We start from the raw sequence: 57,671 nt of genomic DNA on the forward strand, positions 1-57,671 counted from the left end.
AATGCGAAATGAAAGTTTATTGTATGTTGAGGACTTTAAACCTCACTTTCCTCCTTCTTGGAAAAAAAGAATGGAACAGGTTGTGTCGCATATTGAGAAGGACGGTCTTACTCCTAAGCCTTATGTGGATTATGGACGAGAGGCGGGCCTTCCTGAAAAAGAGCTGCGTGCTCTCCAGCACTATTTAATCAAGCAGAAAAAAATGTATGAGTTGGATGAAAAGCATTTAGTCTGTGTGAAAAACATAGCTGATTCTGTTTGTCAGTTAAAGAAGAAACATTCCCAGAAATTTGAACTGAGTGATGTGAAAGAAGAACTCGGTTTGTCCCGCAAATATTTAATTCCTTATATGGAGTTATTAGATGCTTTGCAGATCACGAAAAGAGAAGAATCTGTTCGGTATTGGACATAATGAAAACGGAGCAACTAAAGGAATCTGTCGGCTCCGTTTTTGTTAACATAAATACACTTTTCTTTTTTTTCTGATACAGATCCGATGATGGCAGCATGCACATTTATTTCTTTTAACTTACTTACATATGGATACGCTTCCGTTTCAGGCATACTGACCAGCAAGCCTCCCGATGTAATGGCGTCACACAACACCAGCTGCTCATGAAAAGAGACCGAATCATCGTAACAGACCTCATTCTCTAACCACTGATGGTTGGACTTAGATCCACCAGGGACAACACCTGCTTCTGCCAACTCATATGTTCCTGTTAAAACAGGGACTTCCTTCTGGTCAATATGTAAGCTTACGCCGCTTCCACGGGCAATTTCACTTGCATGGCCGAGAAGGCCAAAACCTGTAACATCTGTTACGGCATTCGGACTGTATTCTTTCAATGTTTCAGCAGCAAGTTTGTTTAAGGAAGCCATGGTCTCCGTTACGAGAGCAATTTGTTCTTTTGTTGCTTTTTCCCGTTTTATGGCGGTGGTAATGATCCCTACCCCAATAGGCTTCGTTAAGACAAGTACATCCCCAATACATGCACCAGTATTCTTCCAGATGTGATTCGGATGGGCAAACCCCGTAACAGATAAGCCGAATTTAGGTTCTTGGTCATCTATGGAATGTCCGCCAACAATGACTGCGCCCGCTTCCTTTACTTTATCCAATGCCCCTGAAAGGATGGAGTGGAGAATATCTGGTCCCAATTTCTTGATTGGATACCCAACAATATTGAGTGCCGTTTTTGGAGTGCCACCCATGGCATAAACATCACTCAATGCATTTGCAGCGGCTATTTGTCCAAACATATAAGGGTCATCCACTACCGGTGTAAAATAATCGAGCGTTTGGATCATGGCAATATCATCGGTAATTTTATAAACTCCTGCATCATCAGAAGTACTAAAGCCTACTAACAAATTAGGGTCGTGGTTATTCGCAGGTAAATCACGCAAAACTTGCGCGAGGTCGCTTGGACCAAGTTTGCAACCTCAACCAGCTTTCGTAGATAGTGATGTTAAACGAATTTTTTCGTGTTCAGTCATTAAGGCACCTCCTGTCCTGTACTAAGTATATTCGTCCAAAGGATGGTTTACCAGTGATAAAGATTTGAATTTTGCGAAAAGATAATAGATGTACTATGATAAAACTAATGACTAAGAAGGAATATCTTGGTCATCGTAGTGAAAACTTGCATAGGAGGAAAAATCATGAGCAATTTCAAAGTATCCATCGAATTTTGCATGCAGTGAAACTACGCGCCAAAAGCCGCGAGTTTCGCGGAATCACTTTTTAACCATTTCCGAACCAATATTACGTCTATGGAGCTGATTCCAAGCTCTGGAGGGAAATTTGAAGTGTCGGTAAATGGAGAAACCATTTATTCAAAAAAGCAAACTGGTGTTTTTCCGAAAGCAGAAGACATTATTGCACAATTAGAAGCAAAGTAGAAGAGGAGGGGCAACCCTTCTCTTTTACGTTTTTATTAGGATATAATAGGAAGATGACCGAAAAGAAAAGGTGAAAATGATGAAGGAATTACTTCGAAGCATTCCCCCAATTCATGAACTGCAAAATCAATCTACTTTTATCCAATTAAGCAAGAAGTATGATGTTGATAAAACAGTTATGACCTCCATTTTAAGAATGGCAATAGAGGGGCTAAGAAATAAAATTATTGCGGGTGACCTAAAGAGTTCAGATATCACTTCTACAATATGGGATCAAACGGAACAGATATTAAATAGAAAAAACAAGCCACGCCTTCTGCCAGTTATCAATGCAACAGGTACCATCTTGCATACAAATCTTGGGCGTGCAAGGTTAAGTAGAGAAGCAATTGACCGGGTTGTGGAAGTTGCTTCGAACTACTCCAACCTAGAGTTTGAATTTGATACAGGGAAGCGGGGATCCAGGCACGATATTGTCGAGGATTTAATCAAAGAGGTAACAGGTGCCGAAGCAGCCATGGTTGTAAATAATAATGCGGCAGCAGTGTATTTTATCTTGAATGCGTTTGGTAAAGGAAAAGAAGTAATTGTTTCAAGAGGTCAGCTTGTAGAGATAGGAGGATCTTTTCGAATCAGTTCCATAATGGAAGAGAGCGGTGCAAAACTCGTTGAAGTTGGTACCACAAACAAAACTCATCTGAAAGATTATAAGGAAGCTCTATCTGATGACACCGCCATGGTGTTAAAAGTACATACAAGCAATTTTAAAGTAGTTGGTTTTACTCAAACTGTATCAACAGAACAACTCGTAGAATTAAAAGAGCTCAAAGAAAATCTGATTGTTTACGAAGACCTTGGTAGCGGAGTGCTATTTGATTTCACAGAAGCCGGCATCGGAGAGGAACCGGTTGTCCAAAACGTGTTAGAAACTGGTGTGGACATTGTATCGTTTAGCGGTGATAAATTGTTGGGTGGACCACAAGCAGGTATCATTGCTGGAAAAAAGCAATATATCGATAAGTTGAAAAAGCATCAGCTTGCCAGAGTGCTTCGATTGGATAAAATGAGTTTCGCGGCGTTAGAGGCGACATTACAAGCGTATGCAAACAAGAAAGCGAAAGACATTCCAACGGTAAGAGATATGTTAATATCCGTTGAAGAGGTAAGAGAAAGAGCGATAATATTCCTTGATTCCGTAACCTCCTTTACGATGTTTAATTGGGAGCTTGTAGAAGTGGAGTCAATGGTGGGCGGTGGTACGATGCCAGAAGTGAAAATATCTTCCATTGCAGTTAGGGTGAACGCGGACAATCTTTCATCACAGACCTTGGCAGATGGTTTAAGGAAAGGAACCCCAAGTGTGGTGGTCCGGCTTCAAGATCAACACGTGATTTTGGATTTCCGAACTATCACACAAGGGGAGGTACCTAAGATGGTGGAAGCTTTCCGTAAAATGGAGCTTACATATCGTGACTAGAATTATGCTTTTGGCGAGTATGCTGACGGTTTTTCACTTTATGAGATCCGCTTAAAGGTGCGGGTTGGCCTGATTGATTATCCTTAGGCTGGTTTCTGACCATATCTTTGTGGCTGTTTTTGTTCATTGTATATCTCCTCCTTTATCTATAGTTTTTGAAAAATGGACAGGTTTATGCTCTTCTGTCTGAGGTATATTTTTCATTAAAACGGGCAGTATAGGTAGAGCTATTATTACCATTGATTTAAAGGAGCGAATCAGATGCCATATCATAAGGATAAACAGCAGGCTTTTCAAGCAGCACAACAAGGAACAGAACAAGCGAGAGATGTGTACGAGGCGATTGTAAGAAATGACCCAAACTACGGGCACGACTTCAAACGACTAGAAAATGAAGTGAACGAAGCGATGGAGCAGATTAACAATGCTCTAGAAGTTGCTTCTGAAACACAACGTCCGCAATTGATGCAATTTCAAGCAGACCTTCAACGGCTGATGCAGCAAGGGGAAGGGAATACGTTGGAATAGAGTTTTTTTGTGGCAAAGTAAGGCTAGAGGTGGCCAACCTAGAACCGGAAGTTGGGTTTTAGATTGGCTTTATTTTTGTTTTTAGGGAGTGTGTTTATGAAATGTGTTTTATTCAGACTTGAGATCTTTTGGCGAAACTTCGGCCAACTTTGCAAAATCTTTGGTCAACTTTACGGAATCTTCGGTCAAAAATCCAAAATCTTCGGACATTTGATTTATAACTACTTTATTTGAACTTGTAATTACAAAAAAGAACCATTCAGACCTAAGTTCTGTATTCCCCTCGAAAGAGTGATACCAAACAAATGGTACCTTAACCAATTCACAAAAAAATCAACCCCACCAAATTGGAGTTGACTTCACATTAACCTCTATTACTGATTCTTCTTACGTTTTTTATTATTCTGCTTCTGAGCTTCCGTCAAGGGCTCATTGGAAAGTTCCTCGTTGTATCCAGCACCTTTTCCTTGCCCGCCAGCACTATTCATACCTTCTATGACATGGTTCGATTTTCTTTTTGCCAATTCATTTCACCTCCATTTATAGTTTCTCCGGAGGTTTCAATGGCATGTATTTGTGGAATATTATGAAAGATAAGTGTAACTTATGTGATTTGATAACTTTATTGATATTTACTTATGAGAAATGTTGTATTAAGATAATATTGTAAGGACTATTCGGTGGGAGAAACAACTCGAAAATTGTCTCAAAGAAAAACATTCGCAAACGCTTTCCGAACAGTGAAAGCTTGTTTTTCAATGCCTATTAATTGTTCATAGCGAGGTCCTATTAAACTATGAGTAGCAGGGGGTAATACATATGACGAAGCAAGATGTTTTTAATGCCCGCACGTCTTTTGATGTGAACGGCAAAACGTATCATTACTATTCTTTGCAAGCGCTTGAAAAAGCAAACATTGGTAACGTGTCACGTTTACCATACTCCATTAAAGTATTATTAGAATCCGTTCTACGTCAGGTAGACGGCCGTGTTATCACAAAAGAGCACGTTGAAAATTTAGCAAAATGGGGAACAGATGAGCAGAAGGACGTAGATGTACCATTCAAGCCTTCCCGTGTAATTCTTCAAGACTTTACAGGAGTTCCTGCGGTTGTTGACCTTGCGTCTTTACGTAAAGCAATGGCTGACGTAGGTGGAGATCCTCAGAAAATCAATCCTGAAATCCCGGTTGATCTTGTTATTGACCACTCTGTACAAGTAGACAAAGCTGGTACTGCTGACTCTTTAGACTTCAACATGAAGCTTGAGTTCGAACGTAATGCAGAGCGTTACAAGTTCCTAAGCTGGGCGAAAAAATCATTTGACAACTACCGTGCAGTTCCGCCAGCAACTGGTATCGTTCACCAAGTTAACTTGGAGTACTTAGCAAATGTTGTTCACGCTGTAGAAGAGAATGGCGAATACGTAGCATTCCCTGACACGCTTGTTGGAACAGACTCCCATACAACCATGATCAACGGTATCGGTGTTCTTGGTTGGGGTGTAGGTGGAATTGAAGCAGAGGCAGGAATGCTTGGCCAACCTTCATACTTCCCAGTTCCTGAGGTTGTAGGGGTTAAACTTACAGGTTCCATGCCAAATGGAACAACTGCAACTGACTTAGCATTAAAAGTAACGCAAGTATTGCGTAAACATGGTGTGGTAGGTAAGTTCGTTGAGTTCTTCGGCCCTGGTGTATCTGAACTGCCGCTAGCTGATCGTGCAACGATCGCTAACATGGCACCTGAATACGGAGCAACTTGCGGATTCTTCCCAGTTGATGAAGAGTCTCTTGATTACATGCGTTTAACAGGTCGCAGTGAAGAGCAAATTAAATTGGTAGAAGAGTATTCTAAAGTAAACGGATTATTCTTCAGCCCTGATGCTGATCCAATCTACACAGATGTGGTAGAAATCGATCTTGGAGCTATCGAACCGAACCTTTCTGGACCTAAACGTCCACAAGACCTTGTGCCACTATCCATGATGCAGGAAACATTCCGCAATGCGTTAGTTGCTCCACAAGGTAACCAAGGCTATGGATTAACTCCTACTGACATCAATAAAGAAGTAGAAGTTACATTGGCTTCAGGTGAAAAAACAACAATGAAAACAGGATCTATTGCGATTGCATCCATTACGTCCTGTACAAATACATCCAACCCATACGTATTGATCGCTGCTGGTTTAGTTGCGAAAAAAGCGGTGGAATTAGGATTGGAAGTTCCAAGTTTTGTAAAAACATCTTTAGCACCTGGTTCCAAGGTTGTTACAGGATACCTACACGATTCCGGACTTCAACCGTACCTTGATCAACTAGGTTTCAACATCGTTGGTTACGGTTGTGCGACATGTATCGGTAACTCCGGTCCATTAGCAGACGAAATTGAAGAAGCTGTAGCAGAAAACGACTTGCTTGTTACTTCTGTACTTTCTGGTAACCGTAACTTTGAAGGACGTATCCATCCACTTGTAAAAGGTAACTACCTTGCATCTCCACCACTAGTTGTGGCATATGCAATTGCTGGTAATGTGGACGTTGATCTTCAAAACGATGTTATCGGAAAAGACAAAGATGGCAACGATGTATTCTTTAAAGACATCTGGCCTTCTATGACAGAAGTTAAAGAAGTGGTTAAATCAACGGTAACTCCAGAACTATTCCGCAGAGAATATGAGCATGTATTCGATGACAATAAGCGCTGGAATGAAATCCAAACTTCTGATGAAGCATTGTACTCATGGGATAATGATTCCACGTACATTCAAAATCCACCATTCTTTGAAGGGTTAACAGCTGAAGCAGGTACTGTAGAACCACTTTCTGGTCTACGTGTAGTTGGTAAGTTTGCAGATTCTGTTACAACTGACCACATCTCTCCGGCTGGCTCCATTGGAAAAGATACGCCTGCAGGTAAATACCTACAAGCAAATGGTGTAACTCCTCGTGAGTTCAACTCTTATGGTTCCCGCCGTGGTAACCATGAAGTAATGATGCGTGGTACGTTTGCAAACATCCGTATCCGTAACCAAATCGCTCCAGGTACAGAGGGCGGTTGGACGACTTACTGGCCAACTGGCGATGTAATGTCTATTTATGATGCTTGCATGAAGTACAAAGAAGAAGGCACTGGCCTGATGGTTATCGCTGGTAAAGATTACGGGATGGGAAGCTCCCGTGACTGGGCTGCTAAAGGAACAAACCTACTTGGAATTAAAACAGTTATCGCGGAAAGCTTCGAAAGAATCCACCGTAGTAACCTTGTTCTAATGGGAGTTCTACCTTTACAGTTCAAAGATGGCGAAAGTGCAGAAGTACTTGGCTTAACTGGTAAAGAAACATTTGAAGTAGCTGTTGACGAAACAGTTAGACCACGTGACTTTGTAAAAGTTACTGCTACTGACGAAGAAGGCAACAAGAAAGAATTTGAAGCACTTGTTCGTTTCGATAGTGAAGTGGAAATCGACTACTACCGTCACGGTGGTATCCTGCGTATGGTATTACGCGACAAGCTAAAAGCATAATAAATCATGGAAAGCTGGCCTCCTATAGAGGCCAGCTTTTCTTTAGATTCAAATGTTATAAAATTGACATAGGTTAAGGGGAGTAATATACCCTTATGTATGATTAAATGAAAGTAATAGTTGGTAAAGGGGTATGGTATGGAAGCTGTTCACTTAGGTCCGCTGCTAATAAAGAAGTCTTATCTGGTTCTTCTTTTTTCTTGTCTAGTAGCATATCTTTATATTGCTATATACCTTAGAAGGAAGCCGGATATTATTAAAACTGTGGAGAATCATTTAACAACCGGGTTACTGATGTGGATTCTGATCTTCAAATTTAGTATTATTATCTTCAGGCCGTCTATCCTTTGGACAAATCCTTATGGCCTGCTTTTTTTCACAGGGGGAACAAGGGGATTTTATCTTGCTGTAGTTATAACAGTAGCTTTCTTATTTTGGAAACTACAGCAATCCAACATAAATATTAGAACTTCAGTATTCATTCTGATTCCGAGTATTTTAATAATTATCTCTAGCTATTTTGGACTAATGGCATTTTTATAAAGGTGGGGAATAAAGATGGTGAAAAAAATAATAGCAATCGCCTTTCTAGTTGCATTGAGCGGCTATGCAATTTTTCAGGTTTTTGGAGAAAAAGATCTGGCGACTGGCACCCAGCCAGGCGAAAAAGCTATTGATTTTGAACTCAATACATTGGATGGAAAAACAGCACAACTTTCCGATTATGAAGGAAAAAAAGTCATTGTAAACTTTTGGGCTACCTGGTGTGGACCATGCCGAGCAGAAATGCCTGAAATGCAGAAGTTTCATACTGAAAACGAAGATGTTGTGATGCTTGCTGTTAACTTGACTACCAGCGAGCCGAGTATAGATTCAATTAAGAAATATGTAAAAGAGGGTGGATATACTTTTCCAATTCTTCTTGATGAGGAAGATATCTTTAGACACTATCAAGTGTTGACTATGCCTTCTACTTTCTTTATCGACTCGGAGGGTGTCATTTCCTATATGCATTTAGGACCTATGACATATGAATTGATGGAAGAACAGGTTGCTAAAATGAATTAATGAGGGAGGTTGTACAGAGATAATCTGTGCAACCTCTTTTAAAATTTCCAGCGAAAATGCCCGGTTATCGGGGATTTAAAAGATGTTAGCTTTATTTCAGAGGCAAACGGATAAGTGTTATGGATAATATAGGGAACTCCATCTTTTGTTCGTTTATCTGAAACAATGCCAACATGATCAAAATCTCCACCAAGAAACACGACAATGTCTCCAGCTTGCCATTGCTCTAAATTATCCATATCCCCTTTAATAACTTCCGTCGTCAACGATTGTGCAAATCTATCGAAAAATACAGATTGATTTGGAACACGCCTAAAATCAATGTTAGGGTCAGGGTCACCACCAACCCTTGGATACAGTTTGGTATTCTCGGCAATATCGTTGTCCATAAGATCCTTTAAATTAATTCCTGCTCCCATTAAGGCACGCCAGACTACATCCGTACAAACACCCTCTGTATCAGGTGGATAACCTCCGTCATAATATACACTCTTGTAAGGTGTACGCTGCTCTACCTCTTTTCTTGCAGTTATAACAATGTCTATTTGATCTGGTATGCCATTTTTATTTTGATCATGGTCGGATAAAGTGATGGGAATATCCAAAGTTTTGGTAAAAGGTAGTGACACATTAATTCCTAGATAATCCAAAACGATGCCATCCTTAAAAATAAAGGCAAAACTTAAAAGAAAAGTTATGGCCCCTACAATAAAAATCCACGTTTTCTTTTTCATTCTTCACCTCCAAGTCAATCAGCCAGGCTTATGATTTGCTCCATATGGTGTATATCGTGTTTTACAAACATACGTAAGAATGAATCAGGAGTATATTTGCGCTTTTTCTTCCCGATGGTGAAAGTAACTTTTTGATCCAAACTCTCCATTTTGTCCATTAGCTCATTTCTTATGATAATAAATTCTTCAATAAGTACATTAGTGCCTTCAAAGGATCTAATTGATTCTAGAGCTTTTTCATTATAAGTATCATGGTCCGGGAAGTCTGGAAGAACACCGTTGTCTTTCATTTCAGGTACCATATTTTCCAACAAATATAAATCCCAGAAGTATATGTGGCCGATGATTTCCTTGATAGACCATTTTCCACTTGAAATTGGTTTAGTTAATTCTGCTTCATTCTTGGTTGAAAGTGACCCGAAAAACTCCATGTTGTTCCGATAAGCTTGATAAGGTGAAATAGTCAATTTCATATTGAATCCCCACTTTTTATAATATTCTTACATTAAATTGTACATTAATTATAAAAGTAAAACAAGAACATATATTCGATATCGTGGCTATTTATACCAGTTTCTAATTTTCTGAAAATGGTTATATAAATAATAACAAACCTTCTATGAAGAACACCACTTTACTGACTCTTCAAATTTTCATCAAATTCTAATTTATTTTACAGAAAATTATCATAATTTAAGAGTATTTTGGACATTAATACTATTACAATAATGAATAAGTAGGTGAGAAAATGAGAAGAATCCGTAAACGTTCGTTTGAAGAGCTAGTTTTGGAAAACAAACAATTGTTATTAAAGGACGAAGAGGCTTTACGTAAAATTGAAGATCGCTTGGAAGAAAAAATGTTGAACAAAGCGGCAGAATAACTTTCAAATATTTCTTGTTATAAATATCCCTCTACCTAGAGATAGTAAAGGTAGGAGGGATGTTTTTATGAGTAATCCAAAAGGAAGCAGAAAGCACTTTATGCCAAACCATATCGGAACTCAGCCACAAGAGGCTGGAGGCAATAAAGGCAAGCAGATGCAAGATACTTCAGGTAAACACGCTCAAGTGATTCAAACGAAGGGTGAGTAATATATCCAACTATTTCATGTGTTGATGTAGCATCTGTTGCAAACAATACCACTTGTAGTAACTTTTCATTCACTAAAGGGAGGCGTTTTGTTATGGACCAAAACAAACAACATCGTGCAAACCCGGATGATCGCAGTGATAATGTAGAAAAACTACAAAGCATGGTGCAGAATACAATAGAAAATATTGAGGAAGCACATGATTCCATGCAATTTGCCAATGCAGAGGAAAGATCCCGCATTGAAGCAAAAAACCACCGTCGCGAAGAGAGCATTGCAGCTTTCAGGTCTGAGATTAAAGACGAAGCTAGTGCTCGTGAAAACGGTTTAGAGTAATAACGGAAGGCGGGCAGCAAATGCCCGTCTTTTTTTATAAGTCTTTTAATGTGGAAAAATATTCTTTTGTGTTATCATAATGAAATACAGCCAAGTGAATGGGGGAGTATAGATGCTAATATCTAAAAAAGAGATAGAAGTGCGTTATGCAGAGACAGATCAAATGGGCGTAGTATACCATGCCAACTACTTGGTTTGGATGGAACTCGGCAGAACGCAACTAATTAAAGATTTAGGCTTTTCCTATGCTGAGATGGAACAGGACGGAGTGATTTCGCCTGTAATCGATATAAATGTAACGTATAAAAAGCCGCTTCGTTACGGAGAAGTAGCGACGATACATACGTGGATTGAGACCTACGATGGCTTTCGAGTGGTCTATGGTTATAAAATACTTACTCCACAAGAGGAAATCGCACTCTTGGGAAGTTCCTCGCATGTTTGTGTGAAAAAGGATAATTTCAAGCCGATTATTATTCGTAAAAAATATCCAGAGTGGCATACTGCTTATGAAAATGCGAAAAAGCAAGGAGAGTAGATATGGCATTCGGAATTAAGCGAGGGGAACTTCAAGAGTGGAAAAAGAAAGTGAAAAGTGGGGAGATCGCCTTCCTTACCCACTATTGGATTCATCCTCGTTTTGATGGCATTACCACTGTCACAAAAGCCGGTTGCTGTGATCTGAAAAAGCTCATGGAATGGGGCAGGCAATATGGGTTGAAGGAGCAATGGATACATAAACGGGATAAATATCCTCATTTTGATTTAATCGGAGATACCCAGTTGATGATTTTGAAAAAAGAAGGTCAATGGGACCAGATTAATCGCTTCTTTGAACATAAATAAAGAATTAGGACTATAAAGCCCTAATTCTTTTTTATGTTTATTCATAATCAAATTTAGGTTCATTCAACTCTTCATCAAACTCAATGTGAAGATCATGGCCGTCGAAATACCATGCATCTTTTTCCTCCACATAAAAAGTGATCCCGTCTTTCTCAGTGGTTGCAACAGGCTGGTCTGGCTCTTCTTTAATAATTCCTAAAGAAAATCCCTTTTGCACGGTACTGCAACCTCCGTAGCGTACTTGGAATTTCAAGTTGTCTCCATTTTCAAGATGAAGCTCTTTTTTATACCATTCCAATGCTTGGTCTGATAAGTGAATATTCATAACAGCAACTCCTTTTGTCTCTTTGATTGTATTACGTTGCCTTGAAAAAAGGAAAGATGCTTTCGCATGAACGCAATATATATGTACTACCTTATTATACCTGAATTCCACATACGCAACCAAATGAAACCACTTTAAGGGGAAATGAAAAAACACCGATCCAACAATTTTAGATCGATGCCAGTTCATCTAATTATTTATTTCATCTTCTTCCAACCATTGATACATATGCTGCATCATTTCCTCGTTTTTTGCCGTGCCTTGTGCAAACCCGTATGATGCGGCATCTTTTAGTGGAACCACATGATATTTAGTAGGGTTGACTTGTGAAACATAGGTAGGAATAAAATTATCCACTCTAATATCGATTTTGCTTTCCTTGCCATTTACTACTTTTTCAATATGCAATTGGAGAATTCCGCCTATGTCTTTGTAGTCATCCTTTTGCCCTGATAGGAAGTTACCAAGCGAATAGACAACAAACATTTTTCCGCCATCCGGCCTATCCATAAATTTCATCGGTTGGAGTACGTGAGGATGATGCCCAATAACAATATCAACCCCAATTTCGGCAAGGTAGTTTGCAAGTTCTTCTTGTTCAGAGTTTGGAAAAAGGATATATTCTACTCCCCAATGCATAGCGACTACCACAACATCTGAATTTTGTTTGGCTTCTTCCACATCTCTCTTGATTGCCTCACGGTCAATCAGGTTCACAAAGTACTCTTTTCCTTCCGGTACAGGAATGCCATTAGTACCATATGTATAGGACAAGAATGAGAAATCAATGCCATTTCTGGAGATGGTACGAAGTCTTGCTTTATCTTCGTTACTTTTGTATCCCCCGACGTATTCCATTTCGATTGTTTCATAGTGGTTTATTGCATTCATAATTGCTTTTTCTCCACGGTCCAGGGTATGGTTGTTGGCGATACTGACAATATCAACGCCAGCTTCTTGAAGGGCGTCGGCAACTTCAAACGGACTGTTAAAGCTAGGGTAGTTGGATAAGCCAATTTCCGTACCTCCGATAATGGTTTCTTGATTCGCTATCGAGATGTCAGTTTCAAGGAGATATGATTTCACACTTTCTAGCATCGGATTAAAATCATACCTGTTTTCTCCTGTTTTTGCTGCATTATAGACAGTGCTGTGAATAAGTAAATCTCCAACAGCGGAAAGTGTTGCCTCAGTACGGAACCCCTTTTCAGATTTTACTTGTTTTGATGTAGGATGCATTTTCACTGTTTTTGTAACGGATTCCTCTTGATTTTCGCTCCCCGAAAAATTATTGAAATGATGAAAGGATAAAATAGAAAAAACGGTACCCAATAATAAAATAATCAAAATTGGGAAAAAGTATTTAAATTTTTTATTCATTGTAATTAACCCCTTATATCTTTTTCTTTCTCCACCATATAACATAGTTTTCGCAAATTTCATCGTAATATGTCGAATGTTCAAAAAATTAAAGGGTTTTTGTTTTGCATCTCGAAATAATAAGGGATATAGAAAAAAGGGGGAAGTTATTTTGTTAACGTTCAATAAACCAGAAGTAGAACAGTTCTTTAAAGTTTTTAATATTGAAGATTTTACGCTTAGTCCTGATGAAAAACAGTTAGTCTACAGTACCAATCTTACTGGTCATTATAATGTATGGGCGATGGATCTTCCTAATCAATATCCATACCCGCTTACATTTAATGACCAAAGCTGCCATGGCCTCAAGTACGATCCAAATGGAAAATACATATTAGCAAGTTTTGACCAAGATGGAAATGAGCTGACACAGCTATATGCACTTCCAAGCCGCGGCGGGGAATTGCAGGATGTGAGAGTGGAAAAAGAGCACCGTCATATGAACCCGAGTTTCTCAAAGGACGGGAAACGCATTTATTATACGAGCACAAAAGGAAATCAAACCTACCTAAACTGCTATTGCTACAACTTAGAGACTAACGAAGAGAAGATGTTGGTTGAGGGGACAGATGCTTCTACATACTTAATAGCCGTCTCAGAGGATGAAGAAAGCTTTCTTACCTTAAAACATTTTGCCAATACTCATACCCAGGCATTTCTACACCAAGGAGAAACAGCAACTAAGCTGACTCCAGAAACAGTGAATCAGCATACCGTTGACAGTGCCGTATTTACCGGATCCAACTCCATTTATCTTGTAACAGACTTTGAGGATGACAATGGTTACCTCGCACATTTTGATCTTGATACGAAGGAATTCACAAGGGTTTCAGATAGTGATATGCACTTTAATAATATGTACTTTGATAAGACAGGAAATAATTTATATCTAGTTTCAGCCAAAGGAGTGGAGGATAAACTCTATACCTATTGTTTGGAGGATAAAAGTTGGAATGAAGTGGCCATACCCGTCTCCATCATCGAAAAAGTGGTAATCGGTAAAAGTGGATCAGTCTATTTATTAGGGAAAACTGCCTCAAAGCCAGCAAACATCTATAAAATGGAAAACGCAGAGTGGATTCCTTTAACGAATAATCGTGTCCCAGCAGTAGATGGTGATGATCTTTGTGAACCTGAAATCCTTTCCTACCCATCTTTTGATGGACTAGAGATTGAAGCATTATTCTTTAAGGCTAAAGAAGATGTATCAAACGGTCATGTGATTCTTTGGCCGCACGGTGGTCCACAGGCATCGGAACGAAAATTCTTCCGTTCCTATTTTCAATTCCTTGTAAATAGAGGATACAGCATTTTTGCTCCAAACTTCCGAGGTTCCTCCAACTATGGATTGGCTTATATGAAGATGGTAGAAGGAGACTGGGGACACGGACCTCGTCTTGATAACATCCATGGCCTGGAATGGATCATCGAAAAAGGGTTTGCGGACAGAGATAAAATATTCCTTATGGGCGGTAGCTATGGAGGATACATGGCGTTACTTCTCCATGGACGTCATCCTGAGTATTTCAAGGCTGTCATTGATATATTTGGTGTCAGTAATCTGTTTTCCTTTATTGAATCTGTGCCGGAACATTGGAAACCGATAATGAAGCAATGGGTAGGAGATCCTGTTGAAGATAAGGATCGTCTGACAATCGATTCTCCAATCACATACCTTGACACAATGACAAAACCAATGTTAATCATCCAAGGTGCAAACGATCCGCGGGTCGTTCAAAAAGAGTCCGACCAAATTGTGGATGCGTTAAAAGAAAAAGGGCGAGACGTAGAATACCTTGTATTGAAAGATGAAGGGCATGGTTTTTCAAAGAAGGAAAATGAAATAAAAGTATTTAGGGTGATTTTGGACTTTTTAGAAAAGCACATTTAATTTTTACAACTTATTGGGTGGGATTCGGATTGATGTTCCGGGTCCTTTTTTTATGGAGCTCTAGTCGTACCTCCAACTACGCCTCAAGAAGTATTTTCCAAAAAAGGCTTTTTATTTAATTTTATAGAGCATATAATCAATTTTGGGAGATGGAAATATATTCTTATTTTTTTAATTGAGGGGAGAATTCAGGGATGTCGATGATGGAGTTTATTTTAAAAAGGAAAATCGCTGTTGGGCTTTTAGTTGTATTCGTATTTATGATCGGTTTCTATTCGCTGAATAAACTTGACCAGGAATTAATGCCGCCGGTTTCTTTTGATATGACGATTGTACAGGTAGATGCAGGGGAAATGCCTGTATTGGATGTAGAAGATAAAGTAACAAAACCCATTGAACAGATTTTAAGCGGACTTGATGGGGTCGAATCTCACACTTCAGCAACGTATGTTGGAAAGTCTTCCATCACTGTCATGGTAGAAGAGGGAAGAGGGGATGAAGTACATAAAAATATAGAGGCCGCCGTTGCCCCATTATCCAGCCAAATCCCTGGAGTTCAGTATATTAATAGCTTTCAAATGACTACCAGCCAGGAATATGAATTTTATATGGATATATCCAATGGTAATATGAAGGACATTTCATCTTTTGCAAAAAATATAGTGGAGCCTAGATTAGAAGCATTGCCTGAAGTAAGAGATGTAAAGTTTGATGGTTTGGAAGAAAACGAGGTTGTCGTCCAGTTTAAAAGGGATGAACTTACGGAAGCTGGTGTGGACTCACAGCAAATCATTCAAACCATTCAACAATCTAATCTTATTACTTCATTTGGGGAACTATCGGAGGAAGTAAACGAGCCAACCTTAAGATGGAATACTTCATTAACAAGTGTAGAGGATATCAAAGGGATTCTAATACCTACGATGTCCGGTGTGAAGGAATTAAGTGAACTAGCAGAAATCAAACTACAAAATCGGGAAACAGCATCTGGTGTTTGGAAGGACGGAAGCCAAGATGTAGTAATGGTTCAAATTGGGCGAGTTTCCGAGGTTACACAAATTGAAATGGCCGAAGCGGTCCGTGCGGAAGTGGAAAAAATAAGAGAAGAAGGGCTTGTTTCCGGATTCGAATTTGAGGAAATAGTAGCTCAAGCGGACTATGTTAGCGAAGCGGTTGATGGAGTATCAAGCAACATCCTAATAGGTGGATTACTTGCTATCGTGGTGCTTTTCTTGTTCTTTCGTAATGTTCGAGCAACCTTGATTATCGGAATTTCCATCCCATTATCCATCCTACTCACTTTTGCGAGCATGTGGTTATTGGGATACAGCCTCAATATGCTTAGTTTAATTGCACTAGGATTAGGAATAGGTATGATGGTGGATGCTTCCATCGTTATTTTAGAGTCCATTTATCGAAAAAAGGAACAAGGTTTAAAGAACCGGGAAGCTGTATTAGTCGGAGTGAAAGAAGTTGCATCTGCGGTATTTGCTTCCATGCTGACTACCATAGTTGTGTTTTTACCTATCGGTTTGTTAGGTGGGGAAGCAGGCAAGTTCATGATTATATTATCTGTTGTGGTCATTGTGACACTCGTAAGTTCAGTCGTGGTTTCATTTACACTGATACCATCCCTTTCAGAGAATTTTTTGAAATTGACGAAAAAGCAACAAGATAAGAGGGAGAGTAAGGTTATCCTGTCCTATGGTAGGTTCATTAAATGGCTGACAGGTAAAAAACGCAGACGTTACGGTGTCATCTTCCTGTTTTTCTTAATGTTTATCGGTTCTCTGGCTTTAGTTACAAAAGTTCCGATGACTATCATGCCTGACATGTATAATCGCTACTCAGAGATAATGGTTACTTTAGATAAAGGTGTCACACCAGATCAGAAAAATGAAGTAGCAGAAGCAATACATTCCAAGCTCGTTGATATTCCAGATGTTAAGGAAGGATTTGTACTGGATCAAATTGAATTAATGTTTGTGCTGATCAATATGACACCAGAAGAAGAAGCTACCTTAGAGCAAAAAGAAGTAAATGAACAGATACTCAAGGGATTGCTTGAGCTAAAAGAAGATTATCCTGTCGTGGATGTTACCTCTGTAATGAGCGCTGGAGCAAGTTATCCTGTTCAAATTGAGTTAAGTGGAGAAGATCTGGATGGATTGACTTCATTATCCTCTGATATGGTAAAAGAATTAAACGGTATTGATGGGATTATAGGAACGACTACATCACTTGGGGAACTCATGGATGAGGAACTAATTGTTCTGGATGAAGCAAAGATGACGAAGGATGGAGTTACTCCGGTACAAATTTTAGGTGAATTAAATAATTTAACCTCTTCTGTTCCAATCGGTGCATTGCAAGATGAAGGCGCAACTCCTATCTTAGTTGCCCCTAATGAAGTAATTACAAACAAAAACCAGTTATTAGAGCTTGAGGTTACCACACAAGAAGGACCTAAGAATCTTTCCAATTATGTTTCGTTTGAACAAGTAAAAGCACCTGGACAAATTGATCATAAAGACGGAGAGCGGATTGTCAAGGTTCTTGCAAATATCGAGAATCGCGATTTAGGTTCTGTTAATAGAGATGTACAAAAAATTGTAGAGAAATTTGAAATACCAGACGGCTATACTATCTCGGTTGGAGGAAGTCTTGAGCAGCAACAAGAAGCAATACAAGATATGTTAGTTATCTTGGCGATTGCCATTTTCTTGGTATACGTAGTGATGGCTGTTCAATTCAATCACTTGCTTCACCCGATCATTGTCATGACAATCATTCCAATGACATTCACTGGTGTTATTCTAGGCTTACTTTTAACACAGCGCGAACTAAGCATTATGTCAGGGATGGGGGTAATCATGTTAATTGGGATTGTATTAAATAATGCTATCCTTTTGATTGACCGAGCTAAACAACTGAGAGCAGAAAACTATGGCGTAGGGGAAGCAATGGTAGAAGCGGGTATGAACAGAATACGCCCGATCTTCATGACGACGTTGACAACAGTTGGAGGAATGTTGCCGCTTGCCATTTCAACAGGAGCAGCCAGCAACTACCAGGCACCTTTAGCTACAGTTGTCATTGCAGGACTATTGTTCTCCACTTTAATAACATTGGTACTGATCCCTTCTGTCTACATGCTTTTCCATGATCTTGGGGTGGGTATTCGTAATATTTACAATCGAAATAAAAATAAAGGCAAAGAAGTCACTACAGCTAAAAAAGCAGGTTAATGAAAAGCAAGCATCCTTTGTCTCAGTGATAAGGGGTGCTTGTTTCTTTTATGATGTTCGAGTTCTACATTTCTGTGTTCCTTTCTTCTTGTTTCCACTTTCTATAAAGGAGTAGGCAGTGGGTAAGGCCAGCTAAGATAAATAGGGCCAATAACATAACGGAAGCAGTGGTGGAGATATCAAAAATAATAATGAGAGCAATCAAAACGATGAGAGACGGCGGGAGTTGCCATAGGTTTCGAATCAGCTTTCGTCTATAGCTGAGCTTGTAATAGCTTAGCGCAAATCCTTTGTCGACTTTTTTCTTATTTTTGTAAACCCTCTTCAAAATAAAACCTACGATTAATCCAACCACAATACCAATAACTACATTGATCATCAGGCTTTCCATTGATAGATTAACAATTAATTCATTTTTCATATTAAACCCCCTTCGCTTTTGTTTTTTCTATTATATGGTAACATAAAACTATTAATAGATTTTTAAAGGTGGTATGTATACATATGAAAACACTTGTCTGTTTTGGCGATAGTTTGACTGCAAGGCATGAAGGAAAGGACAATCCCCGACTTACTGAAAAAATTAGTTTTCAACTCCCTACTTTCAGGGTTGTCAATGCAGGGGTATCCGCTAATACCACGAAGGACGCATTAAGAAGAATTGAAAAGGATGTATTAATTCATAGCCCAGATTTAGTAACTGTATTATTCGGCTCGAATGATGCTGCAGTTCATAAAAAGGTTGCTCTTAACACGTATGAAGAGAACTTATTAAAGATTACCCGACTAATAGGACCGGATAAAACGATACTCATCACCCCTCCTCCAGTGGATGAAGCATTACAACCAAACAGGAAAAATACTGAACTGGCTAAATATGCTGATGCAGTAAAGCGTGTATCAGAAGAAACCGGCAGTTATTTGATTGACTTCTACAAAGAATTGTACGCTAAACCCCATTATAAAGAGCTCTTAGTCGGCATATTAAAGGATGGTTTGCATTTTGGTGATGCTGGCTATGACATATTGGCAAATTTAATCAATGACAAGATAGTTGAAATAGAATCAAACGAAGAGCAAAAAATTGATTAGGGCGGTTATATTTGACCTTGATGGCACACTTTTGAATAGGGATGTTTCCTTAAAAAAGTTCGTTGAAGATCAGTATGAAAGGTGTAAGCAAGCTTTCAGGCATATTCACAAAAATACCTATATTGATAGATTCATCGAGTTGGATGCACGCGGGTATGTCTGGAAAGATAATGTCTATCAGCAGCTTATTGATGAATTTCGAATAGAGGGGCTGACTTGGAAAGAACTTTTAGATGATTATATCCATCACTTTCCATTTCATTGTACCCCTTTTGATAATGTAGAAAACACACTTCAGCGACTTTCTGAAGATAACCTTTCTTTAGGAATGATAACGAACGGTTTTGAAGTTTTTCAAATGAACAATTTAAAAGCACTGGGTATCGCCCCCTTTTTTCAATCCATTCTTGTGTCGGAGCGGGAAGGAATAAAGAAACCTAATCCTGAAATTTTTCGCAGATCCGCAGAGTTTCTAGGATTCTCGACAAGGGAATGTCTATTTATCGGCGATCACCCTGAAAATGATGTGAAGGCTGCCAAAGCTGTTGGCATGACGACGGTTTGGAAGAAAGATTCATTTTGGGATGAAGTGGATGCAGACTTTATTATAGAGGATCTCAGTTGTATGCCTGCTATTGTCCAATCCATTAATGAAAAGGAAGGCAAAGAAGATGGTTTTTGAAGAAGAAATACTAAAGCATGAGCTTTTAACATTCCAAGAAAAAAGGATAGTAGAAGATGCAACTTTTCGCGACACCCTGATAGATTCCTTGATAAAGCACATCGGTTCAACAGACCCCACTCTTCGTGATGATCTAATTTACGCCAACTTTGCTAAGTTAATAGAGGGTGGAAAGATACCGAAGTTAAAAATGGCAAGTGTGTTAGATATATGTTTGGACATAGAGCATCTGTTTTATAAAATCGGGGAAGAGAATACGGACTCTGTTTTTACTCGATCCTTCTCTTCTTTGGTTGTTGCTCTAATATTAGCCAATGACGATGGAACTCTTATTGATGCTAAGAGGTTGCTAGAAGTAAAGACAGCAATCTTTGAATATCTAAGTAAAGAAAGGGACACGCGGGGATTCATAGAAAATAAGGGATGGGCACACAGTATCGCTCATGGAGCTGATATGTTAACTGCCCTGGTAAGTCACGCACATTTTCAAATGAATCTACTATTTGATGTACTTAGAGCAATAGAAACTTGCCTACTAAAGGATGTCGTGTACCAAGATGAGGAAGAAGAGCGGCTTATTTTTATATTAGAAGCCCTGTTAGAAAAAGGGATGGAGAAGCACATGCTTATAAACTGGATAAAAGCACTCTCGTCTATTTTGAAAAAGGAACAAGTAAAGCACGGACAAACACCGTCTTTTTATCGTAGTAAGATTAACGTGACCAATTTCATGAAGTCCCTTTATTTTAGATTGAAGCTAATAAACCCTGATAAGGAACTTCTAGAATGTTTAGAACAAGAAATTCAATACTGGTTCAGAAAAACATATGGCCAAGGGTAGGTGTTATATTGATTGATCAAAAAGAAGAATTACTTATAAGGGAACTTCAACAAGGCAAGGACGAAAAACATTTATTAAAATGGTTGTGTGAACCAAAAGTGTTGGAGTTCTATGAAGGGCGAGATAAAACATTTAATTTTGAAGATATCATAAGTAAATTCTTTAATAGAAATGATGAAGTATCTAGGTGTATGGTAGTCTATCAAGGAAAAAACATTGGATATATTCAATATTATCCAATCAACAAGGATTCTAGTACACTTGCAGATTACTATGAAATGAAGAAGGTTTATGGCTTAGACCAGTTTATAGGGGATACCGAATACTGGAACAAGGGGATAGGAACCCTGCATATTTCATCCATGGTTAGTTACCTACTGAATCAAAGAGGGGCCAACCGGCTAGTCATGGATCCAATGATATTCAATGGAAGGGCCATCAAATGCTATGAAAAAACTGGTTTTAAAAAGAAAAGAGTATTACCTAAGCATATACTACATGAAGGGAAATATAGAGATTGTTGGCTGATGGAGCTTACTATTTAAATTACATAAAGAACAATCTCTATAGGTTAATCCATAATATCACCTAAATTGCTATAGCCCTAAGAGTAATTACAAGATAAAACATAAAGGGGTATAAAGTTACGATTATCCCTATTGTCTTGAACCTATTTTTAAATTTTAAGAGATTGCCCATCTTTTATTCTGAAAATTAAATTATTTATCTTTTTGAAACCTTAACCTATTTTTTATCGTATTATTATCGTCTAATAAATTTTTCAAGTTGAATGGAGGAGTAGGGATGTCTTTTTTTAACAAGGCATTGGCTAGTGTAGGGTTTGGAGCTGCAAAGGTAGATACTAAATTGACAGAATCAAGTTTTGTATCTGGTGAGGAAATAAAGGGTATTGTAGAAATCACTGGAGGTTCTGTCGAACAGCAAATTGATGAAATTCACTTAACTTTATTAACAAATTATATAAAAGAATCGAATGATACGAAGGTACACAAACAGGCTGTTCTAGAAAAAAAGAAAGTTGTCGATTCATTTGTGATCGGTGTAAATGAAAAGAAAGAAATCCCTTTTACATTAACACTTCCACATGATACACCTGTAAGTATGGGCAACACGAAAGTATGGTTACAAACTGGATTAGATATTAAAAATGCAGTAGATCCTTCTGATAAAGATATTGTCCAAGTTAAACCATCTCCACTAATTTCGACAATCATAAGTGCTGCGGAGCAATTAGGTTTTCGTTTAAGGAAAGTAGAGTGTGAGGCAGCGCCATACAAATGGAAAAATCATTTTCCGTTTGTACAAGAGTTTGAGTTTGTTCCAACATCAGGACCATTTAGAGGGAAACTGGATGAAATCGAAATGATTTTCTCTAACAATAATGGAAATTCAGTAGAACTGATTCTCCAAGTAGATCGCAAGGTTAGAGGACTTGGTAGTTTTCTATCAGAAGCATTGGAAATGGATGAGACATTTATCAAAATGCGTGTAACGAATCAGGATCTTCCGGGCTTTAAACAGCAATTAGAAAGTACCATTCGCCGTTATTGCTAAGAATATATTATTGATGAAGGCATCCTATCTAGGATGTCTTTCTTACATGAAAAAAGTTGTGATTTCAATCAATATAAATTAAACTAAAAATTCATTCAATTTCATAAGGAGCGTGTCGAAATGACTAAACTAGGATTTATCCGTCATGGTAGTACTGCCTGGAATAAGGAACGAAGAGCACAAGGGAGTACTAATATTCCACTTGATCAAGATGGGATTAGGGATGCAGAAAGTTTAGCAGATAGAATAAAGAACGAAGAATGGGATGTTATCTACTCTAGTGACCTATTAAGAGCAATGCAAACTGCTGAAATTGTGGCAAGGAACCTGCAAGTAGAAGAGGTGTATTTAGACTCTAGACTCCAAGAAGTAAATGGTGGTCAAATTGAAGGTACGACAGAACCGGAAAGAATTGAGAGATGGGGAGAGGATTGGCGAAATCTGGACTTGGGGATAGAACCAAGAGAAATAGTAATAAAACGAGCCCTTTCATTTATTGAAGAAGTAACAGAAAAACATAAGGATCAAAATGTACTAGTGGTAAGTCACGGGTCCTATATAAGACATATTTTAAGAGAATTGGTGAAAGACCTTAAGGTGGAAGATCACCTTGAGAATACCTCTGTTTCCACTGTCAAAGTTCGGGAAGGACTGTGGGAATGCGAATTATATAATTGCACGAAACATCTTAAAGGCAGGTAGAATCTCTAAATAACCATCTGATTGGAAAGTCTTGCTAAAATAGTGCTTTCTTTTGTATAATAAGAATATATGTTCGCATACCGTAAAAGGAGGCATATTTCTTGCTGCAAACTGAAAAAGATTTACTGAATCTCATTAAATCGGATGAATGGATGATGGAGATATTGAGAGCGGCAAAATCCCTTAACCTCCCTGATTGGTGGATATGTGCTGGGTTTGTCAGAACAAAAGTCTGGGATACATTACACAGGTATACTAATAGAACGCCATTGCCTGACATCGATGTTATTTATTTTGATAATAATGATGTATGTGAAGAAAAGGAAAAGCAGCTTGAAAGAAGATTACTACAACTATACCCCTCTGCACCTTGGTCGGTTAAGAACCAGGCAAGAATGCACGTCATTAATCATTTGCCTCCATATGCAGATTCAACCGAAGCAATGTCTAATTTTCCAGAAACGGCCACGGCAATAGGAGTTAAATTAGACCAAGACAATCAATTGCAATTAGTTGCTCCTTGCGGTATTCAAGATCTTTTAAACTTAGTGGTGAAACCCACACCTCTCTATAAAAAATCAACAGAGCATACCAGTATTTATGAAAAACGCTTGAAACAGAAAAACTGGCAGGCATTGTGGCCGAATATCACTATATTACATGTGGAAGGTGTAAATTCATGACAGGAATGCTTCATCATATAGAATTGTACGTGTCGGACTTAAAGAAAACGAGAGAATTCTGGGGATGGCTGCTTGAAGAACTTGGGTATGAGTCCTATCAAGAGTGGAAAAGCGGTCAGAGTTGGAAAATAGAAAATACATATATCGTGTTTGTTCAAGCTGAAGAAAGATTTTTGGATGTTCCTTATCATCGATGCAGGGTTGGCCTTAACCATCTTGCTTTTCATGCAGCATCACGGGGACAGGTTGACAAATTAAGTGAAAAACTAATGTCTCGAGGAGTAAAAATGCTTTATGCTGACAAACATCCATATGCTGGCGGGGAAAACTATTATGCTGCGTTTTTTGAAGACCCTGACCGGATAAAAGTAGAGCTTGTGGCTCCTTCAGAATAATGGATTTAAAAGGAGAAAATAAAGGTAGCATTGAAACCATATAAAAAAGCATTCGAGAAAAACTCGAATGCTTTAAGATACCTTCTTCTTTTTTAAATTTAACCATGTGATTTTTGGCTCTGTTCTCTTGATAATTCTACCGATATTTGCCCGATGTTTAAAAATGACAAATGCTGTTAGCAATGACACAGCTATAATAAGCGGAAGATCTCCAAAAGCAATGCTGTAAATGGTGGTAACAACTCCGGTCAGTATAGAAGATAGAGAGACATATTTCGTCAAAAACAAGAAAAGAAAAAAGCAGAATAACATTAAGCCGAACAATAGCGGACTAGCGAACAATAGAACTCCACCTGAGGTTGCTACTGCTTTCCCGCCACGGAACTTTGCAAATATCGGATAAACATGTCCGACAACGGCACAGGCACCTGCAAGAAGCGGATGAATGTCAGCACCAAGCAAGAATGGCAAAGAGGCAGCCAGTGTCCCTTTTAAAATGTCACAGATTGTTACAATCATACCAGCTTTGACGCCCAATGTTCGAAATGTGTTGGTACCCCCAAGGTTTCCGCTTCCATGTTCACGAATGTCAATTCCATAGCCTACTTTTCCCACTACAAGTGCGAAAGGAATGGAACCGATGAGGTATGCAAGTATAATAATTAGTAGTTCAGTCATTCATTAAACCCCTTTATGTAATAATCCCTATCTTTAATATATGTTAAATTTAACAGGAAGCAAAGGGTTTATTGCAAGTTATGGCGAAATTTTTATGAGTAAGTACTAATATCAGGTTGTTAGAAGTTGTTAAAACTAGCTTAAACGGGTATAACAGTAACAATTAACTTAAAAAACAGTAAAGGGGAATAAAAGATGAACATGGAGATACCTAGCAGAGAAGAAATCGGTAAGATATTGAAAAAGAGCAAGCGAATTGCAGTAGTCGGATTGTCTGATAACCCTGCACGTACATCCTATATGGTTTCAAAAGCGATGCAAGATGCAGGCTATGAGATTATACCTGTTAATCCTACTGTAAAAGAAGTACTTGGCGTGAAGGCTGTTCCAACCTTAAAAGATGTGAAAGGCCATATAGATATCGTCAATGTTTTCCGTCGCTCTGAGCATTTATATGGAGTGGCAGAGGAGTTTTTACAAATAGATGCAGACGTTTACTGGGCACAACTTGGGCTAGCTGATGAAAAAACCTATGAACTATTGAAAGAAAAGGGCTATACTGTCATTATGGATCGTTGCATTAAAGTGGAACACGCTTTAACCAAATAGGTCAGACTCGTCCTTGTTTTTATAAGAAAACAAGGATTTTTATTCATTTTATGACAATTTACGCCAGATTATATTGGCTAAAGTCTAAGAACCCTATACAATAGAACATAGACAAGTTTCAAATGTATGATAATATATAAACGAATATTTGTTGTGGAGAAACAACAAATCCGTGTAGATAAAAGGAAATTCATACATAAAGTGATTTATTGGTAGTAGTAGTGAAAGGGGTATGTTTTTGGTGGCAAAAAATACGTTTGAATATAACGATGATGCGATACAGGTATTAGAAGGTCTCGAGGCTGTACGTAAACGTCCGGGTATGTATATTGGAAGTACGGACAGCAGAGGTCTTCATCACCTTGTATACGAAATCCTTGATAATTCCGTTGATGAAGCCTTAGGCGGTTACGGGGATCATATCATTGTGACGATACACAAAGATAACAGCATAAGCGTGAAGGATAAAGGCCGTGGTATGCCTACCGGAATGCATAAAATGGGAAAACCTACCCCCGAAGTAATTTTAACGGTATTACATGCAGGTGGAAAGTTTGGTCAAGGAGGATATAAAACAAGTGGAGGACTACATGGTGTAGGTGCCTCTGTTGTGAATGCTTTATCAGAATGGTTGACGGTTACGATTAAACGTGACGGTATTGTTTACGAGCAGCGTTTTGAAAACGGCGGTAAGCCAGTAACAACGCTTGAAAAGATTGGAACAACTAATCAAACAGGAACGACCATCCATTTTAAACCGGACACAACGATCTTTAGCACCACAACGTATAACTTTGAGACATTATGCGAACGTCTCCGTGAATCTGCCTTTTTATTAAAAGGGTTAAAAATAGAGCTGAATGATGAAAGAAATTCTGTTAAAGAGGTATTTCATTATGAAAGCGGCATAGAAGCATTTGTCACTTACCTTAATGAGGAAAAGGATTCGCTTCACAATGTCGTTTCTTTTGAAGGTGCCCAAAACGGAATTGAAATAGATTTTGCTTTTCAATTTAATGATGGATATTCAGAAACGATCTTGTCATTTGTTAATAACGTGAGAACAAAAGATGGCGGGACACACGAAGCGGGTGCCAAAACGGCAATGACCCGTATTTTTAACGAATACGCAAGAAAAGTGAATCTTCTAAAGGAAAAAGACAAAAATTTAGATGGTTCTGATATTCGAGAAGGATTATCTGCAATCATTTCCGTTCGTATTCCAGAGGAACTTTTGCAGTTTGAAGGTCAAACAAAAGGGAAACTTGGGACCAGTGAAGCCCGTTCTGCGGTGGATAGCGTGGTTTCAGAACATCTTGCCTACTTTTTAGAGGAAAATCCTGAAACTAGCTCAATGCTCGTCAAAAAATCCATTAAAGCTTTCCAAGCCAGAGAAGCGGCTCGAAAAGCAAGAGAAGACGCAAGGAGCGGCAAGAAGAGAAAACGATCTGATGCGATGCTTAGTGGGAAATTGACTCCAGCACAATCCCGCAACCCTCAGAAAAATGAAATTTATCTGGTGGAGGGTGACTCTGCGGGCGGTTCCGCTAAACAAGGCCGTGATCGCCGTTTCCAAGCAGTCTTGCCACTTCGAGGGAAAGTCATCAACACGGAAAAAGCAAAACTTGCAGATATCTTTAAAAATGAAGAAATCAATACGATCATCCATGCAATAGGCGGTGGAGTGGGACCGGACTTTTCAGTGGAAGACATTAACTATGATAAAGTGGTTATCATGACAGATGCAGATACAGACGGTGCACACATTCAGGTGCTTCTTCTTACGTTCTTTTATCGTTATATGAAGCCGCTTATTGAAGCTGGAAAAGTGTTTATCGCACTTCCTCCTCTATACAAAGTGAGCAAAGGAACCGGGAAGAAAGAAGTATTGGAATACGCATGGTCTGATGAGGAACTGAAAGGTGCTATCCAAAAGATTGGCCGTGGATATATTATTCAGCGTTATAAAGGTCTTGGCGAAATGAACGCAGATCAATTGTGGGAGACAACGATGAATCCGGATACTCGTACCCTCATTCGCGTTAGAATCGACGATGCAGCCCGTGCAGAACGCCGTGTGACCACACTTATGGGTGACAAAGTGGAACCAAGACGTAAATGGATTGAAAGCCATGTTGCCTTTGGATTGGAAGAAGATCCAAATATTTTAGAAAATGATAACTTGTTGGTCGCAACTGAGGAGGTATAACAGATGACACAGACAGAGAAATTTCACGACCTACCCCTAGAGGAAGTTTTAGGCGACCGATTTGGACGTTATAGTAAATACATTATCCAGGAGCGTGCATTACCAGATGCACGTGATGGACTTAAGCCAGTACAACGACGAATTTTATATGCCATGTACGCAGAGGGAAACGTGAATGATAAACCATTCCGTAAGTCTGCGAAAACAGTCGGTAACGTAATCGGTAACTACCATCCACATGGAGATTCCTCTGTGTATGATGCAATGGTCCGTATGAGTCAGGACTGGAAAGTTCGTAATATGCTTATCGAGATGCACGGAAACAATGGTAGCATCGATGGTGACCCACCAGCAGCAATGCGTTACACAGAAGCAAGATTATCACCGATCGCTTCTGAGCTTTTACGTGACCTTGATAAAAAAACAGTAGAATTTATCCCTAACTTCGATGATACCTCTCAGGAACCAGTAGTTCTTCCTGCCATGTATCCGAATCTTTTAGTGAATGGTTCTACAGGAATATCTGCCGGGTATGCAACAGACATTCCTCCGCATCATCTTGGAGAAGTAATAGATGCAACCATCATGCGCATTGACAATCCTTCGGTCACGGTAGACGAGCTGATGACCGTTGTCAAAGGACCGGATTTCCCTACTGGCGGTATTATTCAAGGGGTAGAAGGAATCAAGAAAGCCTACGAAACTGGTAAAGGCAAAATTATCGTTCGCGGGTTGGCTGAAGTCGAAGATATCCGTGGTGGAAAGCAGCAGATTGTTATCACAGAGGTTCCATATGAAGTAAACAAAGCTAATTTAGTTAAAAAAATCGATGAACTCCGATATGACAAAAAAGTGGACGGCATCTCAGAGGTGCGAGACGAAACCGACCGTACAGGTCTTCGTGTTGTGATTGAGCTTAAAAAAGAAGCAGATGCTAATGGTATCCTAAATTATTTATATAAAAATACCGATCTGCAAATCACTTTTAACTTCAACATGGTTGCCATCTATAAAAAACGCCCAACATTAATGGGATTACCTCACTTTTTAGATGCGTACATAGATCACCAGAAAGAAGTAATCTCTAATCGTTCACGTTTTGAGTTGAATAGGGCAAAAGAACGCCAGCATGTTGTAGAAGGCTTAATGAAGGCACTCTCTATCCTTGATGAGGTAATCGCTACAATCCGTGCTTCTAAAGACAAGCGTGACGCGAAAGATAACTTGATTGCCAAGTTTACTTTTACAGAACCTCAAGCAGAAGCCATCGTTTCCTTGCAGTTATACCGTTTGACTAATACCGATATCACGGCACTGCAGGCTGAAGCGGACGAACTTGCTAAAAAGGTTGCTGAGTTAGAAGCAATTTTAGCAAGTGAGAAAAAACTGTTTTCTGTAATTAAATCTGATTTAAAACGAGTAAAGAAACTTTATACAAATGATCGCCGCTCTAAAATCCAGGATCAGATTGAAGAACTCAAAATCAATCTTGAAGTGATGATACCTTCAGAAGATGTCATTGTGACGGTGACGAAAGATGGATATGTAAAGCGTACAAGTTTACGTTCCTACTCAGCATCCAATGGGCAGGATTTCGGTATGAAAGAAACCGACCGGATCATCTCTAAGCTGGATATCAATACAACACAAACATTACTTTTGTTCACTAACAAAGGAAACTATTTGTTCTTGCCTGTTCATGAACTACCAGATATCCGCTGGAAGGACATGGGCCAGCACGTCGCGAACATTGTCCCAATTGACCGTGATGAATCGATTATTAAATCAATACCAGTCAGCAATTTTGAGGACCCTAAATTCTTGTTGTTTGTAACGCGTAACGGAATGGTCAAGAAAACGGAACTGAGTGCTTACAAAGCCCAACGCTACTCTAAGCCATTAATGGCTGTAAACCTTAAAGGGGATGACAAGGTAGTGGATGTTCATCTAACAGACGGCACACAGGATATCTTCTTGGCAACGAGAAGCGGGTACGGATTGTGGTTTACTGAAGAGGAAATTAATGTTGTAGGTGCCCGTGCAGCTGGGGTGAAGGGCATAAATCTAAAAGATAATGATTATGTCATAAGCGGCGTGGTCTTTGAAAAAGAATCAAAAGCTATGTTGTTTATCGCCACGCATCGCGGTGCCGTAAAGAAATTGAAAATCACTGAGTTTGACAAAACAACACGTGCTAAACGTGGGCTAGTCATGCTGCGTGAAGTGAAAAATAACCCTCACCAAATAGCAGCAGTAGACCTTGTGGAACCTTCTAGTTTCATTTATATCCAAACGGAAAAAGGCACGGTGGAGAAACTAGCAGCCGCATCTTACCGTAACAATGACCGCTATTCAAACGGATCCTTTGTCCTCGATCAACAGGAGGCAGGAGATGTAGTGGAGATGTGGGTTGAGACGCAAGAGGAAGTAGCAAGTAAGGATAAATAACATAAAGTTAGTTAAGACCGTTTTTCTGCGTTAATTTTTTGCGTAGAAAGGCGGTTTTTGTATTTTATGTTGTTTAATTTAAGATTTGATTGGTCTTTGGGTAGGGTTTTAGGTTTACTATATTTATGTTATGTAAACTATATAAGCGTTTAAATGTAAATATGTAGAAGGTTTCAACTTTTAGGTAGAAGTGGACTTGGGAAATGTAGAAGTAAATTAGGGAAATGTAGAAAATCTCAATCTTAAGGTAGAAGGTGAAGAATAAAAGGTAGAACAGTTCAAAAATGACTAGCATATCTATTACAATGGTCTAATAATATAGTAGAGGAAAGAGAGGGGATGGAATATGAAACCGGTATTACTAGTTGTAGATGTACAAAAAGGATTTGATGATCCAGCATGGGGTCAACGCAATAACCCAGATGCAGAAGATAGAATGCTAGAACTTATGAAAGTGTGGAGACAAAAAGAGTTCCCTATCATTCACGTTCAACACGTATCTCAAGACCCAAATTCTAAACTTCATCCTAGTAACCCTGGATTTGCTTTAAAACCGGGATTTGAACCGCTGGAAGACGAATATTTTATTCGGAAAAATGTGAACAGTTGTTTTATCGGCACACAATTAGATAGCTATTTAAAGAAAAATGGCTTTCAAACACTGATTGTAATAGGTTTGACCTCCAATCATTGCATATCCACCACCGTAAGAATGGCTGGAAACCTCGGTTATAGAACGTATGTTTGTAGTGACGCAACTGCAGCATATGAGGCTGTTTCCTATGACGGATTGAAGCTATCAGCAGCAGAAGTGCATCGCCACGCTTTATCCGCATTACATCATGAATTTGCAGAGGTAATTACGACTAAGGAAGCAGTTAAATTGATACAACAGCAAACAATAAGTAATTAATAAAACAACGCCTTTGAAACGTGGCGTTGTTTTTCAGTAATGAGTCCGATCCATTTTTTTACTCCAGCTTTTAAAGGGTTGCAAGGAGTTAACTAATGGTAGATGAATAAGGGGAAATCTGAATAGACAGCGATAAGAGGACAATTCGAATAATCGATTGCTGTAATAATATTATGTAAACTTATTACGCAAAAAGAGATGCTTTAGTTTAAGAATAATAAATGATTCCAAGGAGACAATTGATTAAAATAATGAAATAGTCAAATCTGTATCAGACAGTAACACTTAAATTGATTTAAGAGTCAAGATTTAATACGAATGATTAAAATTTATTGGGAAAATACAAATTAGGTAAATTAGTAATTTAACTGTGGTATTTGATCAATTTTATTGGTTTCGTCTCACTATCATAAGTTTACTTTGTTTTTGATACAAAATAGCGTTTTTAAGTCGACTTCCTATAATTAGTATTATGTCTACCCCGAAAAATGATAAAGTTTAGAGGAGTATTAGGATACTCCTCTGCTGACGAGCGACACAAAAGTACAGACAAATGTGACACAAAAGTTTAGACAATATCCTTTATGACACAAAAGTCAGGAATTTTCACATATTGCTCCATTGAATTCCTGTTCAAATGATTTATTGAATTATGAGAACTTCTTATAAATATTAATCTTAGTTTATCCTTAGTTTGTTATGACACAAATCTAGAGACATATTGACACAAAAGCACAGATTATATTTGCGGTATCTCTTCAATGACATAAACTTCCTGATACTCTGGATGAATCAATACTCCAAAAAAAATATCGTCATTAAAAAAATCCCAATCACCGTAAATAATGTTTTCAAGAGTACTACTCTTACCTTTGGGTAATCGCCTTGATATCCGATTGTATTCAAAAATTAACGATTTAGTAAGTATCATTAATAGAAGGTTTTCTATATCTTTTTCAGATGTTTCCAGGAGCTTAAGTATCACATAAAGGTCATATAAGATCACATCATATAACTTCGCAGCAAATTTTGGTTGTTCATGTAGTATTGGGTACCTTGTCCTGCCGTTTTCAATGGAACGAAGATCTCGGGCCATATTAATATGCAATTTCCATATTAAATATGTTGTTAATCCTCTCGTATATTTTATTTCACTAAGTGAATTTCTCGAAATTAGTTTAACATTTCTTAATTCTTCAATAGACATTTTACTTTTTATATGTCGATTTATAGAACTAATTATTTTCTTTGAAGAATTGAAAATGTTGTCTAATCTCGTTTTTTTAATCCCTTTACCTTTTTCATATTTATAAGGAGTGATAGTAAACTTATTATCAGATTTTTGGTTTTCAACTAACTCAAACAACTCTAATGGTATGCTGCCAGTCAATCTAAAAATTTTCACTGATTTCCTAATTCTCAAATCAGATTCAAGCCACGATCTTACTTGTTTCATTGATAAATCAAAAGTATGTGTAGATACTAGTCCATTCATTAGCTTAGATATCTCAGAAGCAAATTCATATCCGCAGGAGCACAAATATAATGAATAATTTGGGATTACTCTTTTGTAGGGCTGCTGTTTATCACATGATGGACAACCACTAATTAATTCTACTGAGTGAAACGGACACTTTGATATAAGAGTAAATTGATGTAAGTAACTATGGTAACCAATTTTAATGCAAATTGGGCATACCCTTACTTTTGGGTAACAAAAATTGTTTAGTATTCTTCTCCCAAATATAGGGATTGAAAGATCCTCTTTGGCTTTTCTGTTTTCAATTGATTCCCCTAATATTTCCTCCCAAAATGGCGCCATACTTTTCTCGGTTATATTTGAAACTTGATTACAGAATTTGAACCTTTCAGAAATACTTAATAGTGATTCATATGGCTGTATCCAGCTTTTTTTCCAAGTGAACATAACATAATGACCTGCCCATCGCTTTTTTATCATTATGGACAGGTTTATATATTGTCAATCGACTCTGTAATCGGATTACTTTTATAATATATCCCTCTTGCCTTTTTTCTTTTGCGCCTCTCCCTTTCGGTGAATTGAGGGCAATTGCAATTTTTCTTAACATTTTCCAATAGAGAAAATAACTCAGGTATATCTTTTTTTATTTTTTTGTATGCTTTATTTTCTTTTCTGATTATAAGTAAGGGGAAGTATTTTAAACTGTAGATTGAATTAACTGAAAAATTTTTTTCTGGAGGGTCTTTCCTGTGCAAAGCATATTCTAAACATCTATAGAACTCAGCAAGGATTAATTCTGAAACTAAGTGAAGCGTTATCCAGGAGTAACTTACACTTGATATGGAATTATTTTTTGGGAAGATTTCTCCATATTCTAATAGAGAAAGGTAATTCGAAAAATTATATTGGCTCACAGGAAATCCATACTTGTAGATATATTTTCTGAAAAATGGCTGGGTTCCTTCATTATCTACATCTTTATAACTGTGAAAACGTTGCAGTCTCGCTCTCCATAATGAATAAGCAATAGCTAAAGGACATAACTCATTATCGAGAATTTCTTCTCTATATCTTGTTAACTCGACTATACAGCCCCTATGACTTTTCAACGTAGTATTTCTTAAATTTCGAGCAATACTTGAGCATACTTTATCTGCTTTCTCATGAAGATCTTCTAAATCTTTTTTTGTGAAAATACGTTCATAAGTCTGTACGCTTTTTATCCATTTAGCTTTTCTTCTTCTCTCTCTCACTAACCTTTTCTCTAGATAATCATAATTTTCACCAAGAGTTGCAATCATGTACTTTTGATCAAGTGAATGTAATAAAAAGCTTAGGTCATATTTATCTGATTTCTCTTCATCGTCTCTAGATACTAAATGCTCATTAAAAATAATACTATTTCTAACTTTATTAATTTCACTCTTTTTTAATGAGAGCCAACTGATTACATCTTGCGCTCTTAAAATTGGTTTAAATGTTTGCGATGGTAAGGGATTGATTTTATTTGAGGAAAATTCAAATCCACATTTACATCTATAATCTAGAGAAAAGCTATTATCTTCAAGAATATACGGAAAGTTTTCATTGCATTTGGGGCAATTTGTAAATAAACTTAATTGGTGAAATGGACATTTCTTAATAAGATTGAATTGATGGAGAGTGGAGTGATATTTCTTTTCAATGCAGAGCGGACATAAGCGTAAGAATGCACTAAAATAATTAGATATAGAAAAATCTTCATTATAGAAAGGATTTATAATATCGTCAAGTAATTCTCCGTTCTTTTCTTTCAAAGGAAAACTAATTAATTGTTTCACTAAATTATCGTCCAAACCATTTAAGTTGTATATTGACTTATGAACTTGTCCGATTTTCCCTTTCAATTTACGCACATTGTCATTTCCAACCTTTAATAGAAATTGTCTAAAAGAAATTGAGTTATAGTGACAAAACTTTTGAATTACACTCCATGGTGATTCGTAATCTAAAATCCAGCTAGACCTCCATGTAGCTTTTGTTTTTTTTAAATCTGCAAACGAAAATACTAACTTCCCTGATTTCATGACTGAAGCACCTCCGCGTGAATGAAACCAGATACTTTTATTGCTTCTTTCCATAATGTCTTTGTGGGCCAGTCAATATTATCAACGTTGTTGGCACCGTATTCTAGTAATACATGGTTAACAATTGAGATTAAGTAATGCATTGGGACTTCAACTTTTTTATTTATTCCATTTTCGGCTCTTAACTCTAACAATGAACTCCAAATATATTCTGCTTCATTTTCTAATCTAAAACCTTTATTAAATCCATTTGGGAAAAAGAAGTTTGTATAGCTACAATTACTCCCAACTGGAAACTCTGTTATTTCGTCATAAGAAGATAACATATAGGATAATTCGTCCATTTCTCTCACTCCGTAAAATCTTTCTTCATGCACCATGAACCTTCCGACAATTTGCTTTGCTGTTGTTAGATAAGTGCTTCGTCGATGGGTAAGTTCATTTTGACCAACTAAAATTGTCGTTAAAGTAATACCGAATGAATCAAGTTCATTATATATGTCCATAAGCCACTCAAATTCAATGTCAGTTAACCTTTGGGCATCGTCAATAAATAATACTATTTGTTTTCTAATCGTCTGATCTCCTTTATCCATTAAGAAATTTGATAACCGGTTCCTTTTGGCAACAGCTTTACCTTGTGAGTACAAATCGTGTCCTACATCCTTTAAGAAGAATTCGAAAAATGCATCTTCGTTTGGTGTTTTTCTTTTTCTTGTCTTAATTCTCAGATTCAACCATTGGTTTGGGTATTTGTAGTCAAATATATTTTGAATATATTTAATCGCTCTTGTCTTTCCTAATCTAGGAGCACCATAAATAATTCCTCCTGGAACTCTCATTTGTATCCAGTGTCTCATTGGTTCTAATATTTCGTTAATTGCAATTGTGTCAATGATGTAGTCCCCAGTCTCAACTGGATGTCCACCTATCGGGATAGATGGTCGGTTTTGGTTACTTATTATTTTCTCTTCCATAAACAGTTCCTCTTTTCAATCAAGAATTGAAAAAATATCTTTCAGCTGGTCTTTTTTTCTTCTTTCTTTGATTTGACTGTTCATCTGTTAAATTTATTTGGGAGTTAACAACAAAGTTAGTTTTATCATTTGGATTTTCTCTTTGATGACTTTGCATTTGAGCAATTTGGTTTCTTGAATTTTTATTTTTTGCGCCTTTTTCCCTTAAATAATCATGGTAAAAATCAAGAGGATCATCATCAAAAGCTAACCTTATTTCCCCTTTCTTAATCAGATTAATTATTACTTTTCTAAGTTTTAGAGAATGTTTCCTAATACCCCACTTTCCATTAGCTGTTAAAATTCCAAGCTCGCTGCCATCAGGTAAGAAGGCAGTAATAAAACGTAAGTCTTCTGTGTCTATTTTAAGTGATAACATTGTGTTAACAAGATGGAAAGAGTCGGCAAGAATTTCATTCCTATAATCAACACCCAAGTAATGAATGTAGGGTCTTCTACCGTCTGTTATTTTTCCTCTTACTGTTCTTGTATCGTATTGAGAGGTCAATTCTTTACCATCCCTGTATTCTTCTTCTAATGTCTTGAAAGGCATCATTCTATTAATCCTTTGCCGCATCGCTTCTAATGGTGTTAATGAATTTAAACCTTTGGATGGTCTATTATTTTCTTGAGCAATCAAGATCTCGACAAGTTGTTCAATTTCATAAGGTGTAATTTCATATTTTTTCGCCTCGTTTTCAGAGTCTTTTCTTCTTGGATCAGACGGCTTACTTCCAGTTGTATTAGTTAATCGGTGAAATCCATTCTCCTCTAATAAATCAAAAAATTTCTCTATAATTGGCCTTCTAGTAGGAGTTGCTACTGGGCCTGCATTCACACCACAGCCTATGATTTTTTTACAAATATCCTTTACAATTTTCGCAAGATTAGCTTTGGCATTATCCATTGAAATTTCTCCCCAAACTGCAAACTTTGTTTCAGGGATGACTTGTGAATGATATCCTTTTACGGGGGCATTTAAGCCCGGTATAGTAAAATTGGGAGATTTGTGAGGAAGAATTGATTTCTTGATGCATAGTAGTACATCTAAAGCAGAATATTCTTTAGCTAAGCAAATATGGTATCCCAAAACAACTCTGGTTGCACAATCCCTAATCGCAAGCAACCATATTCTATCAATTGTTTCAACAACTTCATCACCTTCTAAAGTTGTATACTTAATAGCTAATGAGACATCAATCTTATGTCCATCAAACTCTACCCTTTCGAATGGTCGTTCGATGTTCTTAGGAGACTCTCCTATACCTGTATTGTTATATAACATTTTTGCATTAGAACCGTATGAGCTTATAGTTTTAGAAGGATTTTTGCTTTTTAAATTATCTATATAGCGGTATAGTGATCTTTTGGCATAGTCTTCCGTATTAAAGGGATAATCTCCATTGTCTGGTGAAATATCTAATTTTCTACATTCCTGTATGAATTTTTTATGAATTTCCTTGACTCTCAAGACCGAAGATTGGGGTCCTCTCCTCTTATTTGGAAATACTAAGTCGAAAATTAATTCTTCTAGTTGTGGATAGATTTTTAAGAATTTATTAAATGCTCCGGTTAAATTTTTGTCGTCCTTAAAGCCGTCAATCGTCTGTTTTCGCTTGTATTCAATGGTTCTTTTATAGGGTATCAATGCCGTGTATCCATAGGGGACTCCCTTTACATTAGTTTCTAAACACCTCCCAATCAACCTATACAGTTCTGATCTTGCAATTCCACTGGTTTTGCAAATTTCTTTTACACTTTTGTTGTTTTCTATATAAGCATCTACTGCATATTTTCTATTCAAAAAGATGTCTTTATCTCTTTCACTGAGGCATTCTATATTTACAGAGGGCCATAAGTCACGAGATATATTTTCTTTATTAATCATTTTCTATTACCACCTCTGTTTCGGAATTAAGCAGAGTGCTTTTCATGTCTATCCATATCTGTTGATCAATATATAAAGTGAAAACAGCATCATAAAATTCTGTAAGTGTCAAAGTGCTTAAATTGTGAAATAATTGCCTAAAGCTAAAAGGTTTTTTGTATGAAAGTTCCTCTAATACCAGTTGCTGATTTATTGAGGTTTGATCTGAAGGGTTTCTATGAAGTTTAAAATACGGAAGAAGGATTTTATAGTTATCTAAGAGTGGATATTGTCTAATGTGTTTCTCTGTTGCAATTCGATAAATATAATTGTTTTCTTTACACCACTTTTCCTGTACTTTAATTTGGGTAGCAACCCGATTCTTTACATCGCTTAGGTTTTTTATATCTTTTTCATACTTAACTTCTATGAATTCCTGTGTGCCGTCGTGCCATTCAATCCACATATCTACTACTGATCTCTTTACTTCATTGTCTATGTAGGCACTCATTTCACGCGGTTGTTCACAGAATGATTTTATTTCTCTAGTACACTCTATCAATATCCAATGATGATACTCCAATTCACTATAAAACATAACATCACGATTAATCTTGTAACTAAAACAGTGCCAAATGTTGTTCCCATAATGGCTAATGTTTTTTTGTTTTAGAGGACTATACATAATAAAACCATCCTTTACGAAATGAATTAATACCCTCATTATTATTGGCAAAATAGATAATTAATAAACTAATAATTTTCTAAATATTTCGTCATTAAGAAGCTTACCCCTTTTTCACTTTTTGAAACTTATTTTATTGTGAATTATTATTATGTAAGTAAAAACGCTCCAAGCGAAAGAAGCTTGGAGCGTTTATAACTGCTCAGTTGTATAACTCACGAGTAAGGATTATCAAACATCTACCAAATTCTCTTCTTTAAAGAGAAAAGGGCGCCCGTAGCAGCCCTAATTCTTAGAACATTGAATTAGCAATTTTAAGTAAATCCCCCACTGTAATATCTTTTTTCGTTGTTTTACTTATACCAATTAAATACCTTGAATTCCTATGTTGAAAAATAAGTTGATGGGCAGAAGGAACATTCTGATACAGAGCTTTCGTACCACTCTTCAATGTATAATATTCATCATTTTCACCTTTTAACTTCTTTAGATCAGTATCACTTGGTACTATTTTTATCTGAACTAATCCTTGTAAATCAGCATTCTTATACCTCAACATTAGTGTATCTTTATCAAAATCTGCGTCAATATGGGTAATGTCAAAAGGAAACTCGGAGGCTGTAAGTATAGGAGTATTCCTTTTATCTTGATACTCTTGAATTGCTTTTGCTTCATCTATAAATGGATTAGAACCATCGAACACTACTCTAATATCAGTAACTTTTTCTTTGTTCGATGTTACTTCCCATATAAACGCAATTCTTTCTGATTCATTCTCTCCACTTTCAAAGTAGCCAATTAATACTCTTACATTTTCATTAGGGGAATTTAATCCAGAAAACCCGGTGATGGGTGTTTTTTCTCGTATTTCTGGTATTTTAACCTCAGGAACTGTAAATGCCCTTGATTCTTTTTCACCCTTTCTAACTAACGTATGTATAAAGTTACTAACTACATTACCCTCTTTAAAAGGTGGTGTCGCCATTACTGTTTGTGTTGATAGAAATATAATGCCTAAAGTAATTATTATTATCATATTTCTTTTCATTTTTAGCACCTCCAAGGATATCTTTTCCTCGGATTTAAGTTTTATGAAACCTACACTAATTGCTTTTTTTGCGTAATAAGTCAAAGGAGCTACCTTACGACAGCTCCCACTCTTCGGTTCTAGCGCCCGATTGCGGAAGATTATTCCACTATAAACAACTAGAAATATTACCGGATTTTTATAGACTTCTTTTTAATGAGTTACTTAAATAATAAGACCTTTGAAGGTAATACTGTCCTTTAACATTATCTTTAATGTAGGTTGTAAATAAAATTGCAAGCATTAAAGCCGTATCAAGTCGATATAAAGTACTATTTGGCAGTGAAGAAGAAATTAGTATATTATCATTATTATACCCTTTTTGAAATTCCAAGATGTCTATTTCACGCGTTTCTAAAATTCTCATTAACTCCATTAACGGATCACCTATAAATGCATTATCCCAATCTATGACTGCTTTTATTTCCCCTTTGTATCTAATAATATTTGGAGTTCTTATATCAAGGTGAATGAGGCAATGGTCTGTTTTTGTCATAACCAAAGTTTCCTCAATTTCTTTTATGGATGGTACAGTTAAATTAGTTGATAGAAGTTTATTTAATGTGCTGATTCTTTCCACAATCCTGCTTGACACAATATTATAAAAGGAACGGTTTTCCTGATCAATTATGCTCAAGCCTTTAAGCGGTGTTTTATGTATAGCTGAGACGAGATTTCCGATATCAGCTGCAGAGATCGTACTTTCATCACCGTGTATATATTCTGAAACAAGAAAGTTAATTTCTTTGCTCAAGTGAAGATAAATTACTCTGGGGACTTTTAAACCATGATTGAAACAATGTTTTGCGTTAGTTGCTTCTTTATTTAGCGAAGCTACATCTTCATTCGAATAGAGATTTCCAATTGACTCGTCCAGCCTCCATGGAGTTCTGGCAATCAAGATTCCTCGACTCTCCTCTTCCAAAATAAATACTGCATTTACAACACCATTGTTTAGAAACTTAATCATTTTAACGTTCCAATTATCTTGTTTATTCAAAACCAACAAGATTCTTTTTTGCAAAATTGCAATTCTTTCCTTCGTAAGGCTCATTACTTTCTACCATCTCCTTCCTTCTCCTTCTGTTTCTACTCCGTATAAATCTAATAATGGTGAAGAATACACATCCGTTAAATTTATTAATATTTTCGAAAAACACCAGTTAACAAACCTGATACACCAAAAATTTTTTTGGACATATCTATTTCTTTCATATCACGCACTTCTACTTCTCTAAAATCATTAAAAATACTCCTTAATTTTTCCCCTGTAAAACCTAAACCTCCCTGAAGGCTTCGCAATCTATAAACATCCCAATCTGAAATATCGCTTCCTCCAAATTTACCACCTTGCTTAAAACAAGTAATGCCAAATAGGCCATTAGGCTTTAATGCTTTTCTAACTAAATTCAAATAACTCATTCTTCTGTGGGGTGCAATATGATGGAAGCATCCTGAATCATAAACTATATCGTAACTTTCTTCATTTTTGTTTAAATTAAATATATTGTCCTTACTAAAATTCACCGTCAAGTTCTTCTTTTCTGCACGTTGCCTTCCCCACTCCAATGCTTCTTCTGATAAATCAACAGCATCAACAACACATCCATTTTCAGCAAAGAAAATTGCATTTCGTCCTGGTCCACAACCTAATTCTAAAACTCTTTTCCCTGGTTGGAATAGACCTTTCTCAAAGTATTCTACAAGGTTTTCATCAGGATAATTAGCAAAGAAAGGGACATTCCTATCACGATCGGTATAAAAGTTATCCCAGTTAAAACTAGAATTTTCAATTAGTAATTGATCTAGCATTTTCAACAAATCATCATTATTATAAATAGATTCCATTAAAACAGTCCCCTTTTTAACAAAATTTGTGATTACGCCTAATTATACCAACATTTCCCTTCTTCTTTGTTAAAGAACTATTAAAATCAGATTATTAATAATATTAAAAAAATCCTAGAAGTAGATTTTAATTACCTATTAAAGCTTTACTAACATACCTAAATCCCTTTAAAAATATCTTTCAAAGGGACTGTACACACTTTTATGAAATAAGCTCTAAATAGGCGTAAGGCACATTTAAACACGCCTCGAATATTAACAGCATCAATATAATGTTACAAACATTACAATAATGTTACAAAGTGATTTTCTTATGTATTCTCTAGTCCCAGATCCAGGAACAATACGATTAAATATAAAAAGACACATTTCTTATTACAGAAATGCGCCCGATTGCGGAAGATCGATGTTTTATTTAATAGGATGAAGAATTTAGTTTTTAAATGGCTTCCAGTTTGGTTTAGGCTCATCATTATCACTAGGTTCTCGATTATTGAAACGTCATTTAACAACTTAATTGTACCCTTAATTTTGCACGAATAATTCTATAAGAATCCCTCCCCTCCTACCTTATTTCCATGTATACAATTAGAACTATTTAAGTCTTAAAGAAAAGGAGATTGGTGGTTCTTTTCTACCGCTAATCGCAAGAAATTGACAAATACTAATTAATTCATGCTAAAATATAAGAACAAACGTTCGTATATTGGTTGATTTTCTTTTGTTTTTTTTCACTTTAATAGTTAGAGAAATAAAGAATGGAGGTCGATTATTATTAAGAAGTACAGCAACGTAGAAGACTATATAAATCAAAACGGGGACTTTTTCTCACAGCCGGTTGTAAAGGGTTTTTTTCAACAAGATTCTTCTCATGTAGAACTACTCGAAAAAGCTATTATTCAAGAAGATGAAAAATCCAAGTGTAAGCTGGACTCTCTTTTTTTAAAGCATTTTTCACTTTATAGGCTAGTTAAATATATTGCAACACTTTCCCATTTTTATTCTATTGATTTCGACAAAAGGTCGAGGCAGGAAAAATTTAGGTCCCCGATGATTTTAGATAGACCAATCGATGGCTCGGAATACGAATCCACTTTAGCAGATCTCCTAACTTACGAACAACAACAACAATATGAAATTGATATGGAAGTTGAACTTAATCTGATGGATGTTATTGGAAACGATGAACTTTTCTTTGCTCTCAACAAATTGTCTGAAAAAGAACTTCAAATATTGCACCTTATATTTATCGAAAACAAAAAACAGGTAGACATTGCACGCTTATTTGATGAAACACCCCAAAATGTTACTAAAACAAAAAAGCGAGCCTTAAAGAAAATTCAAAGACAATTAAAAAACAATTCATAAACCAAAGGAGTTGGTATCTATGAGCAAGTTTTATGAATCTATTCTGATGCAAGCTTTAGTTCTTGTTGACAACAAAATAAAGAAATCATCTCGAAATACGGATCTAAACAACAGAGAGGATTTGGAGCAAGAGATAAAGTTAAAAGTCGTGGAAGCAATTATTAATGGCAAAATTGAGTCTCCTCTTACGTTTACTGAATACAAGGAAAACTACGATAAACGTAAAACAGCGAGCTAACATTTAATATGTGTTAGCTTTATCTATTTAAAGGGGGAAGAATTGATGGAAATGCCACTAATAATTACTATACTAGGGAATTTCGGTTTCCCAGTCATGATTGCCATATACCTGCTTATTCGCTTTGAAAAAAGAATTGAAAACTTGACAGAAGCCATAACTAAGTTGCAGCAAGCAATGAAAAATAAACTATAAAATTTTATAGAAGGTTGATTTTATACAAAGATTTTCCTCTTTATATAGTAGCAAGTGACAATCAGTCACATGCAATAATATTCAGGAGATGATTAATTATAAAATATAAGTACATCGAATTTTGTTAGATAGCCTTTGTGGAAAATTAGACACTGTCAGATCTTATGTTGACTTGTTAGTACCTCTCTTGTAAATGTGTATATTGACTTATCAAGTTCGCACCTCAAAAAAAATTTTAATAGAAAAGGAGAATAACTATGTCTATAGGAAAATTTCTAAATTTAATGCCCCATATGACAACATGGAGAGTATATGCAATTGGAGTTTCACCTGTTTCTGGTAACGAAGTGGGAATAATAGCACCTGCAACATTTGGAGGGCTATCTTATCGAATAATTGGAAATCCTGGAACAGATCTTTATACAATCCAAACTCAAAGTTTTGGGACAGTAAACATTTACGCCCCTCGAGATAATGACAGTACAATTACTTTGGTTGCTAGATTTGATAATGAATCGAATTCGACTGGTTCAGGAAGTTATTTGAATCTCCAACCACACATGACATCATGGAGAGTATATCCTGTTGGCGTAAGTCCTGTTGCAGGTAACGAGATTGGTACTCTAGCTCCATCACGATTCGGTGGATTATCATATCGTATTATTAATGAACCATCAGCAAACTTACACACTATTGAAACTGAAAGTTACGGAAGAGTTAATATTTTTGCTCCACGGGATAGTGACAGCACCATTACAAATAGTCCTCAGTTTTCAAATGGTGGTAATCGTGGGTCTTCTGAATCGGGTGCTGGGCAGTTCTTGAATTTAGCACCTCATATGACATCATGGAGAGTTTACCCTTTAGGTGTAAACCTAGTTGCAGGAAATGAGGTTGGGCAATTAGCACCATCGCGATTCGGAGGTTTATCATATGAAATTCTAGGTAACCCATCTAGTGATGTTTATACAATTTTGACAGAAAGTTTTGGGAGAGTTAATATATACGCTCCACGAGATAACGATAGTTCAATTACTACTTCACCACTTCATTTAGGTTCTGCAGATGGATCTTCGGGTGCGACACATGGACATTATTTAAACTTAATGCCTCATATCAGTACTTGGCGAGTTTATCCTTTAGGTGTACCTCTTGTAGCAGGAAATGAGGTTGGAAGATTAGGACCCTCACAATTTGGAGGCCTGTCATATAGGATTTTAGGAACTGTAGCAACTAACTCTTACACAATTAATACTGAAAGCTTTGGTAGAGTTAATATTTTTGCTCCTCGAGATGCAGATAGTTCCATTACAGCAACGCCTATATTTGGGAATACAGCGGGTAATACAGCTCCTGGAGGAGGAAGTGTGGACCCAGTATTTTCTAATCCTAATGGGGTTAAAATTTTCTTAGATGCTGGACATGGTGGAAGAGATCCTGGAGCAAGTGGAAACGGTTTAGTAGAAAAAGATGTGAACTTAGCAATAACTCGAGAATTAGGAAGAATTCTCGAACAAAATGGAGCTAATGTACAATATCGACGCTACTACGACACATACAATGATTTAAATGAAATTGTGAACAAGGCAAATAGTAGTGGAGCAGATTTATTTGTATCTATCCACTGCAATGCTAACCCTAATAGTTCAGCAAGAGGTACAGAGTGCTTTACTTTTAATCCTTCCCCGTCGGAGGCTGCCTTATCTGCAGATATTTCTAGTTCGATTTCTAATAGATTGGGAATACCAAATAGAGGAGCAAAGCAGGACAATTTTAGGGTAATAACCTACACAACCATGCCAGCAATTCTTGTAGAAACAGCGTTTCTTTCTAACTCTAGTGACGCAAATTTATTAAGAACTCGGTCTAACGATTTTGCAACAGCTATTGCAATACCAATAATTGCCAAATTAGGAATTAGTCCCGTTAAACCTATTCTTACTGAAGAACAAAGAAAACAATTAGTAAGGGAATTACGAAAGGAAAAAATTAATAGATTTTATGAGGTATATCCTGCTTTCGAGGAAGCAGTTGATGTAGAGAAGGTTTTGCCATCAGTAGAGTTTGTTAATGAAAGTCCATTTCCATTTAATTACGGATTTGTAAAAGGTAGGTTCATTTTCTCGACTTCATATAAGAATTTAAATTCATCGAACACTAAAATTATTGTGAAAGATGGAAAACTTCAAGGGCAACTCGCTGCGGAAATTAGAGACACTATCCAAAAAAACATGCCCTCTTTCGATGTGACATTTGATCCAGATTTATTAGAAGGATTCGCTCTACAAATGGAATCTGGAGACATTCAGATGTCAATTAACACTAGTAGCACAAAAACATCATTTACGATTGTGTTAAACATGCCAGATCTTAAACTTGACGATGGAACAGATGCAGGTTTTTCAATCACAATTGAAATAGACTTGGACACAAATACGCCAGGGCTTAAAGGGCAGGTTACAGAACCTGTATATAATAAGTTTTTAAATTATGTTACCAGTCCAGAGTTTAAAACATTATTAGGAGATTTTGCATTCACTGTTGTTGGATTCTCAGTGGTAGTGCTCATTCTTCTATCTATCCCTTACTTAACTACCATACTTGCTCAATTGCTGCTCGCTGCCACGATATTGTTTATTATTATTTCAGTGTTTGAAAAATTGCTTGGCATTGCATAATCCATTGTAACAAAAAGGCTGGTACAAAAGTATTCTAGCCAAAGAAAAATCCGAACTACAATTCATTATTCTACAATTAGAATGTTGAATTAGCTCGGTTTTTTTCTATTAAGCGCCTATTATAACCAAATATTCGTTATAATGATTATATTAATTAAGAACTAACCTCTTACACTATTTTCTTCAAAATAATGCTATTCTTATTTTTGCAAATCTGGATAATCTCTTCTGCCTTCTGATTTACTTGAGTATCACTTTGTTTAGGCAGGAAAAAAGTATGTTCCCTTCCAACTAAATGTTTTTTTAAATAAAAGAGATAAAAATATTTTGTAGAAATAACCTTAGGTTTTGTAATAAACTCATTTTTCTTTTTTCCAAGTAAAAACCTACCATTTTCTTTGTTTAAAGCGATATTAAGAGTCATCAAGTTGTTTTTTTTGTGATATCTATACATTTTCCTAGCAAACAATTTTATAGCTATGTATTTCCAAGCAAAATGTGCAAATAATAATGAGAGAAGTATGGCAATAATAGTGAGAACCATATCTTGATTATTTACAATTGATAACAAGCTTGAACTATTATTATAAAGTTCATTATTCTCCGTCCATCTTTGAATATGACGATAAAACGGGATAAGAAACATAAGTAACATTAAATTCCAATAAATAAATCTATAAGAGGGAGAATACCTTATTATTTCCTGACAAGCTTTTAGTGTTACATCAACTTTTGTGTCTATAGTTTCCATATTTAGTTATCATCCTTCCACAAACAACTATTTTAATATAATTTATTAATTTATTTATTATTTCTATACCTCTAATAATATGACGTATATTCGAAAAAAAAGTTACAATAATTACTTAATTCATTAAACACCACCAAGTGTTCTTTGGTTAGTGCTACAACGTTTTTGCCAAGACAGAACAATATAACGCGCAAAGACAATCGTTTTATGACTGATCATTAAATCTTGAATCATAGGTGTAACTTCGAAACTCCATCTGGTGTTTTAATAATGATTTAATTGATTTGAAAACACTCCAACGTCCCATTTCATACCGTATATATTTATAATTTCTTGGTCGCTTAACGTACAGTCTGTACTCAGAATAACTAGCCATTCACATTTTATTATAGTTTCAAATCAAAACTATTTTAACTGGAAGATTATTAGCTTGGATTGTATGAATGGAGCGAAGAAGTCCTTTTATTCCTTGAATTGGTGATTCTAAATGATAGAGTCCTTTTAAACTCACTCCATTCTTATTTGCATGGTAACGTTACATTAAATTCTTAACCATTCCAATGACATCAAGTCCCTGTTCCTTGATGTTCTTAATAGTGGTTGATAGGTAAACCAAGTATCCATCAAAACATATGAAGCATCAATCCCAACGTTCAAAGCACGCCAAATCATACTAGGAATTTGTTCTGGTGCAGATTATAGCACTTCGTGACTGCGCTTTTATTCAAAGCTACGCTTATCTATCTTAGTTGATATTCCATTGATCTGACTCGTTTTTGAGCTCAATAAAGAAAAGTCTACAGGAATATAAGTAGCTCCATCATACCATCCGAGCGTAAGCATGCGACACCCTTTGTAAAATCGCATTTTTTGAAAAGCGTGATCAAAACAAGGAGCAAGTACCTCAAATAATTTCTGCAATTTCAGATATAGGAAGAATCACCTGAAATATAAACTTTCGGAAGCTCGTAATCTGTTAGTTTTGTTAATTTTTGAATCGTATCCACACTAAAGAATATTAAAAACGTTCGACAAATCAACTATACCAAATAACGGGGTGTTTTTTCATGCCTATAGGATATAATTTCGCTTTTCTATATTCTTCACGCTCAATTTTGCATTTAAGAAATATTACCTTTTAAACATAAAATCCACAGGATTAACAATATAATTATCCGATATTATTGGTAGTCTTATTCCATTAAATGGCCCTAAAATGAAAAATGAGCGCTCATCCTTGTTCCAGGATCGCGCCCGATTGCGGAAGACTCGATTTCGAGATAACTTGTATATGTTCTTCGATTAAACTCCAAGATTGTTTAAAACGTGATCTCGAGATATCAAATAGTCTAGTCCCTTAAAATTCAATTAATTACTCTGATCAAAACCACTCTCTTCCATGTTCACGAATGAATTCTATATCCTTTTCATAATGCTCAAGGTGTCCTTCGTTTATCATTTTTTGAAATGCAGTGGCTCCTTCGTTGGACTTTCTCTTCATGTATTTACATAACCCTTCTAACCGCAACAATACCATCTCTAAATAACCTTCATCTATACCTTCAATATCGTAAGAATTAAAAAACAACTTAATTCTTGTTTTGATCCTTTCTGCATCATATAAAGCATTATAATAGACAGGCTCACCTGCTTCGTTATGATAAAGTCTGCTTAAAGGAACGCATGTATAAAGGGTGTAAGCTATGTCCCAAAGTCTTGGGCCGGGAGCTGCAACATCAAAGTCAATAATGCCTACTGGCTGTTCATGATTAAAAATAATATTGTACACAGCAAAATCATTATGACATAGGACCTCTCTATTAATAGGAGTATTGTCAATTGGAATCCATACATCTAACAAAGGAAAGTCACTAACTGCGTCATGATAAAGACGAAGCATATGTGCTATTTCTTTTAACACATCATTTGACCACATATATTTTTTCAAAGGGTAATTTCCAGCCTCTCCTTCAATGAAGGATAATATCTCCCTGTTTTTTTCATCAATACCCAAAAACTTCGGGGCATAATTAAAACCTTTGCTCTCTAAGTGCTGCAATAATTTATGTATTTTTAAACTATTAGGTTTTATTTCTCGTCGAACAGTATTTTCAGATCGATATACACTTGAGACATTCCCTCCAGCTAACTTTTCTTCTTCCTTAGAGTTTGACATTGTTTTCCTCCCCCATATTAACAATTAAGACACTCATTATTACACTCCCACCAGTCGTTGCTAGAAGTAAAAGCGATTAAACACATTGAACAATCGCTCCCAGAATTGCTGATGGTTTTATTGAACTCACTCATCTGTTAGATTAAGTTAAATTATTCGCAAATTTAACATTCTAATTTTAGGGATAAAAAATATCAACTATACTATCTGATAAAATTTGTAGAGGAGCATCACCAATGTTACATAGCATAATAAGTCCAAAGTTTTTAGCTGGTATCATGGAAGCAAAACTACTAACTCCTGGATACCCCCCTGCATGTTCAATTACCTTTGAATCACGCAACTTTTTAATTTTCCAACCAAGTCCATAGCTTAACCTAGGCTCTCTTTGTGCAATCATAGAAAACATTTTACTTCTACTCGATTGACTAATGATCTTCTGTTCACTTCTCATTATTGCAATTAAATATTTTGCCATATCATTTGCAGTTGAATAGATAAATCCAACAGGTGCCCCTAACTGATTATTAGGAGTCGGTATTTTTATAAAGTCGCCTTTACTATATAGATAGTACTCATTCATATTATAAGATGAACCCTTTGAGGGGTTTATGTATGTATTATTCATGTTTAAGGGTTTCATTATATTTTCTATTAGATATTCTTCCCAAGTTAAACCACTTATTTTTTCTAAAACATCAGCCAAAATTACGTATGCATCTGTACAATACAGCCACCCTTTACCTGGTTCATATGCTAAGTCAATATTTGAAAAATACTTTGTGATGTCTTCTCTGCTTTTTATTTTAGTAATAGTATCTTCAATGTTTGGACATTGTTTAAAAATAAATTGGTATTCAGGAAGATTTTTTGCGAATTTATATAAACCATTGTCCAGTAACGTCACAAGCCATATATTATCGGGAAAACCAGCAGTATGACTAAGTATGTGGTTTGAAGTAATTTCATTATATTTACCGCTCTTTGTACTAAAATAAGGTAGATATTCAATAATAGGTGTATCTAAATTAAATTCAGTATTTTCTTCTAAATGTAACATTGCAATGGCAGTAAAACTTTTTGATATACTCATTATTGAACTGACTGTATCTTGCTGCATAGCTTTCTTTAATTCTATGTTTGAATAGCCATAATCGAAAGTGAAAATACTCTCTCCATCAGAAACTATATGTAAACTCAACCCAGGAATCTTATTCTCATTTATAAAGTTCTCAATAACCTGTTCCACTTTATGCAATGTCTTATGCATGGTCTAACCTCCTAAATATGTTTCTCAAGATTATGTGAAATATCAAAAGTAAATTTAACAATTCCCGTCTGCTTAATACCAATTATTTCATATTCTAAAAATTCCTACAATAAGTTATTCTTTTTCAAGGAAAATAAAAATGAGCGCTGATCCTTGTTCATAGATCGCGCCAAACTGTTGACATTTATTTGTTTTTTTAGAACAGAAACCCTCTCATAAAAATTTAGCTACTTGCTTTTTCGTTAATAATCTGCTGAATAATTTCTATACTTTTATGGTCTTTCGGACGAAGTTTTCTTCCTGTTCCTTGTTCGTAAACTCTTTTCTCCTCAAGTAATTGGTATGGGTTAAGAACATTTATTGATATACCATGTACCGTATAGAGTTCCTTAGTTAAGGCATCTTTCCTCCATACCCAGTCGGGAAAACCGTTAGCGATTATTTTTCCCTCGTCAGAAAGCCTAACAAATACAAAACTCACATCGATATTGTTCTTAAGGAAGTCAGTTTGAAACTCACTAACTAGATTTTTTTGAAAACCAGCCTTTACAAGAGCCTGTTCCAACTGTTCACGATGTTCAATCCATGTAACTAAGTCAATATCGGAATGTGACCGTGTAATCCTTTCAAGTAAAAAATCTATCGCCCATCCACCTCGTAGCCACAAGCTTAAATTAAAAGATAAGCAAATTTCATTTATTTCTTGAAGTATATCTAACTGTAGTTTGCTCGTATTATTTTCATTTTCTAATGTAAGATCTTTAAAATCCATTCTCATCCACACCTTTAATGTAATACAACTTTACTATTGGTTTATTCTGCATGAGTCTTGAAATAACCTTTTTGCTAATCTAACTTGTATTTCATAATGTTGCACTAAAATGAAAATGAGCGCTGATCCTTGTTCTGGTATGCTCCCCTTATAGTAGACACATTTAAAAAAGCGCATTAATCTGTCTACTATAAGGGGGTATTTGTTATGGAGAAAAAAGCGGAGACTTACGATATAACGTTTAAGAAAAAAGCGGTGGATTTATATTATCAAAAGAAGAATTATGCTGCTGTTTCTAGAGAATTAAACACTCATCGAAAAAACATACAACGGTGGGTTAAACAATATAGTAAAGATGGAATTGTTGGTCTTAGAGAACATCGAGGAAGAAAAAGTGGATCTAGTTCCCCGTCTTTATCTAAAATTGAGAATCCTCAAATGAAAATAAAGCGATTAGAAGCTGAAAACGAATTATTAAAAAAGCTTTTAAGGATGTGAAAGGGGGAATTGATTTAAATCCTAGGAGATTATATCAAGTCATTGATGATTTATCTAAACAAGCTCATTCTATAAAGCTACTTTGTCATCTGGCTAAAGTGTCAAGAAGTGGATACTACAAGTGGTTAAAGCGTAAAGGAGTATCTTCAGAAAAGCAACTAGAGGACGAGAAGCTAAAGCAGAAAATAATAGAATGCCATAAGAAGTGTAAAGGCATCTATGGCTATAGAAGAATACAAACTTGGTTAAAGAGGACCTATGAGATTCACATTAATCACAAAAAAATTCAACGGGTACTAAGTGAACTTGGTATTAAATCAATTATCAGGAGGAAACGAATTTATTACGGTAAGAAAGAGCCTTATCTAATCTCGAATAATTATTTAAATAGAGCCTTTTACGCTTCTCGTCCTAATGAAAAGTGGGTAACGGATATTACGTATCTTATTTTCAGTGGATAGAAACTGTATTTGTCTGCCATCAAAGACCTCTATAATAACGAGGTTGTTGCCTATCAAATTAGTAGACGTAATGATAATAAACTAGTTCTGGATACGTTTAATAAAGCCATAAAAGGAAGAAATGTAAAAGAAATGATTCTCCATAGTGATCAAGGATATCAATATACGTCCCATGTCTATAATCAGCTACTCAAAAGACATAAAGTAAAAGTTAGTATGTCAAGAAAGGGCAACTGTTGGGATAATGCGAGTATGGAAAGTTTCTTCAGCCATTTAATCCAGAATGTTTTAACCTCTTTACGTTTAAAACTTCCCAAGAGGTTCGAAGGGCTATTAAAAACTACATTCTCTTTTATAACCAAGAAAGGTTTCAAAACAAGCTAAACAACCTGACTCCTATCGAATATAGAAGTCAGGCTTCTTAACTGCGCTTATTTTTTTTTTCTACTTGACAGGGGGCAGACCAGTTCTAGGATCGCGCCCTTTAGTAGAAGATTTGATTTCAAGATTTTCTTAAAAGACATTAATAATGGTCTTCCGCTATTGCCCCTTATAGGGAATTCCTGTGGACTATTGGCAGAGATAATGCAGAGTTATCCCTTGTGGAGAAGAACGAGCATAACTTCTTCGGTTAAAGCTATACTAGATTTTTCTCGTAACAAATACATTCGTGTACTCTATTAAATTGATTTTTTATATCAGATACATCTTTACCTGTATAATGCGCAAAAACTCGAACTGGTTTTAGTTCACGGCTATCACTTTGCATGATTCGCCTTACTGCTTGTCTGCCTTCAATGTACACATGGAAATAAGAATTAACCTTAATAAATTTGTTTTTTAGGTACCATTGATTCACCCATTCATCGTCTCTAGTCCAGACTTCAAGTCGATTCAGACCTTTATCTAATGCGATCCTTTCAGCTTCATACAGTAGTTTTGCCCCAACTCTCAGCCTTTGGAAATCTGGGTGAACGGCAACATGCCAAATCATTCCTCCAAGCCCTTTACCTGTAGAGCACACTGTCTTTTCTTCAAGCTCATATTCTACATCGATTATGCCTACAATTTGATTCTCGATGACTGCGACTAATTCAATAGCTGGGTTTTCATATTTTTCTTTCTCCCTTAGGACATCGTCAAAATATGCTGTCTCTAAAAAAGACAAGGTGCGACATCGAACCCATCCCTTCTCATCACTTGATTCATATTCTCTAATTAACATTTTATATCCCCCACCTAATATTAATTAACAAAAACTCATCAAAACCATAATTAAATACTTCTCCCTAAACTCTTTTTCACCTTCTCCTATTCTACAATCTGGTTTTTGGTATAACTTAAAGAAGAGCACAGTTCATTACTTAAGAAATGCGCCCGATTGTGGAGTATCAAAATAGTGAATTACTGCCTTTTCCATGTAAAACTAAAGCTCCCTTTAGTAGAACAAAGTGACAATAAACTCATTGAAATGTACCTTTTGTTTAATTCAATCTATAAATTAACTGAACAACGCCAGAAGAAAACTTTTTGGTTTCAACTATTTGTAGATTTATTCTCTTGTTTATATCTATAAATAAAGGTTTTCCTTCTCCCAAAATAATTGGATGAACAGATAATCTAAATTCATCAACAAGTCCCAAATTGATAAAAGTTGTAATAAGACTTGATCCACCATATAGCCAGATGTCCCTACCGGGCTTTTTCTTTAATTTATTTACTTCTTCAACAATGTTATCATTTATTAATATCGCTCGATTATCAGTTTCCTTTTGTGTTCTGGAAAACACATACTTCTCTTTGCTATGAACCAATCTCCACATTTCTTTATCGGTATCTGAGTCTTCATTTTTTGGAATATATTGCCCCCATATATCGTAGCTTTTTCTACCATATAGTATAGTATCAATTTGATTCAAAAATTTATTAAAATTCATCTCAGGGTCCATAATGCACCAGTCAACTTCTCCATTCGGCCCTTCAATAAATCCATCTAAAGTAACTGCTAAATCTAAAATCACTCTTCTTGCTCTCACGTTAATGGTCATATTTTTATCTCCTTTTATCTTATAGAATTTCCCTAATTGCTAAAATCATAAGGTATAAACTATACTATACGAAAAACATGACAAGTAATGACATAATTAAATGAAAGGTGAAAAAAATGTCAAAAGCCAAGCGTCTATTAGATATTCTTATGTTTGTTACGAATAAGAAAAAGTTTACTGCACAAGAAATAGCTGATGAATTTCATATATCCATTCGTACTGTACACAGATACATATTAGATTTATCTGATATGGGATTGCCAATTTACTCAGAACAAGGACGTAATGGTGGATATACAGTATTAACGAGTAGAGTTCTTCCTCCAATCTTATTTACAGAAGAAGAAGCTGTTTCTATTTTCTATGCTTTTCAATCTCTAAATTACTATCGCAACGTGCCATTTGATACTGAAATCTCCTCGGTCGAACATAAATTATATAGTTCACTCCCGAGTAAAGCTAAAATAAAAATAGATAAAATTCGGTCTTATATTGCTTTTTGGAACCCCAAAAGAACGATTGATACCCCTCTTTTAAACGATGTTTTAAAGTATTCTATTGAGAATAGAAATTTACACATTCAATATGAATCTAAATCAGGTATAAGGAAAAAACACATCCGGCCTATCGGTGTATATGCCCATGATGGATTATGGTATTTGCCTGCTTACGATTATCATAAGAAAAAAATATTACTGTATCGTGTAGATCGTATTCTTTCCATTCTATCAACTGAAGAAAACGAAGATGAATTCATGAATTTAAAAGAATGGTTCAACTTTATTGAAGTGAAAAACCCAATTCGACTGCACGTGCATTTAACTATGGAAGGTATCCGTCAATGTAAAAGTGTTCCTTATTTTGAGGGTTTTGTAGTCACGCAAGAAGATGAAACTGGATATATAGATACAATCATAGATAGAGGTGAACTTAATTTTATAACATCACTATTTTTAAGACTTGGAAGTCACGCACGAATTTTGGAACCAGAGGAATTAATCGTTGGATTACGTAAACAAGCGGAAGAAATTTTATCTATGTATCAAGATGATAATTAAAATATTTATTTTTTTACTTGTCCACTATTAAAAACAGGAGCAACTGTTTTAATGTTCGCCTTAATTAACTTTTCTGCTCCGTTAGTTTAAGTGTAATCCTTCACAAACTCAAATATACTCTAACATAATATCCAATTTCTATTAAAGGTTATTCAACAATCTGGCCAAAACGTAAAAGGGGCGCTTATCCTTGCTATGGATATGCGCCCGATTGCGGAAGATCGATGTTGTTAAAAGGACTTCCACCGGGGATAGGCTAGTAATAATTGAGGTTGATATAAATGTCAAAATGGATGTTACTATTTCATTTTAATATGGCCTAATACCAGTGAAGTGCTATAGACGGCAATAAGCAATTTGATAAACACCAAATGCTTAAATTTACAAGGGAAAATACTTATTCGGCTTTAACAAAATCAATCTATTTTGTTACAATGACATTCCTAAATAAATTGTCTTTTAAATTTCTAAAAAAACGTGTATCAATATACTGTCATTAAGCTTTCTTGTGACTATATTCGGCTTCAGACACATTTGAGTCAAATAACAATAGGAGTGATTCTTATTGTGACTGGTGTGAGACTACGCTGGTAATCCCCTGTTCCAGGTAGTAAGCGAAGAGCGCACACGAAGAATAGAAATATTTTCGAACCAAAAAAGCAAGCAGCAAGAAAGTTGTATCTGCTGCTGGCTCTTTTTAAGAATTTCCAATTAATGATTTACATTTTGATTAACTCCTTAACTAGAATTGAACCATGGAAACATTGTTATACCCATCAACCCATAGATATAATTGCTCATCCTTAAATGTCAAATATCTAATGAAAATTTGATTGGTAGATGAATCATTCAATTTGATTGTATTTGGCAGGTTTATAAAAACTTGACCATTAATAGTCGTTTTCTTTAAAAAGTTATATACATAATCAAATTCACTGTCTTTATACTCATCAATATACTCTTTACGTACAAAATAAGGATTTGAAGGTATAAAGTCGGCTTCCTTATAGATTTCATTAAAGAATAGACTTTGAATAACAGGGTTTATAGATATCTCATTCAATTCTGATAAAGAATCCATTTTAGGATCACTAATTATAACTTCAACAGGAACTTCACCTTCCAAAACAATTCTGCAAGACTCAAAATGAAGTAATATTTCTTGAATTATTTCATTTCTAAGGCCTACATTTTTTATATAAATGGAAGTTTGACTGGTTTTATCATAGGATCCTAGCTTTAGATAAAATTGAGTCAATACACTAAAATTCTTTTTTAGGTTATGGGTATTTTCAAAATTTGAAAATCTAATACCCATAGCATTTTGTTCTGTATCAGAAATAATTTCTTCAGCAGTTAAAGGGGTCAGCCATTTCAATATAATCATCTCCATGTATTACTTTATTTCAAAGTATGACCATCCATGAGCTACTGGAGCATATACTCCGTTTTTCCGAGTGATAAATGTACCTCCCAGTTTAACACGGTATTTTCCTGGCGCAAGTCTTTCACTTACTTCTCCTCTTATGGTGCTAGTAGCTATATTAACCGGATACTTCTGATCTCTGGTTTTATAATGTTTCCATCCACCTGATAGGAATCCATGATGTTTTTCAAATATGACTTGAACATCACTTCGAATTATTACATCTCCACCGACCTGGATAGTCCAAGGGCAAAAAGAATCACTACCAATAACATAACAACTTACGGTTCCGCTTGCAAAAGTCAATCCAAAAGTAGTAAACTCTTCATGGCTCTTATTCTCAATAGGTTGAAATTCAGTGAATGCCGGTTCTGAGTAAACTGGAGAAGGAGCACTATCAACTATTTCTTCAGCATTTGTGAAATTAGGAAAACTGGAAAATAGCAGGACAACAATAACACCATACAAAAAATTTTTCATAATATCCCCTCTTTTTCTATTTTTTTCAACATTATTCTTTTATCTGTAAATTTAAAATAATACAACTTTTTATTAAATAATGTTTATACGCGAGTCATCAGTGCCGATAACCCCATATTTGTCGTGGATTTTAAATGCTTAAAAAGTGACGATGAATAAATGGGATATCGTATGGCTGAGGTCAATAGAGATGGGATTAAAGGTGGATAAAAGCGATTAAAACTAGACTGAAACACCGTATAAATTAGCTGAAACATGTTCAATATTGAAATAGTTTATGCTACGTTACTAGTAACCTATCAGGGAGTTCTTGAGGATCATTTTATCTACTGGTAGGTTAAATGATAGGAGCTCAGACCTTAGGTTGTTGAAAGCTAAGTTGTTGGCAAGAACATACCCCTAGAGAATAGCAAATGTTTATTTTATGCCTACAATTGTTACACAGCCAAAATAAGGCTTCCTCCCAGACTTCATGCTTATTTCGCCATAATTGCCAAAAGTGATGTAATCAACCTCTTATAACCTGAAAAACTTGGAGGTCCAAGGAATATTCACAATAATCGGACTATCCGTATTGACCAGGGCACATTTATTCGGCTCTAAACATGAAGAAAGAGCACAATTCTTGATACAGAATTGCGCCCGATTCTTGAATATGTGTATTTGATAGATCGCTCGCTAAAAAATAACACTTTTATATTTTTTTATCTGTTTTACAAATGTTTGAAATTTTCCCCTTCTTTTACTTAACTCATTGTTATCTTCTTCTCTTTTTCTCAGCATGATTGACTCCAGCTCTCAATATCCATTACGTGTATAGTAAACTCCTAATTAATACCTAGGGAATAATTCATCTAACGACAAAAATGCACCTCCTATATAGTATTTGGTTTGGTAGATGGGGATAGTGATATAAGCCATATTCAATTATTATAATTGAATATGGCTTCAGACCGTAGACAAACCCCTATTTCAGCT

56 protein-coding genes and 3 pseudogenes (1 of these 59 cut by a window edge) are annotated in these 57,671 nt (G+C 36.2%); 34 read left to right on the forward strand and 25 right to left on the reverse strand.

What is annotated here, in order from left to right:
- A protein-coding gene (gene selB / locus LG307_RS10415) for a selenocysteine-specific translation elongation factor (protein WP_404450190.1) crosses the window boundary here: on the forward strand, positions 1-412 show its final stretch. 1,478 nt of this gene lie to the left of the window's left edge; 412 of the gene's 1,890 nt are visible here — the last part of the coding sequence; its start codon lies beyond the left edge, outside the window; its stop codon occupies positions 410-412.
- 14 nt (positions 413-426) lie between these two features.
- Here selB and selD read toward each other — a convergent pair whose 3' ends face one another.
- The gene (gene selD, locus LG307_RS10420) at positions 427-1,500 is read right to left on the reverse strand and encodes a selenide, water dikinase SelD (protein WP_404450191.1); all 1,074 of its coding nucleotides are present in this window, start codon (positions 1,498-1,500) and stop codon (positions 427-429) included.
- 219 nt (positions 1,501-1,719) lie between these two features.
- Between selD and LG307_RS10425 the strand changes: the two are divergent.
- Positions 1,720-1,905: pseudogene (locus LG307_RS10425) on the forward strand (Rdx family protein); the annotation flags it as partial.
- Positions 1,906-1,981: 76 nt separating this feature from the next.
- Positions 1,982-3,382, forward strand: a complete 1,401-nt coding sequence (gene selA / locus LG307_RS10430; RefSeq protein WP_404450192.1) for an L-seryl-tRNA(Sec) selenium transferase — start codon at positions 1,982-1,984, stop codon at positions 3,380-3,382.
- Here selA and LG307_RS10435 read toward each other — a convergent pair.
- Positions 3,366-3,509: a small acid-soluble spore protein P gene (locus LG307_RS10435; RefSeq protein ID WP_010193529.1), complete on the reverse strand. Its 144-nt coding sequence runs from the start codon at positions 3,507-3,509 to the stop codon at positions 3,366-3,368. The genes selA and LG307_RS10435 overlap by 17 nt on opposite strands.
- 134 nt (positions 3,510-3,643) lie before the next feature.
- On the opposite strand from LG307_RS10435, the gene LG307_RS10440 reads away from it, so the two are divergent.
- Complete coding sequence (locus LG307_RS10440) at positions 3,644-3,910, forward strand: hypothetical protein (RefSeq protein WP_063561001.1); 267 nt, start codon at positions 3,644-3,646, stop codon at positions 3,908-3,910.
- A gap of 374 nt (positions 3,911-4,284) precedes the next feature.
- Here LG307_RS10440 and sspO read toward each other — a convergent pair whose 3' ends face one another.
- Positions 4,285-4,434, reverse strand: a complete 150-nt coding sequence (gene sspO, locus LG307_RS10445; RefSeq protein WP_404450193.1) for a small acid-soluble spore protein O — start codon at positions 4,432-4,434, stop codon at positions 4,285-4,287.
- Positions 4,435-4,729: 295 nt separating this feature from the next.
- Here sspO and acnA point away from each other — a divergent pair, with 295 nt between their 5' ends.
- A complete protein-coding gene (acnA, locus tag LG307_RS10450) occupies positions 4,730-7,435 on the forward strand; it encodes an aconitate hydratase AcnA (protein WP_404450194.1) in 2,706 nt (901 codons plus the stop codon).
- Positions 7,436-7,993: 558 nt separating this feature from the next.
- Positions 7,994-8,503, forward strand: a complete 510-nt coding sequence (locus LG307_RS10455) for a TlpA family protein disulfide reductase (protein ID WP_404450195.1) — start codon at positions 7,994-7,996, stop codon at positions 8,501-8,503.
- Between the two features lie 38 nt (positions 8,504-8,541).
- Here LG307_RS10455 and LG307_RS10460 read toward each other — a convergent pair whose 3' ends face one another.
- Both LG307_RS10460 and LG307_RS10465 read right to left on the reverse strand, forming a co-directional pair.
- On the reverse strand, positions 8,542-9,237 hold the full coding sequence (locus LG307_RS10460; protein ID WP_404450196.1) for a DUF1287 domain-containing protein: 696 nt from the start codon (positions 9,235-9,237) through the stop codon (positions 8,542-8,544).
- Positions 9,238-9,251: 14 nt separating this feature from the next.
- The gene (locus tag LG307_RS10465; RefSeq protein WP_404450197.1) at positions 9,252-9,710 is read right to left on the reverse strand and encodes a DinB family protein; all 459 of its coding nucleotides are present in this window, start codon (positions 9,708-9,710) and stop codon (positions 9,252-9,254) included.
- A 275-nt stretch (positions 9,711-9,985) separates the two neighbouring features.
- Between LG307_RS10465 and LG307_RS10470 the strand changes: the two genes are divergently transcribed.
- The 5 genes from LG307_RS10470 (at position 9,986) to LG307_RS10490 (ending at position 11,512) form a co-directional block, all read left to right on the forward strand.
- Positions 9,986-10,120, forward strand: coding sequence for an FbpB family small basic protein (locus tag LG307_RS10470; protein ID WP_082153446.1), 135 nt, complete (start codon positions 9,986-9,988; stop codon positions 10,118-10,120).
- A gap of 67 nt (positions 10,121-10,187) precedes the next feature.
- Positions 10,188-10,331, forward strand: coding sequence for an acid-soluble spore protein N (locus LG307_RS10475; protein WP_010193544.1), 144 nt, complete (start codon positions 10,188-10,190; stop codon positions 10,329-10,331).
- A gap of 92 nt (positions 10,332-10,423) precedes the next feature.
- On the forward strand, positions 10,424-10,666 hold the full coding sequence (gene tlp / locus LG307_RS10480; protein WP_404450198.1) for a small acid-soluble spore protein Tlp: 243 nt from the start codon (positions 10,424-10,426) through the stop codon (positions 10,664-10,666).
- A gap of 112 nt (positions 10,667-10,778) precedes the next feature.
- On the forward strand, positions 10,779-11,204 hold the full coding sequence (locus LG307_RS10485; protein WP_404450199.1) for an acyl-CoA thioesterase: 426 nt from the start codon (positions 10,779-10,781) through the stop codon (positions 11,202-11,204).
- 2 nt (positions 11,205-11,206) lie between these two features.
- The gene (locus LG307_RS10490; protein WP_404450200.1) at positions 11,207-11,512 is read left to right on the forward strand and encodes a hypothetical protein; all 306 of its coding nucleotides are present in this window, start codon (positions 11,207-11,209) and stop codon (positions 11,510-11,512) included.
- Positions 11,513-11,549: 37 nt separating this feature from the next.
- Here LG307_RS10490 and LG307_RS10495 read toward each other — a convergent pair whose 3' ends face one another.
- Both LG307_RS10495 and LG307_RS10500 read right to left on the reverse strand, forming a co-directional pair.
- Positions 11,550-11,837: a HesB/YadR/YfhF family protein gene (locus tag LG307_RS10495; protein ID WP_404450201.1), complete on the reverse strand. Its 288-nt coding sequence runs from the start codon at positions 11,835-11,837 to the stop codon at positions 11,550-11,552.
- Positions 11,838-12,026: 189 nt separating this feature from the next.
- Positions 12,027-13,217: a CapA family protein gene (locus LG307_RS10500; protein ID WP_404450202.1), complete on the reverse strand. Its 1,191-nt coding sequence runs from the start codon at positions 13,215-13,217 to the stop codon at positions 12,027-12,029.
- A 151-nt stretch (positions 13,218-13,368) separates the two neighbouring features.
- On the opposite strand from LG307_RS10500, the gene LG307_RS10505 reads away from it, so the two are divergent.
- Both LG307_RS10505 and LG307_RS10510 read left to right on the forward strand, forming a co-directional pair.
- The gene (locus LG307_RS10505; RefSeq protein ID WP_404450203.1) at positions 13,369-15,147 is read left to right on the forward strand and encodes a S9 family peptidase; all 1,779 of its coding nucleotides are present in this window, start codon (positions 13,369-13,371) and stop codon (positions 15,145-15,147) included.
- 194 nt (positions 15,148-15,341) lie between these two features.
- Complete coding sequence (locus LG307_RS10510) at positions 15,342-18,395, forward strand: efflux RND transporter permease subunit (RefSeq protein WP_404450204.1); 3,054 nt, start codon at positions 15,342-15,344, stop codon at positions 18,393-18,395.
- Positions 18,396-18,459: 64 nt separating this feature from the next.
- On the opposite strand, the gene LG307_RS10515 is transcribed toward LG307_RS10510, so the two are convergent.
- Positions 18,460-18,816: a FeoB-associated Cys-rich membrane protein gene (locus tag LG307_RS10515; protein WP_404450205.1), complete on the reverse strand. Its 357-nt coding sequence runs from the start codon at positions 18,814-18,816 to the stop codon at positions 18,460-18,462.
- Positions 18,817-18,899: 83 nt separating this feature from the next.
- On the opposite strand from LG307_RS10515, the gene LG307_RS10520 reads away from it, so the two are divergent.
- From LG307_RS10520 to LG307_RS10555, 8 genes are all read left to right on the forward strand, one after another.
- Positions 18,900-19,487 carry a GDSL-type esterase/lipase family protein gene (locus LG307_RS10520; RefSeq protein ID WP_404450206.1) on the forward strand — a complete coding sequence of 196 codons (588 nt, stop codon included), beginning with the start codon at positions 18,900-18,902 and terminating at the stop codon, positions 19,485-19,487.
- Positions 19,480-20,169, forward strand: a complete 690-nt coding sequence (locus tag LG307_RS10525) for an HAD family hydrolase (RefSeq protein WP_404450207.1) — start codon at positions 19,480-19,482, stop codon at positions 20,167-20,169. The genes LG307_RS10520 and LG307_RS10525 overlap by 8 nt, the downstream gene beginning before the upstream one ends.
- Positions 20,159-21,010: a DUF2785 domain-containing protein gene (locus tag LG307_RS10530; protein WP_404450208.1), complete on the forward strand. Its 852-nt coding sequence runs from the start codon at positions 20,159-20,161 to the stop codon at positions 21,008-21,010. Before LG307_RS10525 ends, LG307_RS10530 begins: the two co-directional genes overlap by 11 nt.
- Positions 21,011-21,018: 8 nt before the next feature.
- The gene (locus tag LG307_RS10535) at positions 21,019-21,555 is read left to right on the forward strand and encodes a GNAT family N-acetyltransferase (protein WP_404450209.1); all 537 of its coding nucleotides are present in this window, start codon (positions 21,019-21,021) and stop codon (positions 21,553-21,555) included.
- Positions 21,556-21,814: 259 nt separating this feature from the next.
- The gene (locus LG307_RS10540; RefSeq protein ID WP_404450210.1) at positions 21,815-22,585 is read left to right on the forward strand and encodes a sporulation protein; all 771 of its coding nucleotides are present in this window, start codon (positions 21,815-21,817) and stop codon (positions 22,583-22,585) included.
- 120 nt (positions 22,586-22,705) lie between these two features.
- Positions 22,706-23,287 (forward strand): histidine phosphatase family protein, encoded by a 582-nt coding sequence (locus LG307_RS10545; protein WP_404450211.1) that lies wholly within the window; start codon positions 22,706-22,708, stop codon positions 23,285-23,287.
- Between the two features lie 101 nt (positions 23,288-23,388).
- Complete coding sequence (locus LG307_RS10550) at positions 23,389-23,970, forward strand: nucleotidyltransferase family protein (protein WP_404450212.1); 582 nt, start codon at positions 23,389-23,391, stop codon at positions 23,968-23,970.
- Positions 23,967-24,365 carry a VOC family protein gene (locus tag LG307_RS10555; RefSeq protein WP_404450213.1) on the forward strand — a complete coding sequence of 133 codons (399 nt, stop codon included), beginning with the start codon at positions 23,967-23,969 and terminating at the stop codon, positions 24,363-24,365. Before LG307_RS10550 ends, LG307_RS10555 begins: the two co-directional genes overlap by 4 nt.
- A gap of 72 nt (positions 24,366-24,437) precedes the next feature.
- Here the strand turns inward: LG307_RS10555 and plsY are convergent, their stop codons facing one another.
- Positions 24,438-25,043, reverse strand: a complete 606-nt coding sequence (plsY, locus tag LG307_RS10560) for a glycerol-3-phosphate 1-O-acyltransferase PlsY (protein ID WP_404450214.1) — start codon at positions 25,041-25,043, stop codon at positions 24,438-24,440.
- Positions 25,044-25,238: 195 nt separating this feature from the next.
- On the opposite strand from plsY, the gene LG307_RS10565 reads away from it, so the two are divergent.
- The 4 genes from LG307_RS10565 to LG307_RS10580 all read left to right on the forward strand — a co-directional run bounded on the left by LG307_RS10565 (position 25,239) and on the right by LG307_RS10580 (position 31,222).
- Positions 25,239-25,652, forward strand: coding sequence for a CoA-binding protein (locus LG307_RS10565; protein WP_404450215.1), 414 nt, complete (start codon positions 25,239-25,241; stop codon positions 25,650-25,652).
- A 232-nt stretch (positions 25,653-25,884) separates the two neighbouring features.
- The gene (gene parE, locus LG307_RS10570) at positions 25,885-27,861 is read left to right on the forward strand and encodes a DNA topoisomerase IV subunit B (protein WP_223493458.1); all 1,977 of its coding nucleotides are present in this window, start codon (positions 25,885-25,887) and stop codon (positions 27,859-27,861) included.
- A 3-nt stretch (positions 27,862-27,864) separates the two neighbouring features.
- Complete coding sequence (gene parC / locus LG307_RS10575; protein ID WP_404450216.1) at positions 27,865-30,309, forward strand: DNA topoisomerase IV subunit A; 2,445 nt, start codon at positions 27,865-27,867, stop codon at positions 30,307-30,309.
- A 346-nt stretch (positions 30,310-30,655) separates the two neighbouring features.
- On the forward strand, positions 30,656-31,222 hold the full coding sequence (locus LG307_RS10580) for a cysteine hydrolase family protein (RefSeq protein ID WP_404450217.1): 567 nt from the start codon (positions 30,656-30,658) through the stop codon (positions 31,220-31,222).
- Positions 31,223-31,961: 739 nt separating this feature from the next.
- Here LG307_RS10580 and LG307_RS10585 read toward each other — a convergent pair.
- The 8 genes from LG307_RS10585 to LG307_RS10620 all read right to left on the reverse strand — a co-directional run bounded on the left by LG307_RS10585 (position 31,962) and on the right by LG307_RS10620 (position 41,274).
- Positions 31,962-33,149 (reverse strand): hypothetical protein, encoded by a 1,188-nt coding sequence (locus LG307_RS10585; protein ID WP_404450218.1) that lies wholly within the window; start codon positions 33,147-33,149, stop codon positions 31,962-31,964.
- Positions 33,150-33,193: 44 nt separating this feature from the next.
- Complete coding sequence (locus LG307_RS10590; protein WP_404450219.1) at positions 33,194-34,771, reverse strand: TniQ family protein; 1,578 nt, start codon at positions 34,769-34,771, stop codon at positions 33,194-33,196.
- A complete protein-coding gene (locus LG307_RS10595; protein ID WP_404450220.1) occupies positions 34,768-35,748 on the reverse strand; it encodes an ATP-binding protein in 981 nt (326 codons plus the stop codon). The genes LG307_RS10590 and LG307_RS10595 overlap by 4 nt, the downstream gene beginning before the upstream one ends.
- Positions 35,749-35,767: 19 nt before the next feature.
- Positions 35,768-37,675: a hypothetical protein gene (locus tag LG307_RS10600; RefSeq protein ID WP_404450221.1), complete on the reverse strand. Its 1,908-nt coding sequence runs from the start codon at positions 37,673-37,675 to the stop codon at positions 35,768-35,770.
- Entirely contained in the window at positions 37,668-38,339 is a 672-nt protein-coding gene (locus LG307_RS10605; protein ID WP_404450222.1) for a Tn7 transposase TnsA N-terminal domain-containing protein, read from the reverse strand. The genes LG307_RS10600 and LG307_RS10605 overlap by 8 nt, the downstream gene beginning before the upstream one ends.
- A 292-nt stretch (positions 38,340-38,631) precedes the next feature.
- The gene (locus LG307_RS10610; protein WP_404450223.1) at positions 38,632-39,387 is read right to left on the reverse strand and encodes a hypothetical protein; all 756 of its coding nucleotides are present in this window, start codon (positions 39,385-39,387) and stop codon (positions 38,632-38,634) included.
- A 178-nt stretch (positions 39,388-39,565) separates the two neighbouring features.
- Positions 39,566-40,480, reverse strand: coding sequence for a phosphotransferase family protein (locus LG307_RS10615; RefSeq protein ID WP_404450224.1), 915 nt, complete (start codon positions 40,478-40,480; stop codon positions 39,566-39,568).
- An 86-nt stretch (positions 40,481-40,566) separates the two neighbouring features.
- On the reverse strand, positions 40,567-41,274 hold the full coding sequence (locus LG307_RS10620) for a class I SAM-dependent methyltransferase (protein ID WP_088017024.1): 708 nt from the start codon (positions 41,272-41,274) through the stop codon (positions 40,567-40,569).
- 927 nt (positions 41,275-42,201) lie between these two features.
- Between LG307_RS10620 and LG307_RS10625 the strand changes: the two genes are divergently transcribed.
- The 4 genes from LG307_RS10625 to LG307_RS10640 all read left to right on the forward strand — a co-directional run bounded on the left by LG307_RS10625 (position 42,202) and on the right by LG307_RS10640 (position 45,753).
- Complete coding sequence (locus LG307_RS10625) at positions 42,202-42,642, forward strand: sigma-70 family RNA polymerase sigma factor (protein WP_404450434.1); 441 nt, start codon at positions 42,202-42,204, stop codon at positions 42,640-42,642.
- 19 nt (positions 42,643-42,661) lie between these two features.
- Complete coding sequence (locus LG307_RS10630; RefSeq protein ID WP_404450225.1) at positions 42,662-42,880, forward strand: hypothetical protein; 219 nt, start codon at positions 42,662-42,664, stop codon at positions 42,878-42,880.
- Between the two features lie 45 nt (positions 42,881-42,925).
- Complete coding sequence (locus tag LG307_RS10635) at positions 42,926-43,075, forward strand: YvrJ family protein (RefSeq protein WP_404450226.1); 150 nt, start codon at positions 42,926-42,928, stop codon at positions 43,073-43,075.
- 257 nt (positions 43,076-43,332) lie between these two features.
- On the forward strand, positions 43,333-45,753 hold the full coding sequence (locus LG307_RS10640) for an N-acetylmuramoyl-L-alanine amidase (RefSeq protein ID WP_404450227.1): 2,421 nt from the start codon (positions 43,333-43,335) through the stop codon (positions 45,751-45,753).
- Positions 45,754-45,922: 169 nt separating this feature from the next.
- On the opposite strand, the gene LG307_RS10645 is transcribed toward LG307_RS10640, so the two are convergent.
- The 4 genes from LG307_RS10645 to LG307_RS10660 form a co-directional block, all read right to left on the reverse strand.
- A complete protein-coding gene (locus LG307_RS10645; protein WP_404450229.1) occupies positions 45,923-46,504 on the reverse strand; it encodes a hypothetical protein in 582 nt (193 codons plus the stop codon).
- A 1,381-nt stretch (positions 46,505-47,885) separates the two neighbouring features.
- On the reverse strand, positions 47,886-48,680 hold the full coding sequence (locus tag LG307_RS10650; RefSeq protein WP_404450230.1) for a phosphotransferase: 795 nt from the start codon (positions 48,678-48,680) through the stop codon (positions 47,886-47,888).
- 178 nt (positions 48,681-48,858) lie between these two features.
- Complete coding sequence (locus LG307_RS10655; protein WP_404450231.1) at positions 48,859-49,950, reverse strand: serine hydrolase domain-containing protein; 1,092 nt, start codon at positions 49,948-49,950, stop codon at positions 48,859-48,861.
- Positions 49,951-50,173: 223 nt separating this feature from the next.
- Complete coding sequence (locus tag LG307_RS10660; RefSeq protein ID WP_404450232.1) at positions 50,174-50,722, reverse strand: nucleotidyltransferase domain-containing protein; 549 nt, start codon at positions 50,720-50,722, stop codon at positions 50,174-50,176.
- A 207-nt stretch (positions 50,723-50,929) separates the two neighbouring features.
- Between LG307_RS10660 and LG307_RS10665 the strand changes: the two genes are divergently transcribed.
- From LG307_RS10665 to LG307_RS10680, 4 genes and pseudogenes are all read left to right on the forward strand, one after another.
- Complete coding sequence (locus LG307_RS10665) at positions 50,930-51,220, forward strand: transposase (RefSeq protein ID WP_404450233.1); 291 nt, start codon at positions 50,930-50,932, stop codon at positions 51,218-51,220.
- Positions 51,217-51,681, forward strand: a complete 465-nt coding sequence (locus tag LG307_RS10670) for an IS3 family transposase (RefSeq protein ID WP_404450234.1) — start codon at positions 51,217-51,219, stop codon at positions 51,679-51,681. The genes LG307_RS10665 and LG307_RS10670 overlap by 4 nt, the downstream gene beginning before the upstream one ends.
- Positions 51,682-51,690: 9 nt before the next feature.
- Positions 51,691-51,906 (forward strand): annotated as a pseudogene (locus LG307_RS10675) (DDE-type integrase/transposase/recombinase); the annotation flags it as partial.
- A gap of 59 nt (positions 51,907-51,965) precedes the next feature.
- Positions 51,966-52,106 (forward strand): annotated as a pseudogene (locus tag LG307_RS10680) (IS3 family transposase); the annotation flags it as partial.
- A gap of 212 nt (positions 52,107-52,318) precedes the next feature.
- On the opposite strand, the gene LG307_RS10685 reads toward LG307_RS10680, so the two are convergent.
- The gene (locus LG307_RS10685; RefSeq protein ID WP_404450235.1) at positions 52,319-52,906 is read right to left on the reverse strand and encodes a GNAT family N-acetyltransferase; all 588 of its coding nucleotides are present in this window, start codon (positions 52,904-52,906) and stop codon (positions 52,319-52,321) included.
- Positions 52,907-53,165: 259 nt separating this feature from the next.
- Complete coding sequence (locus tag LG307_RS10690) at positions 53,166-53,729, reverse strand: dihydrofolate reductase family protein (protein WP_404450236.1); 564 nt, start codon at positions 53,727-53,729, stop codon at positions 53,166-53,168.
- Positions 53,730-53,845: 116 nt separating this feature from the next.
- On the opposite strand from LG307_RS10690, the gene LG307_RS10695 reads away from it, so the two are divergent.
- Entirely contained in the window at positions 53,846-54,787 is a 942-nt protein-coding gene (locus LG307_RS10695; RefSeq protein ID WP_404450238.1) for a helix-turn-helix transcriptional regulator, read from the forward strand.
- 742 nt (positions 54,788-55,529) lie between these two features.
- Here the strand turns inward: LG307_RS10695 and LG307_RS10700 are convergent.
- Together LG307_RS10700 and LG307_RS10705 are read right to left on the reverse strand one after the other, a co-directional pair.
- Positions 55,530-56,165: a hypothetical protein gene (locus LG307_RS10700; RefSeq protein WP_404450239.1), complete on the reverse strand. Its 636-nt coding sequence runs from the start codon at positions 56,163-56,165 to the stop codon at positions 55,530-55,532.
- An 18-nt stretch (positions 56,166-56,183) separates the two neighbouring features.
- Positions 56,184-56,693, reverse strand: a complete 510-nt coding sequence (locus tag LG307_RS10705) for a hypothetical protein (RefSeq protein WP_404450240.1) — start codon at positions 56,691-56,693, stop codon at positions 56,184-56,186.
- Positions 56,694-57,671 lie beyond the last annotated feature (978 nt).

Source organism: Sutcliffiella horikoshii, assembly GCF_044809035.1.
Taxonomy (GTDB): Bacteria; Bacillota; Bacilli; order Bacillales; family Bacillaceae_I; genus Sutcliffiella_A; species Sutcliffiella_A horikoshii_G.

Coding starts and splice junctions, on each gene's coding strand:
- LG307_RS10455 (WP_404450195.1), top strand. CDS start 7,994: ATGGTGAAAAAAATAATAGCAATCGCCTTTCTAGTTGCATTGAGCGGC.
- LG307_RS10620 (WP_088017024.1), bottom strand. CDS start 41,274: ATGGAATCTATTTATAATAATGATGATTTGTTGAAAATGCTAGATCAA.
- LG307_RS10655 (WP_404450231.1), bottom strand. CDS start 49,950: ATGCATAAGACATTGCATAAAGTGGAACAGGTTATTGAGAACTTTATA.
- LG307_RS10565 (WP_404450215.1), top strand. CDS start 25,239: ATGAACATGGAGATACCTAGCAGAGAAGAAATCGGTAAGATATTGAAA.
- LG307_RS10530 (WP_404450208.1), top strand. CDS start 20,159: ATGGTTTTTGAAGAAGAAATACTAAAGCATGAGCTTTTAACATTCCAA.
- LG307_RS10580 (WP_404450217.1), top strand. CDS start 30,656: ATGAAACCGGTATTACTAGTTGTAGATGTACAAAAAGGATTTGATGAT.
- LG307_RS10545 (WP_404450211.1), top strand. CDS start 22,706: ATGACTAAACTAGGATTTATCCGTCATGGTAGTACTGCCTGGAATAAG.
- LG307_RS10600 (WP_404450221.1), bottom strand. CDS start 37,675: ATGATTAATAAAGAAAATATATCTCGTGACTTATGGCCCTCTGTAAAT.
- LG307_RS10695 (WP_404450238.1), top strand. CDS start 53,846: ATGTCAAAAGCCAAGCGTCTATTAGATATTCTTATGTTTGTTACGAAT.
- LG307_RS10465 (WP_404450197.1), bottom strand. CDS start 9,710: ATGAAATTGACTATTTCACCTTATCAAGCTTATCGGAACAACATGGAG.
- tlp (WP_404450198.1), top strand. CDS start 10,424: ATGGACCAAAACAAACAACATCGTGCAAACCCGGATGATCGCAGTGAT.
- LG307_RS10615 (WP_404450224.1), bottom strand. CDS start 40,480: ATGAGCCTTACGAAGGAAAGAATTGCAATTTTGCAAAAAAGAATCTTG.
- LG307_RS10470 (WP_082153446.1), top strand. CDS start 9,986: ATGAGAAGAATCCGTAAACGTTCGTTTGAAGAGCTAGTTTTGGAAAAC.
- LG307_RS10610 (WP_404450223.1), bottom strand. CDS start 39,387: ATGAAAAGAAATATGATAATAATAATTACTTTAGGCATTATATTTCTA.
- selA (WP_404450192.1), top strand. CDS start 1,982: ATGATGAAGGAATTACTTCGAAGCATTCCCCCAATTCATGAACTGCAA.
- LG307_RS10630 (WP_404450225.1), top strand. CDS start 42,662: ATGAGCAAGTTTTATGAATCTATTCTGATGCAAGCTTTAGTTCTTGTT.
- LG307_RS10555 (WP_404450213.1), top strand. CDS start 23,967: ATGACAGGAATGCTTCATCATATAGAATTGTACGTGTCGGACTTAAAG.
- LG307_RS10475 (WP_010193544.1), top strand. CDS start 10,188: ATGAGTAATCCAAAAGGAAGCAGAAAGCACTTTATGCCAAACCATATC.
- LG307_RS10435 (WP_010193529.1), bottom strand. CDS start 3,509: ATGAACAAAAACAGCCACAAAGATATGGTCAGAAACCAGCCTAAGGAT.
- LG307_RS10500 (WP_404450202.1), bottom strand. CDS start 13,217: ATGAATAAAAAATTTAAATACTTTTTCCCAATTTTGATTATTTTATTA.
- LG307_RS10540 (WP_404450210.1), top strand. CDS start 21,815: ATGTCTTTTTTTAACAAGGCATTGGCTAGTGTAGGGTTTGGAGCTGCA.
- LG307_RS10520 (WP_404450206.1), top strand. CDS start 18,900: ATGAAAACACTTGTCTGTTTTGGCGATAGTTTGACTGCAAGGCATGAA.
- LG307_RS10595 (WP_404450220.1), bottom strand. CDS start 35,748: ATGGAAGAGAAAATAATAAGTAACCAAAACCGACCATCTATCCCGATA.
- parE (WP_223493458.1), top strand. CDS start 25,885: ATGTTTTTGGTGGCAAAAAATACGTTTGAATATAACGATGATGCGATA.
- LG307_RS10440 (WP_063561001.1), top strand. CDS start 3,644: ATGCCATATCATAAGGATAAACAGCAGGCTTTTCAAGCAGCACAACAA.
- LG307_RS10515 (WP_404450205.1), bottom strand. CDS start 18,816: ATGAAAAATGAATTAATTGTTAATCTATCAATGGAAAGCCTGATGATC.
- LG307_RS10640 (WP_404450227.1), top strand. CDS start 43,333: ATGTCTATAGGAAAATTTCTAAATTTAATGCCCCATATGACAACATGG.
- LG307_RS10665 (WP_404450233.1), top strand. CDS start 50,930: ATGGAGAAAAAAGCGGAGACTTACGATATAACGTTTAAGAAAAAAGCG.
- LG307_RS10635 (WP_404450226.1), top strand. CDS start 42,926: ATGGAAATGCCACTAATAATTACTATACTAGGGAATTTCGGTTTCCCA.
- LG307_RS10485 (WP_404450199.1), top strand. CDS start 10,779: ATGCTAATATCTAAAAAAGAGATAGAAGTGCGTTATGCAGAGACAGAT.
- LG307_RS10590 (WP_404450219.1), bottom strand. CDS start 34,771: ATGAAATCAGGGAAGTTAGTATTTTCGTTTGCAGATTTAAAAAAAACA.
- LG307_RS10490 (WP_404450200.1), top strand. CDS start 11,207: ATGGCATTCGGAATTAAGCGAGGGGAACTTCAAGAGTGGAAAAAGAAA.
- acnA (WP_404450194.1), top strand. CDS start 4,730: ATGACGAAGCAAGATGTTTTTAATGCCCGCACGTCTTTTGATGTGAAC.
- parC (WP_404450216.1), top strand. CDS start 27,865: ATGACACAGACAGAGAAATTTCACGACCTACCCCTAGAGGAAGTTTTA.
- LG307_RS10685 (WP_404450235.1), bottom strand. CDS start 52,906: ATGTTAATTAGAGAATATGAATCAAGTGATGAGAAGGGATGGGTTCGA.
- LG307_RS10645 (WP_404450229.1), bottom strand. CDS start 46,504: ATGGAAACTATAGACACAAAAGTTGATGTAACACTAAAAGCTTGTCAG.
- LG307_RS10705 (WP_404450240.1), bottom strand. CDS start 56,693: ATGAAAAATTTTTTGTATGGTGTTATTGTTGTCCTGCTATTTTCCAGT.
- LG307_RS10660 (WP_404450232.1), bottom strand. CDS start 50,722: ATGGATTTTAAAGATCTTACATTAGAAAATGAAAATAATACGAGCAAA.
- LG307_RS10650 (WP_404450230.1), bottom strand. CDS start 48,680: ATGTCAAACTCTAAGGAAGAAGAAAAGTTAGCTGGAGGGAATGTCTCA.
- LG307_RS10585 (WP_404450218.1), bottom strand. CDS start 33,149: ATGTTCACTTGGAAAAAAAGCTGGATACAGCCATATGAATCACTATTA.
- LG307_RS10605 (WP_404450222.1), bottom strand. CDS start 38,339: ATGTATAGTCCTCTAAAACAAAAAAACATTAGCCATTATGGGAACAAC.
- LG307_RS10460 (WP_404450196.1), bottom strand. CDS start 9,237: ATGAAAAAGAAAACGTGGATTTTTATTGTAGGGGCCATAACTTTTCTT.
- plsY (WP_404450214.1), bottom strand. CDS start 25,043: ATGACTGAACTACTAATTATTATACTTGCATACCTCATCGGTTCCATT.
- LG307_RS10510 (WP_404450204.1), top strand. CDS start 15,342: ATGTCGATGATGGAGTTTATTTTAAAAAGGAAAATCGCTGTTGGGCTT.
- LG307_RS10690 (WP_404450236.1), bottom strand. CDS start 53,729: ATGACCATTAACGTGAGAGCAAGAAGAGTGATTTTAGATTTAGCAGTT.
- LG307_RS10495 (WP_404450201.1), bottom strand. CDS start 11,837: ATGAATATTCACTTATCAGACCAAGCATTGGAATGGTATAAAAAAGAG.